Genomic DNA, 57276 nt, shown 5'->3' with positions numbered 1-57276 from the left:
TATTTCGTGCCGGTTGTCGATATCACCCTGCCGGGGGTGCTGCCAGTCGTTCTGTGGCGTCGCCACCGCTCCAATTACCGATTCGGCCGATGGTTCGGCCCGTCGTGGTCCTCAGCCTTGGACTTGCGGATAGTCGTCGACCACGCTGGTGTCACCTTCGTCGCCGAAGACGGCATGCTGCTGTCCTACCCGCATGACGTTCCCGATCTGGCAGTGCTTCCGCTACATGGTGATTCACCGTGGCCGCTGACCCGCACCAGCACCGACACGTTCCGAGTCCACGACCCCGACCGCGAAATCACCTGGTACTTCGCGGCCCCTGATCCTGAATCCGCTGTCCTCGGTGACTTTCCGATTACCGCGATCACCGACCGCCATGACAACTGGATTCGCTTCCACTACGACCTCGACCGTGCACCAACCAGGATCACCAGCTCGGGCGACTACCAGATCAGTTTCACCACCGGCTCGGGGCGAGTGACGTCGATATCCGTGGACGACGCCCGCTCTGGCACCGGCGAATCGACCGCAATCCGTCAATTCGCTTACCAGTCAGGTGATCTCGTTGGAGTCACCAATGGAGTTGGTGCGACAACGCATTACACGTACGACAACTCCCATCGGATGCTGTCGTGGCGGGACTCGAACAATACCTGGTTCACCAACACTTACGACAACCAAGGTCGCGTTGTCGCGCAGGACGGGATCGACGGCATTTGGTCATCTCGATTTGCCTACGAAACCTTGCCGCATGGCCAAGGCGCTATTACGACAGTGACTGATTCGCTGGGCGTGGCGTCCACCTACCAATTCGATGCGCAAATGCGGCTCCACATCGAGACAGATGGCCTCGGTCACGCAACCCGCACCGATTATCTCGCCGGTCGAAAACCTGTTCGCCGCGTGGGGCCGGATCTAGCGACGACGACATACGTATACGACATGAATGACGACCTCGCGATGGTCCGTCGTCCAGACGGTCGAACCATTACCTTTGAATACCACAGCCTTCACCGTCCCAGCGCAATCACGGCCGCCGACGGTGGAGTCACTCGCTACACCTACGACGATGCCGGGAACGCAACATCAGTCACTGATGCTGACGGAATTTCCCGGCAGTATACCTACCACCCCAATGGTGGCATCCACACATTTTCCGATTCCCCGGATGCGACGACAGCTGTCGATGTCGACGCCGCGGGCCTTCCCGTTCGCGCCATCGACCCTGTAGGCGGGATACTCACAGTGGCTCGTGACCATTTCGGCCGTCCGACCACGACGACGAACCCGCTCGGTCAGGCCGTCCACCATGACTGGTCCGACGAGGGTAAGCCCGTGCGCCGCACCGGCGCCGATGATCTTGTCGAAACATGGAATTGGGACGGCGAGGGCAACCTTGTCGCACGCACCGACCGCTCTGGCAGGATCGATACCTACGTCTATGGCCCGTTTAGCCTTTGTGCGTCCTTTGCTTCAACCGGCACCGACACCACTCGGTACACCTGGGATACAGAGCGGCGACTCACGTCCGTATCGAACCCGAACGGACAAACCTGGCACTATGTCTATGGGCCCACCGGGCAGGTCTATTCCGAAACAGATTACAACGATGCGACAACGACATACGCCTATAATCCGTCGGGCGCTGTCGCCGTGGTCACGACTCCGACGGGGATTCGCCGTTATAACTCCTACGACCAACTCGGGCAGCTTGTTGGTACTCGTGCCGAATCCGGCGAATGGGTTTCATATACCTATGACCTCGTGGGAAGGATAACTACGGCCGCAAACGGACTGAACTCTGAATCAGCCCGTACTGTCACTCATTCCCTCCTATCTAGACATTCGCCGGCCGGAAGACTCCTGAGCCAGCAGATCGACAGTCAAATACCGACGGAATACCGATATGACAACTATGGGCGCCGTGTCTCGCACACCTCGCCGATGGGTGTATCTACGGAGTTCGAGTACGGACGTTCGAACAAGGTCGTGGCACTTAGAACATGTGGGCGCCGAGTCGATTTCACCCATGATGCCGTTGGTCGCCAGAACAGCTGGCGGTCTGAGGGAGTGGGTCAGCACTCCACCTTCGGGCTGGCGGGTTTAACTGTCAGCCGTGAGCTCGTTCAGCTAGATCCTCGGACGAGTATTCCATCAGAACTAATTCACCGCGACGAATATTTGTGGCGGCCGGACGGTTACCTTTCGGCTCATTCTGTGATTGACCGGGCCGGCGTCGAACGTCGAGACTTCACACTAGATCCGCTCGGTCGCGTAGCGCGTATCACTGCTGCTGGGGCAATCGCCGAAGAGTACCGCTACGATTCACTCTCGAACTTGATCTTCGAGTCCGGCGCGATGGCCGGTCGAAGAGGCATGGACTCTGATGAGACTGACGCGCCTCAATTCGAGTACAGCCGCAATCTGCTTGCGCGCGCGGGCCGAACCCGCTACCACTACGATGCGGCAGGCAGGCTGTTGCGGAAGGAGAAGACCCGAATCTCTCGCAAAGCTGCTGTGTGGCACTATGAATACAATGCTTTCGATCAGCTGATCAGCGTCCGAACTCCGGACGGCCAGCAGTGGCAGTACACGTATGACCCTTTCGGGCGTCGTCGTTCGAAAATGTTGGTCAATGGTCGCAGTAGAAGCGAATTCAATTGGGATGGTACCCATCTCACTGAACAAGCTTCGGTATGCGAGGATGGTAGCCGCACAACCACCGCGTGGTCGTACCATCCTGGCACGTACATCCCGCTTACTCAATCGGCCGACAATCATGAAATCGATCGCCAGTTCCACGCGATCGTCAGTGGCCTGGACGGCAGTCCAACCCATCTCGTTGATCCTGACACAGGGGCGGTTGTGGCCCATTCGGCTAGCACGCTGTGGGGTGCCACAACCTGGGTAGGAATCGATACGCCGCATCGTTTCCAGGGGCAACAATTCGATTCAGAGAGCGGGCTTCACTACAATCACCACCGCTATTATGACCCCGAAACGGGACGATACCTAACTCAGGATCCGCTCGGTCTCGACCCGGCTCCCAACCCGAACACCTATCCGCATAATCCGATGTCATGGATAGATCCACTGGGCTTGGCTTGTGGGGACTCCAACAGCGAAGAATTGCCCACTCGGCACGCAGCGCTCCGGCAGGCAATGCGAGACGCCGGTATTCCGACCAGCCAACAGCCCAGCGCTGTAGAGCGTGTAAGAATGGAGGATATGTGGGGGCATGCAGTCCTTGATGAAAACTATCAGGAAATCATGACCGAGGAGTACCATTTCACTGCCGGAAATGGAAACCGGATTGTTATTCAAGATCACAGTGCGGGACACCGGTATGGGGAAGATGGCGTCGGTGACCAGGGTCCCCACTTCAACGTCCGGCCTATTGAAAATACTCGAACTGGTAAAGTGCCCGGAACCCTTGGGCACTATCCCTTCCAAACATAGGATGCACTGATGAGCTGGGTTGATGCGCTGCACGAGCCGCGTAGTATTCGAGGAGTGTTCGGGGCCTTCACTCCATCGCTGGATGGCGTTGTGCTCCACGAGATTCGCTTGCACCGCGACGGCCCAAGTGTCTATCTGCGGTTCGATTTTCGTGAGTTTCCGACTGATCCGCCTAGGAAGTGGGGAGCCGTCGGCTACAACACGGTTCAAGTCGAACTGTGTCTGTATGCGGTTGAAAGCGTTGAGGTTTCCGAGCTGAGTACTGTATCCGTGATCGACCTTAATATATCGACTATCGACCGTAATGGAAAGGTAGCCGTGCGCGCTTGGACATCGGGAAATTCCACGACACGCTTAAATGTTGTGGCGGGGAGCGTGAGTGTCGCGAAGGTATCGGCCTACAAAAACGATCCGCCCCCGCCTGATAGAAGCACCTCGCTGTGACCCGTTGGGGCTCGGCATTTTGGAGATGGCTAGCTAGAAGGCAGGACGTCCAATGGGCAAACGAAAGGGGCCCGGGCCAGCACTGACCGACCGCGCACCATCGCCTTACCCGTGGTCAGTCCGATCCGCCCGGCGTAGCGATCTCCACCTCTGCGCAGTCGCCGCGGTCATTCGGTAGTGCCAGCTTCGGAGAGTGCAGTGGTCTTGTTGTCGCCCGTCGGCTTCTCACCGCGGAATGCAGCCCGGACGTCAATGAGTCGCCTTCCGTCCGGGAGGCTCCAGAAGGTCCAGCCGTTGGTCACGCTGCCTTTGACATGACGACCCGCTCCGGAGGGTGACCCGAATGATTGGCCCTCCGCTTCCAGCGTGCCATTATCGCGAATGAGGGCTTCACGCGATCGCCAGTTTCCCTGTCGCGGCGTCAATATCGTTCCTGGCGTGAGGAGTCCGGCCGCAACGAGGTCCTTCACCTCGACCCAGTCTTGGCTCTTGTCTCGGGGGTCGACCACCTGCCCGGTATGCCCTTGGGGCACCGGCCACACGGCGAGTAGCACGTCGATGATGCGTTCGGTGCGAGCCTCGATGGCTTCCTCTGCCCACTGCTCGTCGCCGATACTGCTGAGAAGTCGACTGTTGAGCAGCAGGTGTCGTGTTCTCGAATTGCGTCCCGCTTGAGATCCCAAGCGCCGTTGGGCACCTTGGAGTTGAGCGAATCGGTGAGCAAGGTCAGGTTGCCGAGTCGGTGCACATGCGCTCCGCGTTCGATCTCGGCCTCGGGTCCGTCGATAGCCCAGTTGTCCTTCCACTTCTGCGGCAGGATGTGCTCGATCGGGTAGCCGCGTCGCGGCACCTGTGGCTGGTTGGTCACCCGCCTGAACTGGTTCTCTATCGCTTCCATGAAGACCCGCAGACGCGCGACCTTGAAGCGACGGTAGGCGGCTTCAGCAGCGAGCGCCGCACGGATCTCGTTGTCGCCGGGCCAATATGTGCTGGAGACGTTCAGTCTGGACAGGGCTTGGCAACTCGGTCGACAAGTTCGGCATCGGGTGCATCGTTGTGGATGCGGGTGATGTCGGCGACAACGCTGCCCAAATCGGATGTCGTCAGGCGGAGGAACATGCGTCGAACAACCCAACTTTCGACTGTCGCAACGACACCGTCGATGGTGTCGCCGGTAAACGCACGTTCTAGGTCGTGCAGGCAAACCCGAATCGGCTTGACCAGTTCGACCTCGAAGGCCTTCATGCGGTACACCGACATCTCGACGGTCGTGAGCTGTCGGTCCTTGTCGTCGGCGGCTAGCGTCCAAGCCTCGTAGAGATCGGCCTGCCGTTTGATCGTCGGCAGCAGTACGCCCATTTTCTGTCCACTGTCATGTTCGACGTAGGCCTAGAAGCGCGAAAATGTCTGCTGCGGTCCGATCTCCTCGCCGATCCGGGAAGTGAGCCATTGGTTGAGGAACAGTGACCTGCGGTTAACCCGGCAGCGCCCAACGCTGACCTCAATTTCCCAGAACTTTGTGCCGAAAGGTCAGCCTTCGGCATAGGCGCGGTGCGTGTCCGAACCCGTAGCACCACCCCGACGGCGTTCTATCTGCGCCAAAAGGCCTTAGTAGCCGGTAGATCCACCAGAGTTGTTCGGAAAGATCTTGTGGCACAACGAGAGTGCTCTCCTGAACGGCCGACCGTAGCCCCTTTGTCCTGTAGATCGATGTGGCGCCGTCCCGCGCCTGGCCACCGAACGCCGACACGTCGGCTTGCTGACCATCGACGCCAAACGGGTCGATGAACATTCGCTCCTAGAGGTCCGGGGTCGGCGCTAAACCTGCGTGGCCTCCTGCACGGTGAGCAGACCACCTGGTCGCAGGTAGGTTAGCGCGGCCTCCAGGCCGGACCGTCGCCGACCTTGATGGTGCGGCGGTCGATGTCTGGAGGCGAGAGCGGTCGGTTCGCACTGTGGCCCGCTGGGCGGTCGCAGGTTCGATTCCTCGGCAGGATACGCAAACGTGGACAACCGAAAAACGCCTGGTCATCGCGGAGTCGTATTCGATTCGATGATGTCGCTCCAGGCACGGGGACTGGCTATGCGTTCAGCAACATCTGCCGTCCGGTCCCGGTGTGTGCAGGGCCTGTTCAGCAGATTGACCAGCACCGTTTCGGGCTTGTCCGGATCCTGGCGTACGCGCGCGGACTCTCGCTTGATCAGTTCCCGCGCGTCACGGTCGGTGCGTACGGCAATGGCGATTGAGCGGTCGGGCTGTGCACAGGGACGGCCGTCGTCGGTTAGGTGCTCAGTTCCAGCTTCGCCCCGGTGCGCCGCATCATCTCGAACGGGTCCATGCACGTGGCACCGATCGCGGCGCAGGCGTCAGGGATCTTCACCCGCTTCCGCGAGTTGGGGTCCGCCCGCTCGTGAGTGACCAGTACGTGGTTGTGACCGCGCGCATGAGCCACCAGCTGGTAATCAGCCTGGTTGCCTGCGAACTCCGCGAGTGCTGCAGGAGTGAAGGGACGAGACGCCGCCCACACTGTGAGAGCCGGGAAGTGAGCAGTCGTGGCCTGATCTATCGACTGGAAGAAGGAACTGTTCCTCTGCGCCCAAGCCGAGAGTTCGTCGGCTCGGCCGACCAGCTCTTTCTTCACCGCCTCAATGCTGCACACTTCGCCAGCGGCATGCGCGCCCTCAAGCCATTCCCAGAATCCTGGGGCGATATCGAACGCGTAGTAGCGGTTCTTCGCCTCGATGAGAACGTTCGCGTCAACCAGGTACATCAACCGACTCCGATCTCGTCGGCCAGGCGGGCGAAGGTTTCGTGCTTCTTGGTTCCCAACAGGTGGAAGGCGTCACGGAAGCTGGTGTCGCCCTGGTAGGTACTGGCGACCACGGCGCGCGCGAACTGGCGGCTTAGGCGCAGCGGCTGGGTGTTGTAGTAGTTCCCGCCGGAGTTCGCTCCGCGGGCACGCTTTGCCGACTCGATGGCGGCCTCCCGCTCTACCTCGTACCGCTCCCGGTACTGGTCCCAGCCGAGGAAACGCGCGTCGAACAGACGCTTGAGGATCACCAACGTGCTCACCCTGTAGCGGCGAGCCAGCCGTGTCAGCTCCTGGGGCGTCAGCTCCCTCTGATAGTCGCGGCGCAGAGTAGCCAGTGGGACCAGGACCTCGGCGGCGACCCGGTTGCACCACAGCTCCTCGGCAACACCTTCCTGCGCGACCATCGCCGCGTCGGACAGGGCGCTGCGCCCGAGCCAGACGTGGGCGAGCTCATGGACCAACGTGAAGATCTGTGCCGCTTTAGTGTCGGCGCCGTTGACGAAGATCAGCGGCGCTACCGGATCGGACAGCGCGAAGCCCCGGAACTCCTCCGGGTCGAGCACGCGGTGAGTGTCGCCGCCGACGATGCCGTTCACCATCACGAGGACGCCAATCGCCTCGATGCGGTCGATCAGCCGCCGCAGCGCATCGTCGGAATTGGCAAAGACGGCGCGCTCGGTCAGGTCAAAGTCGAGGGCAGCGCGGACCGCCCGCGCCGCATCCACCGGCGGCGTATCGGTCGTCGCGGAGCCCACGAATTCCAACTGAGGCGCCCCGTGATCCCGCGCGTAGTCGCGGTACCACTCTTGCCGGGTCTGGCAGATGTAGATCGTGTCCAGCAGATCGACAGATGGGCGGGGGACCGTCGCGTTGCCGACCGTGCGCATGTCCGGAATGGGCACAGGCTCGTTCGGGGGCTCGGACAGGAACAACAGGCCGAAGGGCGTGTGAGTCGCCTGCGCGAAGCTCTCCAACTGCTTGAGAGTCGGCTGTCGGTCGCCGCGTATCCACTCATCGAGCTTCGGGGCACGGCGTTGTGTCGTCTCGTCGTCCCAGCCGGCACGTTCGACAGCCCACTCCAAGAGGCTGGGGGCAACACTGACGCGTACTGGCATCGCACCTCACCCTCATCTTTTCTTTGCTTAGCTGCGGTGTGATCAGTTTGGCATGGCCGACGCTCGCGCGAGATACGAAGGCGTATAAGCCGACTGTCGAGCGATCGAACAGGTGGCAGCTGCGCGCAACATGCTCTCCCCCTCAGCGTAGGACCTTCGCGGCGCGCCGAATACTTCCGCACCCCGGCGTGGGGTACTGCAATTTTCCGCCCGCTGTGGCTACGCGACGACGATTGCTCGTCCAGCGCTGAGCGGTAGGTATGGACGCGTTGATTCGTACATCTGTTCGGCTGTAGCGTCGTTGTTGCTGGTAGGCGAAACCCTAGACGTGTAGCGCTCGGCTACAGGCCGACCTTCGCCGGTGCCCGGTTGATATGGGCGGCTAGAGCGGTGGTGATGTGCTCAGCGTCACGGTGGACCCCGCGCAGCGTGTTGGAGGAGAACGACCGCTGGAACTCAAGCCCGACGTACACCAGGCCGGGGTGTGTGGTCGATACTCCGGCGCGATGGAGCGGGTAACCGTTGACGAGGGCGCCGAGGTCGGAGAGCATCGTCAGTGCCGGAGGCCCGGTATTTGGCTACCCGTAGGTGTAGCCGCGGCGGCCGAGGTATCAGTTGGTGAGTCGGTGGTGGGCACGGTTCAGAGCTCGAACCGATCCAATTGCAGTCTGCATAGGTCGGCACCAACGGGTGAGGCGTCCGGGAACTGCGCCGGTCATGTCCTGTGCGCTCCGTAGCGTGGTGTGGCGGACCATCGAAGCGGCCTCCGCTCCGATGGTCCGGCCCGCTCACCTGGGACGTGGTTCCGACTGTGTTCCTGTGTACGTAGAAGACGCGTATAGGCAGCCGAGTGAAGGGACCTCATCTGTGATCGCGGTGCGCTTGAGTGAGCCCTTGGGCTGGGCAACTCGCAGTACTGCCGCAGGCATGCCGGATACGCGAGACCCTGGATTCGGTCATCAGCACGACTACTATCTCGCATCCGGGCACTAGACCTCGTTTCAGCAGGAAATGGCGCAGGCTGGGAAGTTGCGCGCCGCTTCCGTTTCGTCGGACGATCATGGGGCCGGGTAGGTCGTCGGTGTCGAAGTTCATCGACATCGGCGCGCGTCGAAGACCCAAGCGCCATGTCAACCATGGATGTACGAGGACGCCACTGCCGCGGATCATGTCCTTGTCTACGGTTATCCGGATGCCGTAGATCGTGCCGTCGTCGTTCGACGCCATGTTAGTTGGCTTCGCGGGCTCGGTGGTCTCGATGAAATGGGCACCGCGCGCGATCAAATCGATTAGGCCATCAGAGGTTTCACCAATTTGGTCGAGGACCATGCACTGTTCCAGACGCCATTTGCTCACGGGGTATACCTGGATCGCCTGGGCGAACAGATCGGTTTTGGAGATCGGGCCAAACTTGGTGACGAGATCGATTACCACCTCGCTCGCGCTGCGGTAGTCGGTACCGTCGAGACCGGGCCATTCAGCTAGAGCCCAGGTTCCCTCGGGGCGTATTTGGACGAAGCGGTCGTCACGGCGCATCGATTCGGCGATCGCGCGTGGGTTCTCGGCGTGGATGGCGGGCGCGATCATCTCGACCCGTTGGGGGGAGCCCCGCTCTAATAACCACAGGTAGGCGGCGTCGCGGAATCGCGCGCGTCTCCGCAACCACTCCTCCCCAATGCCCTGGACGAGAGGGCTTCGCTTGTGCGTAAGGAGGGTCTCAAGCGGTGCGCCATCGGGTATCTCATGCTCGGTGGCGAGCGCGGTCAACGCTTGGTTCCGAAAGGGTGCTGCGTCGACGATCCTCTTCAGGCTCCGTGCGAGCGCAGTCGAATCGGTGGACCACCAGTCGATTAGGTCACCGGCCCACGTCCTGGGCGGGCGAAGGCCGGCGGCCTCCGCGAGGATCCTCACTGCGGTATGGTTGGCGACGCCTATCGCCCGCGCGAGTTCGGCTTGGGGAGTGGCCATCTCGGCGCAGGCCGCGACCAACGCATCCCGCCATTCCCGCAGTGATATCTCGGCGTGGTCCCGGATATGTCGTTCGACCTTCCCGAGGATCTGGCGGGCGTACTCGCGGGTGAATCCATGGAGGTCGCCGATCTCCTGGAGGGTCGCTCCGTCATTTCGGGCGACGTAAACGGCCCGAGACCGATCGGACAACTCCGTCCACGCGGCCCCGAGCCAGTCCACCGGAGAATCGTTCCCGAAGGTCAGCTCCCCTTCCCTCACGTGGTGTTCCATGATCGCGACGTCCTTCAACTGTCCGTGACGTGTCGGACGATCAATCCGAGCCGGTCGGCGATTCGTTGATTGAAGGCCTCGTCCTCGGATCTGGGGCGATTGGCGAAGGTGTCAACGAGGCAGAGCACCCACGGGTGCTGGTCGAAACCCGCCCGCGTCTTGATCTCCGCCCAGACAAGGTGCTTGAAGTCACGGCCCGGCCCCCAAGCGAACCATCGCTCGTCCGCCTCGTCGTCCTCGCGTTGGATCAACACTCGCAGTGGTTTCACCTGCAGGCTGTCGGCGTTCACGGTCCAACCGGCGCCTAACGCCTTCTCGACGAGCAGGTCCACGCTCGCGGTGGGGTTCGCCACCAAGTCCTTGTACTTGCCCACGCCCGACCGAGCGCGGCTGAGTTCCTTCATTGGGCCGTTCTTGATCCACACGCGGATGTTGTCGTCAGTGCCGAGGAACGGTAGTAGTCGACCGCCGATCCTCTTGTCGCTGGTCCAACTCTGGTAGAGCTGTGTCCTCTCAATGTCCTTGAGGTTGCGGGCCTCCTCGCCGCCTTCGGCATAGATGAGTCGGACGACCTCCATCTCGATGTTCGCTGGTATAGGGAAGCTCCTGCTCATTGGATTCCTGTCGTGTCGGGGAATTGAAGGTGGACGTCGTCCGCGGCGGTTTCCAGGTCTGCGGCGTCGCGGATCCAGTGGTCCATCAAGGTGCCGATGGTCTCGTCGCTGAACTCGATGTGGGAGCCGTGGGACCTTCGGAGGTCTAGGTGCTCGGTCTCGGTCGCGTCGAGTGCTCGGCGAAGGTCGAGGGTGGCCGCGATTCGGCGGATGTCAGTGACGAAGTCGAGCACGCGCAACGCCTCTTTGCCAGGACTGAGCCGCAGACCGCGACCGAGTTGTTGAACGAAGATTCGGCGACTGTGGGTGACCCTGAGGAACGCGATGAGGTTGACGTCGGGCACGTCGACGCCCTCGTTAAACACGTCTACACAGGTGATCAGCGGCACTCGGCCGAGTCGGAACTCGTTTAGCAGGATCTGACGTCGCTGCCGCGAGAGTCCGCTGTGGAGGAATGTGGCGTTGCCCCAGGCGGAATCCGCACTGGCGAGCAACCGGGCGACGTGCTCGGCGTGTTCCTTGGTTTGGCAGAAGACGATCGCTCTCGGGTCGTGTGTATCTCGCCACGCCGAGCGAAGGTGCTCGACGATCTCCTCGTCCCTCTGCGGCAGAAACAAGGATCTGTTCAGATCCTTGATCGAATACCCGTGTGAACTGGCGTTCCTTACGGTGTCCCAGTCGATGTTGTCGACGAGGATACGATAATCGACCGCGGCGAGGTACCCGGCGGACATCCCCTCCGCGATACCCATCCTGAAGCACGGGGCACCGAAACGCGCCGTGATGTCGAACTTGTCGCCGCGCCATGGAGTGGCGGTCACGCCGAATTGCCGCGCTGAATCGCAAATATCCAGCAACTCGGCAAACTGTCCGGTCTCGGCGACATGGTGGGTCTCGTCGATCATGATGAGATCGGGACGGTAGCCAAGGCGAGCGACCCGTAGTACGGACTCGACGGTTCCGACGAGAACGCCGTCTAGTCCACCCGGGTTGCTCTCTCCTGTCAACAGGCGGGTCGGCACCTCTTTGGGGACATGACGCCAGAGCGCCTTCTCTAGCTGCCCCACGAGCTCCTTCATGTGGGCGACCACGAGGACGCGTGCTTCGGGGTTCGCACTGAGGTGGCGCCGGATCACCTCGCCGCCGACGACGGTCTTGCCCAGACCCGTGGCGAGCACCAGGAGAGCGGACCCCCGTTCATAGAGGGTCTCCTCGACAGCGTCGGCGGCAGCTGATTGATAGGGGCGCAACGCGTAGGGGCTGGGCACACTCGTCGGCATGCGCGCGCCGATCGCGGCGAGCGTCGCGCCGTCCCACACCGTGATGTCGATGCCAACTCCACTTAATGCCTGCCGGCGCTCCCGTGCGGTGTGGTTGACGTCGGTGTTGGTAGCCAACACCGACTTGTCTGCGCGGTAGCGCACCCGCGCTCGCTCCAGATCGTCGATGCCGCATCGGTCCACCCGCCCGCTGGCCTTCCATTTGCATTGGAACACCCACTGCTCACGGTCGCGTACTGCGAGCAGGTCCGCGCCGTTGTCGCCAGCGCCGTCAATCAATCGGACATCCGCGAACCCGAGGTGCCACAGCGCGCGTTCGACCGCGTGCGTCAGTCCGGTCGGGCCTCCACGCAGCAGTTCATCCGCTGTCAAGAAGACCGCGCTCATGTCGCCTCCGACAGCTCGTCGGCGAGTAGGTGGACGCTCAACCGCGTGCGCTCCAACTGTCTAGGCGTGCTCGCGACCGGGTAGCTGGCGTGGGTGGCGACATCAGCCAGGTATCCGACGGTCCTCGCGACGCTGAGTCGACGAGCACCGAGAGAGGCGACGCCAGCGTAGAGGCCCTGGAACACCTTGTCGTCCAAGAACGCCTCCGGCCATTGCTCCAGCAAGCGGGTGAGGAACAACGCGGGGACATAGAGGAGGAAATCCCCGTTGGTCCCGAGGTCGCTCGTGCGGGCGGCCTTACCGTCGGCGATCATCGCGGTCTCGGCGGTGGTCAACTCGTCGGGTGTGAGGAGTTCGAACGCGCGGGCAGGCTCGCCCGTCCGGTCCAGCGCGGCGGCCATCCGTCGCCGTATCTCCTGTAGGAGTTCTTGCGCCTCCGTTCGAATGAGGTTCGCGTCCAGGGCAGTGTCGGGTAGGGACGTCGCGCGGATCTCGGCGATTGTCCGCGAGTGACTCCAGCTGAGATCAGCCTGAACCCTGAGCAACGCAGCGACTTCCGCGATCAGGAGCTCGGACGAATCCACCCCGAACCGCTTGAAGACCTCGTGTTCGGTGTCGATGTACGCGGCGAAGTTCATCCCGCGCCGCCGATCCATGAGGATCGGAGTGGGGTTCCCGTGGTCGTCCTCGAGTATCCCCTTCGCGATCCGGCGGGCGTCGATTTGCGCGAATCCGATCGCCGGGTGGCCGAAATCCTTGCTGAGTGTCGGGTAGGGAGTCGAGTCGGCCTCGTAGCGCGCGACCCTCTCCTGTTTGGTCTCCCGATGAACCGTCGGTCCGGTGGCGTTGGGACGTGGATGTTGGGCCGCGTCGGGTGCCGTGGTCGAACCCGGACCGTTCGTGATGTCGCCCAACATGCCGGTTAGGCCAAGCGCATCGAGGACGGCTGCCTCGTCGGCGGTATCAGGTGTGCTCGCCGTCGCGTTTGCGCGTTTGCCGCCGCGCTTTGCCTCCTCGAAGTCAACAACGGCCTGCCACCACATTGCGTCCGTCTGGTATTCGGGATTGCCGCTCTGGAATTCGCGCCCCCAGGATCGGGTCTCAACGTGGATCGGTCCCTTGCCGTTGGCGTCACCAGGGATGAGGCACCGCTCGCCGGCGTCGTTTCGTCGGTAACCCTTCACGAGTAGAGCGAGCGGGCTCACGTTCTCCGAGACGTATCCGGCGTCTTTGGCTCGTTGTGGCAGCAACGGACCCTGCCCCCGGAGGAGCTCGATCGCGGACTTCCAGCTACGGTCGTCGTACTCGAACGCGTTCTTCTGGTACGTGACCGGCACGTGGTCCAAGTGGATCTCGCCGATGATCCGGCCGCCCTGATGGGCCATCTCGATTGGGTACTCGACCTCCTCGTTGCCGACCTCCCCGTCGGGATTACGCCAGGTGAATATCCGCTTGTCCCAACGGAGGATCTTCCGACCGTTGCGAAGGAAATCGACCCCGTACTCCTTACGGTCGAGGTGACGCTGGATGCCCAGCCACCCGTGCACCCGCCGTTCGCGAACCTGGAGTCGGTCACCGCCGCAGCTCTCGCAAGCCATCCTGCCCGGGAGTTGCCATTGACCGCAGTCGGCGCACGCGAGCCCATCCTCGAGCCTTTTGTCGATCGGGATGTAGGCAGGGATCCGCTCCTTCCGGTTGTAGACGACGGCTCGCTCATCGCCCCACCTGCAATGCCGGACGGGTTTGACCCTGGTTCCTCCGACGGTCAGATCGAATGGTGTGTTCTCGAGGATCCACGAGTAGACCCCGCCGAGGTGGTTTCGCAGATGGGCTCCGTTCTTCCGGAGCCATTCGGCGCGACCGGGGTTGAGACGACTGACGATGATCCGGGTGCCGTGCTCGTTCGGATCGGCCTTGGGCTCGGTGAGATCCTCAGCCTCGAAGTCGTCGTCGATGCGGTCGAGGTCGATGTCGACTCCGATCCATTCGGGATCCCCCTGTCGGGTGGTGAGAACCCTGGTCCGCCTTCCGAGCCGCGCGGTCGCGACGTTGAAACCCATGCCGAAGAGTCCGAGCTTGTCGTGCATGTCGTTGCCGGACCAACCCGCCCGCACTGCGCGTTCCAGCCGCTCGCGGTCCATCCCCCTACCGGTGTCCTCCACCACCAGCTCCCCACTGGGGGAGCTGGGTAGGAGGACGCTCACGTGGTATCCGCCTACCCACGGGATGTCTGTGCGGCGGATCTCGGTGAAGTCGTCGAAGGAGTTGTCCACCAGCTCCGCGATGCATTGCCATTCGTCGAACTCGATCTCGCCCAGCATGCGCAGCACACGGGCGGACGGGGTTATCTTCACGGCTCTTCGGCCCTCCAACTGTCCTTTGGGTAGGCGGTGACGACCGTGGACCCGCGGGATCGCGGTGGTCACCGGCGGTGTCCTCCCTCATGGAGACGCGCCGCTGGGATCGGAGCTTATACGTGGGCACCGACAGGTTGTAGACGCTTTGGGCTGTTAAGGCGTTGAGTCACTTACTCTTTCCCGGTATCGGGTCCGCGAGGTCCCGGGATCCACTCGTTTGTCCATGCTCTCCGCGGTACCGCTTCGATCGCTGGGACTCCGGGGACGAAGTGTGCCTAGTGTCAGGGGAGTGGGGGCGGGGCGGACCCCGGAAGGCCCTGCTCGTCGTAGCGGATGTCGCTTCGGCGGATTTCCACGCGATCGTTCTGGGACTTCTGGCGGCAGCATTACGGCAGCAGTCCTCCGACCGTTACCGGTAGCTCGTACGAGGTCGACTGGGCTCAGATCGCGCAGCTGTTCACGGCCAACCCCTCCGAAGCTGGGTGGCCTAGGGCGTCGATAATGCAGCTCACTTCTTCGGCGCTCAGCGGTTCGCGACGGTCATCCCAGTTGACCTTACGGAGCGCCCTCGTGGCTGTCGCGTGGAGCTCGATTAGGTCGACTTTGCCGACGGCCCGCTCCTCGACTCGGTCGCGGCGGACAGGTCGACGAGTCACAGTGCCCCTCAGGGCATCCTGTCTCCTCCGCCGGTGCGGTCGTCACCGCACCGTGGAGCTCCACAGCTCCGGGGGTTCGGCGGAACCCGAAAGACTGGGCAAATGAAGCGAAAACCTCAGGGATATCCCGCTTCTCCGCCTCCGCATACGAAAACCCCCTGCGCGGCGCTGAGGGCTTGGCGGGTGAAGTCTTGGTGTGCTGAAACGAAAGAACATTCGAGCCTGCAGTTTCGGGGCGGGGCTGTCGGTGTTCGAAGTTGTTTCAGTAGTGCTCGGGTGCTGTTGCAGAACGAGGTGGCCAGACGTTTGTCAGGGGAACACCCGTCGCGGGTATACGGGTGGATACCAGCCATGAGCGGAAGCGCCCGCGAGTGGGACTTTCGTGTCCCATTCAACCGACTTCTCGCTCGACTACCGATCGGATAGTCGACGATGGCCGAGAACCACGGCCTCGATTCGCTCGGCCACCGGCTGTGGATCCTCGTGCTCCCATACCCGGATGACCGTCCAACCGGCTTCGTGGAGCTTGGTAGACGTATCGCGGTCCCGGTCCTGATTGGCGTTGATCTTTCGGCGCCAGAAGTCCGAGTTCTTGATCGCTGGGCGATGATGTGATGGACAACCATGCCAGAAGCAGCCGTCGACGAAGATGGCTACGCGATCGGTGGTGAAGACGATGTCAGCTGTACGGCGAAGTCCCGCTAGCGGTCTGGCATCAACCCGGTAGCGAAGGCCGCGGCTATAGAGTTCCTTCCGCAGCGCCATCTCCGGTCCAGTGTCGCGTCTGCGGTTCGCGCGCATCACCGCGCGCACGGCGGGAGATGACGCGCTCGACTCGGAAGGTAGCGGCGCGTCACCAGCTAGCTTCTGGGCGTGGGCTTCTCGCCATGCCTGTGCCAGATTCTCTTTGCGGGAGTCGCGAGTGACCTCGCAGATGTACCGTTCCACGGATTTGCCATCACACGACCACCGCAGGTACGCGCGGATCCGGCGAGTACGTCGATAGACCCGGAGCGAGACCGACGCGCGCGCCACGCGCCCGTCCCCGAGATCGACGCTCCGACAGTGACGGCCGCCGGCAGCGCGGTCCTGCTCGATTGTCGGGGCCACGGCTCCCGCGCGCCGTTTGTATGCCCGCGCTGACGGTAGGTGCTGATTCCAGCCGTGTTCGTCAGCCCGCTCGCGCATGTTCAGCGGGTCGAGACGAGCGTGTCGCTGGCGTCGGGCTCCGTCGCCTCCGCAGCGGTGAGGGCGTCGGCGACAGCCGAAGCGAAAAACTGACCCAGTACGACCGGGACGGCGTTGCCGAGCTGACGCATCTGCTCGCCGCGGGGTCCGGAGCCGAGCCATTCGTCGGGGAAGGTCATCACGCGGGCGGTCTCGCGCACGGTCATGTAGCGGTGTCGGTAGGTCCAGCCGTCGGGCGATTCGGGGTCGCGGTCGCGTTCGTCTAGGAGCATGACCGATTCGCCACCAGGCACGCCGTGGACTCCGGCCTTGACCGTCTTCGCGGGGCGGTCGAGTTCGTTCGGGGTGTGGCCCTTGTAGATTCGCGCGCCAGGCCACCCGATGTGATGCTGGACACCGATCTTGTCGCCGAAGTCGAACTTCTCGTCGAGTCGCTTCAGATCGACCGCGGGCAGCTTCGGCAGGGTGGCGTCGGTGCCGCATCCGGCGATGGCGTCGCGCAGCGTACGCCAGGGGAGGCAGTCGTCCTCTTTCACGACCCGAGGTATGCGTTCCTCGACTCGGGCCCGCACATGCGCCGGAACGTCGGGGTGTCGTCGCCAGTAGTCGCCGTTCCTGATCGAGCGGAACAGCGCGGCCTCGGAGTATCGGGGTGTCTTGACGAGCTTCTCGAACGCCTCGACATCGACGCCGAGGTCTGCCCGGAACGCGACGATGACGACGCGGTTACGGATCTGCGGGACGCCGTAGTCGGCGGCGTTGACGGGTACCACGACGACCTTGTAGTGCTCGGCGTCAGTATCGTTGTCAGGGAGGGTGGCGAGGATCCGCCGCAGTTCCGCGTCGTGGTCCTGCCAGCGCGTCGAGTCAACGCGTTGCTGGTGGGGGAGCCGTAGTTCGTTGACGATGTATTGGAAGTAGTCAGCGAACGAGGGTCGGAGGAGCCCGCGGACGTTCTCGCAGATGACAGCCTTCGGGCGTACCTGGCGTATCGCCTCGAACATCGCCGGGAACATATTGCGCTTGTCCTCGTCGCCCTTGGCGACACCACCGGCGCTGAACGGCTGGCACGGCGGCCCACCTGCGAGGACGTCGACCTCCCCGCGGAAAGCGGTGAGATCGAGGTCCTGGACGTCAGCCGGGTAGAGAGGCGCGGGTTGCCCCACCGCAGGTGGCTTCGGTCGAATGTCCTCGATCTCGACCAAGCCGTCGGTGCCCAGGGTCTTGCGAGCGCTGGCGACGAGAGTCTGGCAGGCACGCTTGTTGAACTCGTTGAACAGCAAGGGCCGGAAGCCGGCCCGATGAACGGCCATCGCGAGTCCGCCACCACCGGCGAACAACTCGACGCTGGTCCGTGTCCTGGTCACGTTTCCCGGCTGGTCATCCATGGGCGAACCATACCGCGGGGGTCGGACAGGAATGGTTCCGGACGTGGTGAGTCCGATTGACAGAAGTCGAGTCCATAGAGTTCTCTCGTTATCGTGATCGAAGGGCAACCGAGATGAGTCAGCACATGTTGCCGATCGGTGGGGGACCTCATCACAGCGACTTCCGGCTCAGCATCACCAAGGCGCTGGGGGATCAGCTCGCCGCAGCGCTCGCGACGCTGGTCGCCATCCCGCTGACCGAGGCGAACCTGACCGAGGGTGTCGACGAACGCCCTGGTGTCTACCAGCTCTATCTCGACGGCGAGTTCGTCTACGTCGGTAAGGCCGACAAGTCGCTCCGTGACCGGTTGATTCAGCACCTGCGCAAGATCGCCGGCCGCCGCGACATCCCTCTCACCAGGGTCACCTTCTCGTGTCTGTACGTCGCCGAGGACTTCTCCGCCCTGGCGCCGGAACAGCTGCTGATCAGCCACTACAAGGGCAAGGGCGGCGTCCCCTGGAACAACAACGGCTTCGGCAACAAGGATCCCGGACGGCAGCGGGACAGGACGGTCCTGAAGGAGAAGCACTTCGACGTCGAGTTCCCGATCAACCTCGACGTGCCCGTGCCCGGCCTCGAAGCGGGCGCGACGACGGTCGGAACGTTCCTCGGGGCGTTGAAGTCCGGACTACCCTTCGTGTTCCGCTACGAGAAGCTCCCATCCCAGTCGAGTGGGGGCATCCTCGACGTCGCCCGCGCGGATCTCACCGCGAACGAGGCATTCCGCCTCGTGGCCGCCGCCCTGCCGGAGGGCTGGCAGATCACAGCCCTGATGGGGTACGTGATCATGTACAAGGAAACCGAGGAGTACAGGAGCGCGTGGCGCTACTACCGAGCGGGAGAAGTCATCGACGCGACACCGGAGTCCCTTCCCGAGGACGCCGCCGTGGACACGCCGGATGTCGACGAGTGAAGCACCCGATGCGCGTCTCGTCCCCACCACGTGATGTCGATACCCGGGCGAGCAGGTGAACGTGGACGCGAAGTACTCGCCCGAGTCGTTCGACCCACTGTCGACGACCCGGCTCGCCAACACGATCTGCGAGATGCTCGAGCGGCAACCGTTGGTCTCGATGGAGGACGAGATCCCGCGCTTCGACGGCGCCGGCCTCTACGCGCTGTACTACCGTGGCGACAGCATCGACTTGTATCGCCCCCTCTCGAAGTTCCAGATCCCCGTGTACGCGGGACAGGCGCGGTCCAGCAACAGCGCGACCGGAAAGACCGTCGGCGCGGCACGTCCTGTCTCCTCGCGGCTCCGCTCGCACCGAAAGTCGATCATCGAGGGCGATCTCCCGATCAAGGAGTTCCGGTTCCGCGCCCTGCTCATGCCGGACGTGCACGCGGATTTGGGTGAGAACGGTCTGAGGGTCGGTTACCAGCCGGTGTGGAACAGCAAGCTCACGGGGTTCGGCAGTCACGAGCAAGGGGCGAAGACCCGCAAAAGCGGCAAGTCCAAGTGGGATACCGTTCACGACGGGCGCAGCCGCACGTACGGCGAAGTCGCCCACGAACCGACCGAATTGATCACGGCGGCCATGGAACACATCGAATGGCAGATCGAGCAGTACCCGCGCCTACAGTGGCAGCACCCAGCTGTCGAGGTGTATCACGAAGATCTCACGGCGAACTGAGCGTGGTCCGCGTGACCCTAAAACTCGTCGCGGCCGCACCTTTACTCGGGTTCGCCGTCGCGGAGGTGGTCGAAGGTAGGGGCTATCTCCTTCTCCAGATTCCGCACGGCCGAGTCGACCGCCGCGTCAAACGACTCGGTGTCGTGGCCATCCGCGAGAGTGTCGCCACCTTCGTCGCCGTCATAGAGGCCGACGGACCAGTACAGGATGTCAGCTCGATCCTCCGCCAGGCCGGGTTCGGTGGTCGTGACGACGAGCTGCAGCGGATGTCCGCTACCGGGGACCGTTCCGATGACCGCCTCGATCGCGGTACAGCCGCCACCGGTGTCGACGATCGCGCCGACCGTGTCGAAGCGATTCTTCAGCGATGTCAACTCGGGCGCGTAGATTCGCGCGAGGCGAGCCTCGTAGGTGGCGATGTCGTCATCTCGGTCAGTCATCGTGATCAGCTCCTCGTCCTGGTTCGCGAAGTTCGGCAGTTGGATCGTCGGGAAACGTCGCTCGCGATCAATCGGGTCTTCTGGTGGCAGCGGCCGACCATGCTAGCCAGTGCCGCTGGCTGGTACCGTCCTGTCGAAGCCGCCCACCCGATTGGGTGTCTCATCGCGGGTCTCCTATCGAATCCGGTACTCCGGACGCGGGAGTCGTCATCATCCGGCGGCCCACGGCGGGCAGTTCGACACGGGCGTCCTTGTGCATCCTCCCGAGGGCACGAATGATCGCGGGTCGGTCCTGAGGATGAGTTCCGCGCAGCGCGTAGAAGAACATGCTCCCGCGCACTAGAGCCGCGAGAGTGGTCGGGACGCCGACCATCGCGACCGCGATGGTCCAGTCCATCGTCATATCCCGACCCCCGTCTCGAGCGAACGTGAGAAGTGTTTCCGGGCGAGAGTCTCCAATTCCTCGACCGAGTATCCGTCTTCGTATGGCTCGGCCCACTGGCGCCCGGGATGCAGTGTGTCCCACGCCGCCTTAACTGCTCGTCGGCTGCTGCCCGTGGTGTGGGCGCCGAATCCGCGGATGACGGAGTTCCAGATCGGCGCGGACCGTGACATGACAGAATCGATCGCCGGTACCGCCCACATCTCGTCCACCACAAGGCATCTGAACGAGAAGTCTCGAACGAACAGCGGGTGCTTGATCGTGGGTGTGGTGTGTCGCTCGACCGCTTCGATGCTCTGGGCATGGCCTCTGAGGCGGCGGGCCAACGCTGGTGAACTGGATGCCGACAGAGTCTCGCTACTCGCGCGAGTCCGGCCATGGACTGTGCCGACGTAGATCGGGCGGGACGGATCGCCGTCAGCGATCGGAGCGTACAGCTCGTCGCCTCCCGAGTAGTAGACGCAGTAGATGCCGGAACCGTTGAAGGGCTCGAACTGTCCGAGCGGCTGGGCTGGCGCCGAGAACAGCGCGCTGACAACGCTCGCGACCAGGTTGGCCTTGTCGAGTGGGTCGAATTCGGCCGGAACGTGGCGAACGACCGAATCCGACATCGGCGCGGATCGACCAGCCGAACCGCCTCGTGGTTCGAAGTACTCCCTGATCTCGCTCTCGAGGAACACCGGACCGCTCCTCAGCTCCTCGACTGGCGCGGGGAAGGAGTCGTCGCGATTCCGCATGTTGGAGATCGCCTGTCGGCTCACTCGCGCGTACTCGGCGACCTCGGCGACACCCATAAGTCGGGGTGCTCGAGTCTCCCGGTCGGCGGCTATCACCGTGTACCTCCGCGTGTATGTGCGACAAGTTGTTTGTGTACGCACGACAATACCTACGGTGTGAACGTGCGTCAACTAGATCGTTTCTTTCGTACACGCGACCTTGTGTCGGTCGGCGTGCCCGACTCGCGGCGTACCGGCTGCGTGGATAGGGCTCGATGCCGAAGCGCTAGTCAGTCCTCAACGGTGGGTCCTGTCTCAATGCTCCAGCCAGCTCTTCCGGTTGTGTAGTACCGGTCCATCTCTTCTTCTTCCTCCTGCGTCGGTTGACGACTCCGGGTCCGCGGCTGTTCGGCCGCGTGAGGAGGGGGTGGTGGAGAGCTGTCGAATCTGGCGGCTGGTGCGGATGCCCGTGGTGTGACAGGGCGAGCGTAGGGCGATGGTGCAGGTGGCACGGCCGGTCAATGTGGAGTCGCGGTGGTCCGCGCAGGGCTGGTGGAGCGGTCGGTGTAGGGGTGTGGGTCGGTGTGGATGGCGCACTCGGCTCACATCGCCGGACGGAGAACCTAGCATTTGTACGTCCTGAGATGCTGATGAGCGCGTGATCGGTGGTCGTCCAGAGTGTTGCAGGCAGCGGAGCCAGGAAAAGATGAATTGCTTTGTGTGGCAACCATTGCGGCTATGTGAGCGTCGGTGATCGGAAGGCCGGGACTGACGGCTCTTGCCGCGGCCGGGTGGTTGCTGGCGCAGATGGTCGCCCTACGTGCGTCCCTATGTTCGATGTGCCTATAGGCGCACAAGAGGACGGCATCTGACCTGGGGTTTCATGATTGGGTTATTTCGGGACTATCGATGCCCGTATCTCTGTCCGGAAGAACCAACTCACCGTGACGATCACCGCTCAGACCGGATGTCGTCTTGCCGAGAACCCGCGTCTGCGTAGATCCGGGCTGCCGGGCCCTGGCGAGCGTGTCCCCTATCCGACTCCTTTTCCAACGCCGACAACCCCGATTGCGCGACCGCGATGACCAGGCTTTTGCGCAATCCCGATGCAGTGAGGCTGTCAGGGTAAGGCCGTCGGCATCCGGCCCTGCTTCGCTGCGGAACACGCTGTACCGCAATGCGTGTCCCGCACGAGCGTCCTTCACGACTTCCACAGTCTCGAGGACGCTGATAGGTCCCCGGACGATCAGCTGGCAGTCAGATTGTCCGCGAGTTCTGGTTGACCGCATCGAGTTGCATGCGCGGCGAGCAGGTTGCGGAGTTGTTCGGGGATTTCTGTGCGGATGTCGGACAAGCCTTGCCAGATGGCCGGATCTCGCGTGGTGATGGTGCCGACAAGGGTGTCCAGGTTGTCGGATTCGTTGATGAGGGTGAGGGAGCGGGATCGAGCGGAGAAGTCCTGGCGGAGAAGGATTTGTATCAGGGTTGTGGTGCAATCGGCTGCGGGGGCGGCTTGGACCGCGGCTCGGAATTGGTTGTCGGTGAGGGTGTTTATGGTGGTGGCGAGGGTGTCGTGGGTTGTGGTGGGGAGGTCGTTGAGGAGGGGGAGGGCTTCGGGCCAGAGGTTGTGGGTGGCGGTGGCTTCGATCGCGGCGGTGAGGTAGGCGGGGCGGTGCATTACCGGGAGGGAGGCCAGGCGTTTGCGGTCGGGGGTGGAGAGGGCGAGGGCTACCGGGAGGAGGGTGGGCCAGTGACTTTCGGTGTGGGCTTGTTCTATGAGGGTCGTAAGGGAGTCGTCGGGTTCCGCGGCTACTCGGGCGGCGACGGTGTGGAGTTGGGTGGGGGAGAGGTGGGTGGCTAGGGGGAGTAGGGAGAGCCAGAGGTTTTGGGTTAGGGCCAGGTCGGCGATTTTGGTGAGGAGGGTGGGGTTTTGCATGGTGGGGCGCTGGGCCAGGCGTTGTAGCCGTTCCGGGTCCATTCCTGCTGCTACGGGGAGGAGGGTGTCCCAGGCATCGAGTTCTTCTACTGCGGTGAGGAGGCCGTCGATGACCTCGTCGTCTTGGGCGGCTACGACGTTGGCCAGGCGGGAGCGTTCGGTGGGGCCTAGGAGGGCGAGCAGGGTGATTGCTTTGGGCCATTCGCCAGCTTCATGAGTCGCTCGGATGACACCGGGGACGCGGTCGGTGACGACGGTGAGGAGGCGGTCGGCTGCTGAGGTTTCCTCGAGGTAATAGCCGACCTGGAGGATGTCGAGGTCGGAGGCGTGGGGGAGGGCCGCGCGTAGGACCGAGTCGGGGACCGAGCCTGCGAGGTTGCCCATCGTCAGATAGTCGCCGCGGGTGATCAATTCGCTGGCGACGGCTGCTGCCATCGGGCCGGGGACCTGGGCGATCAGTTCGACTGCTCGGCGGGGGTCGAGGGTGAGGGTGGCGTCGGCGAGGAAGCTGGGGGAGAGCGCGCTGGCGATCGCTACGGCGCGGGATGGGTCGACCGAGCCGGCGAGCGCGGCGGCAAGAACGGGGCCGAAGGCGGCTTCGGTGATCTTGGCGGCGATGGGGGCGGGGACGAGCTTGGCGGCGGCGCCGACGCGCTGCATGCGGCGGGCCTCGCGGTGGGCGGTGAGATCGGTGATCTGGTCGCGGAATTCGCGCAGGGCCGCAGGTGGGAGGGTGGCGAGGAACTCCAGGTCGGAGGGGGTGCGGTCGAGGACGCGGGCCAGTTTGACCAGTTCGACGGTGGTGTGGTGGGTTGTGGTCATAGTCCGAGCACCTTCTTCACGGCGGGGCGGGCCAGGCGGGGGATCAGGCGCATGCCGGAGTCGAGGGCTCCGTCGAGGGCGGCCTTGCGGTGGTCGAGGGCGGCGCGGACGTAGTCGTCGAGGAGTGCCAGCTCGTCGGGGGTGAGGGTGGCGAAGTCGGGTGGCGGTGGGGCGCCGAGTGTTGCGGTGAGTTGGCGCAGGGCATCCGACACGGACCGTCTCCTTCGATGCGATGTCCGGCAGTTCGTACTGCCGGTACGAGCAACGATACTGCCGGTACGGTGTGTCTCATGTAAAGACCCCTGCACTGGCAATACGTGAATACTTCGATCGTACTGCTGGTACGTGTATCGTTGCCGACCGTGACCCGCGCCAGCCGACGACCTCCGCCGGTGACTCGGGATGCCATCGTCGAGGCCGCGATCCGGGTGCTCGACCGGGATGGGCCGCATCCGAGCATGGATGCTTTCGCGGTCGAGGCCGGGATTACGAAGCCGCGGCTGTATCGGCAGTTCACCGACAAAGGTGACCTGTACGCGGCCATCGGTACGCGATTCGCCGACTCGGCGTTCGCCGCGACGGGGACCGACCTGACCCTGCTGTTGCAGCCGCCCAGTGCCGCTATCGATCGTGCGCTCACCGACTATGCCGTCGGAATTCTGGCCCACCCCAACGTTTTCCGGTTCCTGACGCAGACGAGTGCGAACCGTGAGGGAGTGACGGGTCAGTACGACCTCGCCGGTACGGTGGCGGGTCGCTTCGCGGAAAGGGCTCGGGCGGTCGCGGATTCGATTCCCTTGGATGCCGAGGGAATCGAATATCTGGCGCGAGCGATCGTCGGTGTGATGATCGTGCTGACCGATCTGTGGCTGAGCGACGCGGAGCCGGATTCCGGTGAATTCGTGAGCAGGGTGCATGAATTGGTGTGGGGGATGATCGATGCGTTTCTGCGCGGGCGGGGGATCGCGGCGGATCCAGCGGTGCCGATCTTCGTCACCCTGGCAGCGTTGAACCCGGATGCGGGCGAAGTCTGAGGCATCGGTGATCGGGGTCCAGGTCATCGTCGATGGGTGACTGGCGGTGTCATCGGGCGGTCAACCCAGGCGGCGGATGTCGCCGCGGACTCGGTAGAAGCCGCCGCGGGCGGATTCGGAGACGGCGTCGACGACGTAGCGGGCGCCGGCCAGGCGGATGTCGCGGGGGAACTGGACGTTCCAGCCGGGGTCGTAGCCGGGGGAGATGACGTGGACGCGCAGGGAGTCGCCGTGCTGGAGGCATTCGACGATGACGCCGGTGCCGACGTCGGTGGTGAGTTCGAGGGTGGTGCTGGGGGCTACGGCGGAGAATTCGGGGGCTTTCACCGAGCGGGTGGTAGGCAGGACGCCCTGGTCGGCGTCGCGGATGGCGGATTCGCTGACATCGAGGCAGGCCAGGGCGCCGGAGGTGGTGACCAGGTAGAGCTTTTCGTCGTGGTACTGCATGGAGTAGGCGGAGCCGCAGCCGGTGGCGAGTTTCCACAGGCGGGTGCCGGTGGCGTCGAAGCAGTAGACCGAGGAGTGGGAGTCGCCCGCGAAGACGTAGCGGCCGTCGGGGGAGGCTGCGCAGGAGAAGACTGCGGCGTCGCACTGGTAGGTGCGGGTGGCGGTGCCCTGCTTGGTGATCTCCTCGACCTGGTTGTGGGAGGTGCCCGCGTAGACGGTGCCGGATTCCTGCCAGCCGAACAGGACCGCGCCGCGGGTGGACGAATTCCACTGTGAGCGACCGGTTTCCAGGTGGTACTTGGTGACGCCGGCGCTGTGGCCGTGGTAGACGCCGGTGGGGTCGACGCGGACCATCCAGCCGGAATTGCCCTTGCTGCGGGCCGACCAGAGGGATTCCTCTTCGTGGTCGATGACGGTCAGGCCACCCGCGGCGTCGGAGGCGGCGAGGATGCCGTCATGGATGTCGAGCCAATAGACGTCGTCGGCGGAGACGTCGTAGGCGGCGCGGGGGACTTTGCCGGACAGGTCGTAGACGCGGCCGTCGTCGCAGCCCGCGTAGATCCAGAAGTCGTCGGCGACAATGCATTTCACCGCGTCGGGCAGTTTGAAGCGGTTGGTGACGACGCCGGCGGGGGAGAGGGTGAAGACCTCGCCTTCCTCGTTGCCGACCCAGCAGCGCTGATCGTCGACGAAGATGCCGAAGGCGGCGGCACCGGAGTCGAAACGCCACAGGACGGGGGCTGACTTGGCGGTGGAGCGCTGGCTGGTGATGCTGCGGCGGGTGACGGTGCGGCGTTCGCGCGCGCCCATGACGGCGGGGGCATAGCCCTTGCGCATCTTCTCGCCGATCTTTTTCTGCGCGGCCGACTTCGCCTTGTCCTCGGTGGTGAACGAGCTCGCTTTGGACTGGCCCTGCTCGCCGATGCGGCCGTAACGGATATTGACATGTGTTCCGGTGACGACTACCTCGTAGAACTTGTGCGAGGAGCCCGCGTCGTCGGACAGTTCGAGATAGGTGGTTTCGGCGGTCATGCGTCCTCGCTGAGCTCGTGGAGATCGAATGCACGAAAAGTAGCAAGGGGCACCGACATTCGGCGCGGTGCTCGTCAGAGGTGGTATATCCGGCCGCCGGAGGGTAGAGGAACGCGGCCCGACCGCACTGGGCCGCCTGCGCGGGATCGCGGCGGATCACCAGATGCGACAGGCCGTCGGTGTAACGACACGCGGCGAAAGGATTGCGGGATCGCGTCGGGTGATAGATGCTGGTCCGACTGTGTAGTGTGCGTGTGGGCGTGACATTTCCGCGACCGTTTCGTAATCTTACAGTGACCTGTTCTCGACAATGACTGGTGATCTACATCGTGACTGCTTCGCATCGCAAACCGTCGGCTCCCAAGAGCCGCATGCCGCTGGCCGTATGCAGTCTCGCGGCGACTATTCCCGGCATGTTGATGATGGTGATGCGGCCGGGTGCGGAGGTCCAGGCAGTGGCTTCGGTCGAACCGCTGTCGACCTCGGCCATCGAGCCCGACCCGATCGCCGCCGCGCCGACGCACGATGAGCCGCAGCCAGGGCCGATCGTCAGGGCCGATGACGAGCTGGCGGCATTGTCGGCGCTGAAGGTCAAGGTGCTGTGCGGGACGGAGTTCAACGGGACCCTGCCGCATGTGGCGCAGGTCGGTAACCTGCTGCAGAAGATGTTCGGGGTCGCCGACATCGGTGGTGCGCACGGTCGCTACGACGGTGACCACGGTGCGGGGCAAGCTCTCGACGTCATGACATCGAACGCCGCGTTGGGCAATACGATCGCCGAGTTCGTGCTGGCCAACAAGGCGCGCTTCGGCGTCACCTATGTGATCTGGCAGCAGCGCTACAACGACGGCGGCGGCTGGTCCTACATGGAGGATCGCGGCAGCCCGACGCAGAATCACTACGACCACGTGCACATTTCGTTCAAGTCGTCGGGCGCGGCCAACATCGCCTGCTGATTCCCGCTCGCGTGAGCGCGTCGCCGCCCATCGAGAATAATTAGAACGTGTTCTAGCTAAACTGCCCCTTCGAGGGGACCGTCCTCATACGGTGTGAGGAGTTTCGGTTCTACGAAGGAGTACGCGGACATGGGACGTTTGGCCGGCAAGGTTGCGGTGATCAGTGGTGGGGCGCGGGGGATGGGGGCGGCGCATGCTCGGCGGTTTGTCGCCGAGGGGGCCTCGGTGGTCATCGGGGATGTGCTCGATGACGAAGGCGCCACGGTGGCAAAGGAGCTCGGGGACGCGGTGGCGTACCGGCATCTCGATGTTCGCGAGCCGGAACAGTGGACGGCGATCGTGGCGGCCGCGGTCGAGGAGTTCGGTGGCCTGCATGTGCTGGTGAACAATGCGGGGATCGTCAATGGGAATCTGCTGGCGGATTTCGCGCTGGACGAGTGGCAGCGGATCCTCGATATCAATCTGACCGGCACGTTTCTCGGTATGCGGGCGGCGATTCCGGCGATGAAGGATTCCGGCGGCGGGTCGATCGTGAACATCTCCTCGGTGGAGGGGATGCGGGGTAGCCCTGGTCTGCACGGGTACACGGCGACGAAGTTCGCGGTGCGTGGACTCACCAAGTCGGCGGCGCTCGAGCTCGCGCCGCAGGGGATTCGGGTGAACTCGGTGCATCCGGGGCTGATCTCCACGCCGATGACCGAGGGAATTCCGGCGGACTTCTTGCAGATTCCGCTCGCGCGGGCAGCCGAGGCGGATGAGGTGTCGGCGCTGGTGGCGTATCTGGCATCCGACGAATCCTCGTACTCGACCGGCGCGGAGTTCGTGGTGGACGGTGGTCTCACCGTCGGTGTACCGCACAAAAGCTTCTGACCTGGCGCGCAGAGCGTGATGGGCGATCAGCTCACCCGAACGTGTTATCTCGGCGCGCGAAAGCGAGGAAGATGGAGAGATGGCCCCCAACAGTGCGAAATATCTGATCAGCAACGGCACCGACGACCGGGTGTCGCTTTTCGATGACGGGCGCGTGAAGGTTTGGTCGACCACCCACCTGTGGACCGAAGAAGGTCGCGAGCGGCACAATGCCCTCGGCGAGACCGTGCTGCTCGGGATCGGGCGCACCCTCGGAACCGCCGGACCTGTGGACCGGCGTCAGCAGTGCGACGCGGAGTTCGAGCTCGACCCGGAAAAGGGTCACACGGTCGCCGCGACCGTCGGCGCGGACAACGGAACGTTCGTGCAGTTCTTCCATGACGGCCAGATCGCGGTCGGCAATGACGGGCGCGATGTGGCGACGGTGTTCAACGCGGGCCGGGAGACGATTTCGGCTCGTGGCACGACCGGCGTCGGCGGGTCGGTGATGGTCACCTTCGGTGGCAGCTACCGGCCGAGGACCAAGCGTGAGAGCGACTTTCAGGCGGAATTGAGCGAGGCGACCGCCCCGCGGCCCAACCGGTTGTACAAGGACGAGTTCCTCGTGAAGTAGACCGGCGAACCGGGGCGACCGAGTTGGTCGCCCCGGCTCCGGTTCATCAGCCGTAGTAGCAGACGTAGTGCATGGTGTCGACGACCTCGATGTCGAACGAGCTGTCACCGGGGATCTTGAACGACTCGCCCGCGCGGTAGGTGACGGCCTCGGTCGTACCGGCCAATGTCACGTTGGCCTGGCCCGCGACCAGCTCCATGATCTCGGGAGCGCTGGTGGTGAAGGTGAGCGACGACGGCTGGATCACGCCGACCGACACCGAGGCGCCATCGGGCAACTCGAGGCTGTAGCTGACGCACTTGCCGTCGAAGTAGACGTTGGCCTTCTTGCTGACGGAGACGTTCTCGAACTTCGACATAGGTCCTTCCACAATTTTAGTTAGGGGAGGCTCAGTCTAGCGATGGGGGCTTCTGGGCAACCACGCGCTCGGCCTCATCCGGGTCGCGTTGTGCCAGGATCGCCAGGATGCGGTCGGCCAGTTCCGGCACGCTCTTCGTGGCGGCGTTGAACACGATGATCAAGTCGGCGTCGAAGTACTGATGAACCAGCATGTTTCGCATGCCCCGCACCAGCTTCCATGGAATCTCCGGCTGTGCGTCACGGGTTGCTGGAGCGAGCGACGACGCGGCTTCGCCAATGATCGAAAGCTGGCGGATCACGCCATCCTGGCGGAGATCGTCCTTCTGGAAATCCGCGAAGGTGAGGTCTCCGAGGTAGGAGGCGATTCGGTAGTAGGCGGTGACGATGTCGGCGAGGTACAGGTCTTCACGCCGCGACATGTAGGTCCTTCGCTTCCGCCAGTACAGCATCGCGAATGAACCAGTGCAGGTACTTCTTCGGAACGACGTCAACCTTGCGGCCGAGGAGGTCCTCCAGCTCCTCCTGAAATCCGAAGAACTCCAGCCCGATCTGGGTGTCAGGCTTCAGAAGGTAGAGCAAGTCGACGTCACTGTCCGGCCCATCCGAGCCTCGGGCCACAGAACCGAATACCGACAGTTCGACGACGTCGTACTTTTCGCACAGCGCTCGCAGGCGTGGCATCAGTGCGTCGAAATCGATCGCCATCTCGTCTCCTTGCAGGGCCCGTCACGAGTGATGCTCCCCAGCTTAGCCGGGTGCACCGCCGCTTCAGCTGCCGAAGCGGGCCAGGACCGAGCTGGCTTCCTGGGAGGCGGTGCCTTCCTTGGCGAGGTGGGACATGGCTTCGGGGATCTCGCGGCCGTGGTGGGTCATCGCCTGGGCGTAGAGGCGGCCCGCTCGGTACGAGGAGCGGACCAGGGGGCCTGCCATGACACCGGCGAAGCCGAGTTCTTCGGCGACCTTGGAGTGTTCGACGAATTCCTCCGGCTTCACCCAGCGGTCGACGGGGTGGTGGCGAGGAGAAGGCCGCAGGTACTGGGTGATGGTGAGGATGTCGCAGCCCGCTTCGTGGAGGTCGCGCATCGCTTCGGTGACCTCTTCGGGGGTTTCGCCCATGCCGAGGATGAGGTTGGACTTGGTGACCAGGCCCGCCTCGCGGGCGGCGGTGATCACGGCGAGGGAGCGCTCGTAGCGGAAGGCGGGGCGGATGCGCTTGAAGATGCGCGGCACCGTTTCCAGGTTGTGCGCGAGGACCTCGGGGCGGCTGGAGAAGACCTCGGCCAGCTGGTCGGGGTCGGCGTTGAAGTCGGGGATGAGCAGTTCGACGCCGGTGGCGGGGTTGATCGCCTTGATGGCGCGCACGGTCTCGGCGTAGAGCCAGGCCCCGCCGTCGTCGAGGTCGTCGCGGGCGACGCCGGTGATCGTGGAGTAGCGCAGGCCCATCGACTGGACGCTCTCGGCGACGCGGCGGGGCTCGTCGCGGTCGAGGGCGGCGGGCTTGCCGGTGTCGATCTGGCAGAAGTCGCAGCGGCGGGTGCACTGCTCACCGCCGATGAGGAAGGTGGCTTCGCGGTCTTCCCAGCATTCGAAGATGTTGGGGCAGCCCGCTTCTTCACAGACGGTGTGCAGGCCTTCGGATTTCACCAGGCTCTTGAGCTCGGTGTATTCGGGGCCCATGGTGGCGCGGGTGCGAATCCACTTGGGTTTGCGCTCGATCGGGGTCTCCGCGTTGCGCGCTTCGATGCGCAGCAGCTTGCGTCCGGCGGGGGCAGAGGCGTCTACGGAACTCACCGGACCGACTCTACGCTCGGGGCCTGCGGGTTCGCCGGTGCGGTGGTGCGATCAATGTCATGGGGCGTGACGGGAATTTCGCCGTCGAGCGCGGCAACAATCGCGGCCGCGACGAGGGGCTCGAGTTCGGCGACGGTGACTTCGCGGCCGAGTTCGCGGGTCAGGGTGGTGACGCCGGCGTCCTTGATGCCGCAGGGCACGATCGCCTGGAAGCCGTCGAGGGCGGAATTGCAGTTCAGGGAGATGCCGTGCAGGGCGACACCGCGTTGCACCCGCACCCCGATCGCGGCGATCTTGCGTTCGGCGAACAGCTCGGTGGCGGGCAGCCACACCCCGGACCGGCCTTCGATGCGGCCGCAGGTGATGCCCAGCCCGGTGACGACCTGGATCAGTGCTTCCTCCAGGCGCCGGACGTAGTGGACGACGTCGACAGGCTCGGCGAGGCGGATGATCGGGTAGCCGACCAGCTGGCCGGGACCGTGCCAGGTGATCTTGCCGCCGCGGTCGACCTGCACCACCGGACTGCCGTCGATCGGCAGATCCTCTGCCTCGGTGCGGCGGCCCGCGGTGTAGACCGACGGGTGCTCGAGCAGGAGCAGCCGATCGGAGCCTTCGCCTGCGGCGCGCTGATCGGCGATCTGCCGTTGCAGCTCCCAGGCGGCGTGGTATTCGATGAGTCCGAGATTCTCGACCACGATCGGGGTCGTATCGAATCGCGCGGACGCGGTGGGGCGCGTGTCGTTCACCATTGCGACGTTACGCCGGGGGACCGGCGAGGCCAAAGGACGGTGTCACGGTTCGACCGGGAAGGTGCGCTGCATCAGGGTGAGGTCCATCCAGCGGCCGAACTTGTGGCCTACCTCGGGGAGTTCGCCGACGGTGTGGAAGCCGAAGCGTTCGTGGAGGGTGATGGATGCGGTGTTGCTGGATTCGATGGCGGCGATCATGGCGTGGACCCGGCCGGAATCTGTTGCGCGTGCAATCAATTCGGTGAGCAGGGTGGTGGCTACGCCGCGGCGCTGGAAGTGGTTGTCGACGTAGACGGAGTTCTCGACGGTGAAGCGGTAGCCGGATTTGGGACGCCATTGGCCGTAGGAGGCGTAGCCGGCGACCTCGCCGTCGATCTCGGCGACGAGGATCGGCATGGCGGCGGCGGTGCGGGTGGCGAACCAGGTGAGGCGGTCGTCCAAGTCGACTTCGTCGGTGTCCCAGATGGCGGTCGACTCGGCGATGTTGGTGTTGTGGATGGCCAGCACGGCGGGGAGGTCGGCCTTGTCGGCATCGCGGATCAGCATCGGCTCACCCCCTGCCGACGGCGGCGGCCAGCGCGGCGCCGATGGTCGGGTGCTGGTAGGTGTACCCGGCATCTTCCAGCACCGAGGGGATGGCGCGTGGGCCGTGCAGGATCGAGTCGGCCAGCTCGCCGACCAGGGCTTGCAGGGCGAAGCCGGGGATGATGAACGGGGTCGGCCGGTGCAGCGCACGGCCGAGGGCGCGGTTGAACTCCGCGTTGGTGACGGGGGCGGGGCCCGTGGCGTTGATCGGGCCGGAGATCTCGGGGTGGGTGAGCGCGAAGACGATGGCGCCGACCTCGTCGTCGAGGGAGATCCACGGGAAGTACTGGCGGCCGCTACCGAGGCGTCCGCCCAGGCCTGCCCAGTACAGGGGGTGCAATTTGCTGAGCAGGCCGCCGTTGCGGGCCAGCACCACGGCGCTGCGGATCAGTACGGTGCGCACGCCCGCCTCTGCTGCCGGTTCGGTCGCGGCTTCCCAGTCCCGGCACAGCGTGGCCAGGAAATCTGTTCCGGCAGGGGAGCTCTCGTCGACGATGGCGTCACCGGTGTCCACGCCGTAGTAATGCGCGCCGCTGGCATTGACCAGCGTCGGCACTCCGGCGGCGGCGACCGCGGTGGCCAGTACGTCGGTGGGGGTGATGCGGCTGTCGCGCAACAACTGCTTGTACGTGCCGGTCCAGCGGCTGTCGCCGATGCCGGCACCGCAGAGGTTCACGACCGCGTCGGCCCCGCGCAACGCCCGCTCGTCGAGCTGGGCGCGCGCGGGATCCCACGCGAATTCATCCGGTGCGGCAGGGGTGCGCCGCACCAGACGGGAGACCTGGTGCCCGTCGCGGCGTAGTGCCGCGACGAGCGCCGTCCCGATCAGGCCGGACGAACCGGCGATGACCACCTTCATGGAATTCCTCGGCTACAGACCGAGATCGGCCTCGAACGCCGAATCTTCCAGCCGGTGCTTGATGGTGGAGACGAACCGGCCCGCGTCGGCACCGTCGATGAGACGGTGATCGTAGGTGAGCGGCAGGTACACCATCGAGCGCACGCCGATGGACTCGCCACCGGCCTCGTCGGTCACCACTACCGGGCGCTTCACGATCGCGCCGGTGCCGAGCATGGCCGCCTGCGGCGGGACCAGGATCGGGGTGTCGAAGAGCGCGCCCTCGCTACCGATATTGGTGATGGTGAAGGTGCCACCGGACAGCTCGTCCGGCTTGAGCCCACCGGTGCGCGCGCGGTTGGCGATGTCGGCGATCGCGCGGGCCAGACCGGCCAGCGACAGGTCGCTGGCGTTGTGGATGACCGGCGAGAGCAGACCCTGCTCGGTGTCGACCGCGATACCCAGGTGCACCGACGCGTGGTAGGTGATCTCCTTGGTGTCCTCGTTGTAGGACGCGTTCACGTTCGGGTGCACACCGAGCGCCTCGACGACGGCCTTCGCGAAGAACGGCAGGTACGTCAGGTTGACGCCCTCACGCGACTTGAACGAGGCCTTCGCGAGCTGGCGCAGATGCGCGATCTTGGTGACGTCGGCCTCGTGGACCTGGGTCAGCTGCGCGGTGGCCTGCAGTGATTCGCGCGTCTTGGTCGCCGTGATCTGGCGGATCCGGCTGGCCTTCTGCGTGGTGCCGACGAGGGCGGCCAGCTTCGGGGCGACGGACTGCTTGGCCGCGGGTGCGGGTGCGGCGGCAGCAGCCGGAGCCGGTGCGGCGGCGGGCGCCTTCTTGGCCTCGGCGGCGGCGAGCACGTCCTGCTTGCGGATGCGTCCGCCGACACCGGAACCGGTGATGGACGACAGGTCGACGTTGTTCTCGTCGGCCAGCTTGCGGACCAGCGGCGTCACGTACGGAGTGCTGCCGTTGCCCGAAGCAGCGGCAGGGGCGGGCGCCGGAGCGGGCTTGGGAGCCGGTGCCGGAGCGGGCTTCGGCGCGGGCGCCGGAGCCGCCGCGGCAGGCTCGGGAGCCGGTGCGGGCTCAGGCGCCGGAGCGGGCTCGGGCGCAGGCGCGGGAGCCGGTGCAGGGGCGGCGGCCGCGGGCTGACCGCTACCGATCACACCCAGCTGACCACCCACATCGACGACGTCGTCTTCCTGCGCCGTGATCTCGAGCAGCGTGCCCGCGACCGGCGAAGGGATCTCGGTGTCGACCTTGTCGGTGGACACCTCGAGCAGCGGCTCGTCGACGGCGACGGTGTCACCCACGGCCTTGAGCCAGCGGGTAACGGTGCCCTCGGTGACCGACTCGCCCAGCTCGGGCATCTTCACGGGCGTGCCGGATCCGGCGGACGCGGCAGGCGCGGCAGCCGGGGCGGGGGCCTCGGCGGCGGGGGCCTGCGCGGCAGGAGCGGGCTCGGGTTCCGGGGTCGGCTCGGGGGCGGCAGGTGCGGAAGCGGGCGCAGGTGCGGTGGCGGGGGTTTCGCCGGCATCGCTGATCACGCCGAGTTCACCGCCGACCTCGACGATGTCGTCTTCCTGGGCGACGATCTTGGAGAGCACGCCCGCGGTCGGCGACGGGATCTCGGTGTCGACCTTGTCGGTGGAGACTTCGAGCAGCGGTTCGTCGACCTCGACCGTGTCTCCTTCCTGCTTCAGCCACCTGGTCACCGTGCCCTCGGTGACGCTCTCACCAAGGGCTGGCATCTGGACGGAGAAGGCCATGTCCTCTGACTCCTCTGAGTGTGTACCCGGCGGACATCCGTCGCGGGTCGCGGCTTTCGTCCACCCCACCGGTCTCGGCGGAGCACCCGGGAAACGTTGGTTCTTGTTCCGGCAACCATCCTTGCACTCGTCCGTCGCGGGTGTAGCGCAGGGCGGCGATCCGGGCGAAGCTGGCACCATGGAATGTACGGCGGTGAGCAGAATTCCGCCGGAATGTAGGAGGTCGAGCCTGATGGGTTTGCTGGATCGTTTCCGTGGTGGGCGCGGTGCGAGCAGGTCAGGCGCTCGCGAGAGCGCGTCGGAGGTGAGTGCCCTGGCGGACTGGGCGCGGACGCGGCGTGGAGTCGAAGCCTTCATCGAACCCAAAACTACTGTGACTGATGTCACAGCGGTGCTGGTGGCCGCCGACGGTGAATGGACCCGCCGCATCGTGGGTGAGAAGGGCGCGCGCCGGTTGGCCGGTGCGTTGAAGATTCCGGTCTACGACGTCAACCGCACCGGCTACCCGCAACGCATGCGCGACTTCGATGCCCGCCGCCGCATCCAGGAGCGGCGGGCTCGCGAAGCCGATCTGGGGGAGTGACTACTCCGCGCCGATCTCCTCGATCACGGTGATCAGCGTGCGCACTGGAACCCCGGTGCCACCCTTGCCGATATAGCCGAACGGGCCACCGGTGTTGTAGGCCGGACCTGCGACATCCAGGTGCGCCCACGGCAAGCCCTCCGGCACGAATTCCTTGAGGAACAGTGCGGCCGAGAGCATGCCGCCCCAGCGGTGCGGTGCGACATTCGCCAGGTCGGCGACCTTGGAGTTGATGTCGGCGCGCAGCTCCGCGGGAAGTGGCATCGCCCAGCCGTTCTCGCCGACCGAACGCGAGATCGCGGCGACGCGGTCGCGGAACTCCTCGGTGCCCATCACGCCCGGAGTCCGGGTGCCGAGCGCGACCATCTGCGCACCGGTGAGGGTGGCGACGTCGATCAGGTAGTCGGGTTCGTCCTCGACCGCGCGCACGATCGCGTCGGCCAGGATGAGGCGGCCCTCGGCGTCGGTATTGATGACCTCGACGGTGGTGCCGCCGTACTGGGTGAGCACATCGCCGGGGCGCTGCGCGGTAGCCGAAGGCATGTTCTCGGCCATCGGGACGGTCGCGGTGACGGTGACCGGCAGGCCGAGGCGCCCGGCCAGCAGCACGGTCGCGATGACCGCCGCGGCGCCCGCCATGTCGGAGGTCATGTTCTCCATGTTGGCGGCGGGCTTGATCGAGATGCCGCCGGTGTCGAAGGTGATGCCCTTGCCGACGAGCGCGATCTTCTTCGGACCGCCCGCGTAGGTGATCCGCACCAGCCGCGGCGGCCGCGAGGAACCCTGGCCGACGCCGATGATCCCGCCGTAACCGGCTGCGGCGAGCGCCTCTTCCTCGAGTACCTCGACCTCGAGGCCCGCCGCCTCGGCGAGTACCCGGGCCCGCTCGGCGAACTCGGCGGGGTAGAGCGCGCTCGGCGGGGTGTTCACGAAATCGCGCGCGGTGGCGATGGCTTCGGCGACCAGCTGTGCGCGCAGCAGGTCGAGGGTGCCGAATCCCGGTTCCGGAACCAGCAATTCGAGGCGGACCACCGGCCGCTCGTCCGGCTTGGGCGCGCTCTTGGACTTGAAGGAGGAGAAGGTGTACGCGCCGAGGTAGAAACCTTCGGCCGCGGCACCCAGATCGATCCCGGACAGGGTGGTGGCGACGAGTTCGGTACCGCTGAGCGCGCGCCCGGCGACACCGGCGCTGCGGCGCACCTGTTCGGCGTCGATCTTGTCGGCCGCGCCGAGCCCGACGGCGAGCACGCTGGTGACGTCGGCCAGCGCCGCCGGCGCGGGCACCCTGGTCAGTTCCTCGGGCTTGCCCTTGGCGCCGACCGAGCCGAGAGCGTCCAGCAGTTCCGCGCGAACCTCGGCGGTGAGCACATCGCCGAACAGGTCGGCGGGGACGATGGCCGGACCGTTCTCCGAGGAGGTCAACCCGATCACCAGCACGTCGGTGTCCGGGGCGATGGTTTCGGTGCGCGCCAATTCCGGTCCGAGTGAACGATCTGCAACAGCTGTCATTGCCCCAGGTTATTCGGTCGCTATCGGTGCTCGCATCACGAGTCCGGGTGTGCGGGTGTGCGGTGCGCGTGGCCGGCTGTCGCGGAAATACTGGGAATTACTGGACAATACTGGTAGCTGTGGATACGCTCCGACTCGTGACGGACTCGGCCGAGGAGCTGGAGGTGCGCATCTCCGGTTTGCGGGCCGAGGTGCGACGGGCCGCTGCCGGTGGGGATCGGGCGGGGGCTCGGCAATTGCGCGCGGAATTGCGTCGGGCCGAATCAGCTTGGGACGCTGCGGTTCTCGGGTCGATTCCGGACGAGGCCGCGGAGGCGCCCGGGGTGCCGGTGCGCGAACACGTGCATCGCGCGTTGACCTTGCTGTCGGTGCCGTCCTCACCGAAATTGGTGCTCGCCACACATGACGCGTTCTTTTCCGGCGAGCTGCTGCCCGCCCGGCTGACGAGTTTGCGTCGTGACGAGGAACGTTCCTTCCGGTCGGCGCCGTACGCGCGCCCGTACTACCTGTGCGCCGCGCTCACCACCGATCTGCTCGCGCCTGCGCGTGGGTTGATGGCGGTGAGTTCGTGGCCACTGGAAAGGCGGATGGTCGGTCCGCTGAGTCCGCGGGTGGGGCTGCTGGTTTCGGCTATTCGTTTGGCCGAACATCTTTCGGCGCAGCCTGCGGGGGAAACGTCTGGATTGCGCGTACTGTGGCGGCTCGCCGTGTCGATTCCTGGCATCTCCACCGCCCCGGATTCGCTCGACCCGGTGCAGGTGATCGAGGCCGCGCGGCGTGAGCTGGCGGTGCACGAGGACGAGGACGCGCGGCAGCGCCGCGCGGCCGCGCGGCGGGCGGCGGATCAGCTGGCGGATCCTGCCGCACAACTATTCGGTGTTCGGCTCGGCGTAGCCGATCGGCGACGAATCGAGGTGGAATGAGCACTCTCGCAGCACAGTTGGATCAGTTGCGCGGTGAAGCCCCCGCGACCAGGCACAATGCCCGCACCATCGCCGCGCTGACGGCCAATCCGGGATGTGCCCGCCGCGCCCTGCTCGACGCGGCCGCGGTGGACAAGACCGTGATCGCCCAATCGCTGGGATTCCCGCCACAATTCGGTCAGTCCCAGTTCGCCATCACGCGCGGTAATGCTTTCGAGTCGATGGTCAAAGCGAACGGTTGTGCGGAATTGCTCGCCCTGTTGCGCGAAAAACTGGGCTTCACGATTCCCGAAGTCGCCTACCACGACCTGAATTCGGTGGGTGAGAACACCGGCAACGCGGTGCGCTATCAACGCACCAGGCAATTGCTGAAGAGCACGATCGCGGCGGGTGACGGCACCCTGTTCGATCACCCCATGCTTCGGCTCGATATCGCCGGTGCCACCGCCTATCTCGAACCCGATGTGGTGGCCGTGCAGTTGGACGGCAAGTTCCACGTGGTGGAGGTCAAGGCATTCCCGGTGATCGACGGGCAGGCCGATCCGGCACAGGTGGCGGCGGCCGCGCGGCAGTCGGCGGTGTATGTGATCGCCTTGCGCGAGTTGATGGCCGAGATCGGCGAGTCACCGGAGATCGTGTCGCACAATGTGATTCTGGTCTGCGCGAAGGATTTCTCGAATCGGCCCACCGCCGAACTCGTCGATCTCCGCAAGCAGCTCGCCGTGGTCTCGCGTCAATTGACCCGGCTCACCGCGATTCCCGAATTGCTCGACCTGTTGCCGCCCGAGGCCACCTTCGCGCCGGGCGAGAACCTCGAGAAGACGATCGCCGCCATTCCGGCTCGCTACGCGCCCGAGTGCATGTCGAGTTGTGAGCTCGCGTTCGCCTGCCGCGACGAGGCCCGCACCTGTGGTTCGGTGGACGCGCTCGGGCGCGGGGTATGCGATGTGGTGGGTGGCATCGAGAACATCCACACGGTTCTCGGCCTGGCCGACGGGACCCTGGAACCGGGACCCGAGCACGCCGACATCACCGCGATGCTGCGGACCGCGCACCGGCTGCGGTGGGAGATCGCCGGATGAGCGTGCTGGCGGCGTTGGCCAAGGCCGAGGCCGTGCGGGCGGGCCGTGCGCAGGCGACCGCGGCGGTGCGCCATCTCCATCTCGCCGAGCGGCCGCTGGTCGCGGTGCCGTTGCGGCTGGCGGGGGAGGCGGCGGCGCCGGTGGCGATCATGATCGGCACCTCGCCCGGAGATCAGAACGTATTGACGGTGCCGCAGCCTCGCGACCGGGTACTGCGGTTGCGGTTCATCGAGCAGCTGGCCGATGTCGTGCTGCCCTATCTTTCGACATTTCTAGTCGACACCGAGGAGCTCACCAGCAAGGCGGGCGAGACCTACACCCGGTGCCTGGACGCACCGCAGATGTGGACACCCAATCCCGGCGGCGTGAATTTCCTGAAGCTGCTCGGGCGTTCGGTGCGGTTTCACCGTGTCGACGGGGACAACCCGGTGCCGGAGTCGATTCCGCTGCTCGGGCGCTGGCTCACCTGGTTCGGTGATCGGGCCGAACATCCCGGTTCGGCGGTGCTGCCCGCGATGACGGCGGCGCTGTCGGCGCACTGGGCATCGGGCCAATCCACGCTCGAGGACGGCAATCTCGCGGCGCTGCTCGGCTGGATCGATCCGCCATCCGGGTTCACCGGCGCGCAGGCCGCTGCCCTGGCGGAGGATCCGCTGCTGTCGCCGCCCGCGGGTCCGGCCACCGATCCCGGATTCGACAACGAGGAACTCGCGCCGTTGATCGCCGCCTACAACGCCGCACTCGACGACGCGGCCAGATCTGTCGCTGCCGAACGGCTCGAGCGCTCCCTGCGTGGCCAGCTCGAACCCACCTGGCAGCTGATGTGGCGCTCGATCGAGCTGCTGAGCGCACTGCCGGAAGGCGCCAGCGTCGAGAACCGGTGGACCGATGATCGCGGCGCCTTCTCCCGCTTCGCCGCCGATGTCGCGGAGGGGATTCCGCAGGCCCGCCGCGATTCCGCCGTTCCCGCGGTGCGCAGGCTGCTCGAGCGTGAACGGGCTCTGGAAGCCTTGCAGGGGCAGTGTGCTTTCGATGATCCGTTGCGCATGCTCGAACATCGTGTGAGTGGCGCCGCTTTCCGTGGCACCGTCGTGCACAGTGAACCGGAGCGCCTCGACCGGTCGGGGTCGCGTCCGAAACTGCGCCCGCACATCCACCTTCGCACCACCGATCCGTTCATCGCTGTGGTCGGTGAGGAACTGACGTGCGTCGAACGGCCGAAGCAGACCGGGCTGGTTGTCGAAATCGAGGGCGACAGCATGGTTCTCGAACTGTCCGGCGGGATGGGACGCAAACTTGTCGCCGAACCGGGCAGCGTCCCCGAGGAAGGCGATGACCTCGGTTTCGCCCGCTTCAAACCGACGCCGTTCAACGGGATGCTGAATCTGCCCGCGCGTGAGGAGACGCCGTGGACGCACGGTGGTCCGCCGCCGGAATGGACGCCGCCGACCGACGACGAGGGGGAAGAACTCCAGTGACCACACCGGACGAGGCCGTCGCGGGAATTCTCACCGATCTGCGCGACGAGAGCCATCGCGCGATCGTGGTCGACTCCCCGCCGGGAGCGGGCAAATCCACGCTGGTCGTGCGCGCGGCCCGTCAGCTCGCCGAGGACGGCGATCAGCGGATGATCGTCGCGCAGACCAACGAGCAGGTCGACGACCTCATCGACCGCTTGGCCGTCGCCGACCCCGAGCTGCGGATCGGGCGGTTGTCCAGTGCCGCCTATGTGGTGAGCGACCGTGTCGACCGGCACGGCAATGTCCGGGTCGCCAAGCAGCCGGGCGACCTCGAAGATCGCACCATCGTCATCGGCACCGCGGCCAAGTGGGCCACCATCACCGAGGGCAGCTGGTCGCACGCGATCATCGACGAGGCGTACCAGATGCGCTCGGACATGTTGTTGCGCATCGCGAATCGGTTCGATCGTGGGTTGTTCGTGGGTGATCCGGGGCAGCTCGATCCGTTCGCGACCGTCGAGACCGCGCGCTGGGCCGGTCTCACCTGGGATCCGACCATGAGCGCCGTCAGCGTGATGCTGGCCAACAACGACCACATTCCCACCCACCGGCTGCCGGTGTCCTGGCGCCTGCCCGCTACCGCGGCGCCGGTGGTGTCGAAAGCGTTCTACCCCTTCACCGAATTCCAGTCGGGCACCGGTTTCGGTGACCGGCGCATGGATTTCACCACCCGAGGCATGGGCGGCCCGATCGACGCGGTGCTGGAGGAGGCGGCCGAATCGGGCTGGGGCTGGTACGAATTGCCCGCCCGGCACACCCTGCGCACCGACCGGGAAGCCGTTGCCGCGATCGCCGCGATCGCGGCCCGGCTGATCGAACGCGGCGCGAACGCCCACTCCGAATCCGGCAGCCATCCGGTGACCACCGACCGGGTCGCGATCGGCACCGCGCACCGCGACCAGGCCGACGCCATCCGCACCGCCCTGCGCGGTACCTGCGCCGAACCCGTCACCGTCGACACCGCCAACCGACTCCAGGGTCGCGAATATGACGTCACCCTGGTGCTGCACCCACTCTCGGGGCGCCGCGACGCCAGCGCTTTCCACCTGGAGGCAGGCCGACTCTGCGTGCTGGCCTCCCGGCACCGCCACGCCTGCATCCTCGTCGGCCGTGCGGGAATTCCGGAACTCCTCGACGCGCACCCCTCCGCCGACCCGGTCCATCTCGGGGTCCCGGTGAAGTTCCCCGACGGCTGGGAGGCGAATCAGGCTGTGCTGAGTCACCTGTCGAGCCATCGCGTCCGCGCGGCGGCGCAATAGCGAGGCTGGTCGGCCGCGATTTCGGACGCTGCGAGTTTGCCTGATACACCGTATGTTTCGACATTCGGCGACATCACCCGCAGGGTCGGGTAGTCGGTTAGTCTCACGGCGAGACACGCGTGGTGGTGGCCCATTGACGACGCCTGCACGCAGCGGGGCGCCGGGGCGTTCCGGGGAGTGGAAAGAATCAGAATTGAAAATCAGGCGTACCGGTGTTCGTGGCCGGGTCAGTGTGCGTATCCGGTTGCTGTCGATGGTGCTCATCTCGAGCGTCATGCTGTTGGTGGTCGGTGGTGGTGGCGCGGTCTATCTGGTGAATTCGGCCAGGGATTCCACCGAATGGGCCGAATTGGCGAGCAGCACCACCACGCCCGCGATTCTCATGGTGTCGGCGTTCCAGGAAGAGCGCAGATTATCGCTGTTGCGCCTGGCCGGTGACGTGCCGTCGGCACCAGCGCTGGTCACCGCCAAACAGCGCTCCGATGAGGCGCTCGCCGCGGTGATCGCGAAAGGTGACGCCGCCCGCGCGCTGAATCCCGACGGTTCCCGCGAGGATATCGAGGGCTATAACAAACTCTTCGCCATGGTGCCGGTCGTGCGCAACGGCGTCGAAACCACGCAGATTTCCGCCGACGAAGTGTTCGCGTTCTACACCGGGGTGATCGGCACGATCATCGCCGCGTCGATGCTGGCCGCCCGGGTCGCGCCCGAGGCGAAGGTCGGTATCGAATTGGGCTATGCCGTGGACCAATTGCGTGCGGCCGAGGCACTCTCGCAAGCCGACACTCTCGGTTCCGTCGCGTTGACCGCCGGAAAGATGAGTAGCGCCGAGGTGATCGAATTCGGCCGCCGGGTCGGCGAATTCCGGGGTGAGGCCGCCTATTCCGCGACGGTGCTGAAAGGCCGCCGCCTTGCCCAGCTTTCGGAGATCACCGCGAGTCCGCAGTGGCAGCAGGTGATCGCGATGCAGGACGCGTTGCTCCTGCGCGGACCGGTATCCGAAAAGGACAGGGAGACAGAACTTCCGATCGAGCTGGCGGCCTGGCAGGACGCGTCGAGGTACGTCGGCCTGGCCTTGCAGAAACTGTGGGAAGACCAGAGCGGGGACGCCCACGTGATCGCCCGGAAGCAGGGCGAACGCGACACCGACAGCGCGCTGCTCGGCGGTGCGCTGATCGCGTTCGCCGCGGTGGCCGCATTCCTCATCGCGTTGGTGATGGCGAATCGGTTCATCGCGCGGATGCACCGGCTGCGCCACGACACCCTCGAACTCGCCGATGAGCGTCTGCCCGAGGTGATGCGCCGGGTCGCGTCCGGTGAGAGCGTCGATACCACCACGGAGGCATCGCAGCTGGACTTCGGTACCGACGAGCTCGGTCAGGTCGCCGCGGCGTTCAACCGGGCACACGTCGCGGCGATGTCGGCCGCCGTGGCCGAAGCACAGACCAAGGCGGGGATCAGCACGGTCTTCCTCGACATCGCGCACCGCAGCCAGGTGGTGGTGCACCGCCAGCTCGCCCTGCTCGATCGCGCCGAGCGCGACGAGAGCAACGCCGATCAGCTCGATCTGCTGTTCCAGCTCGATCATCTCGCCACCCGGGCCCGGCGCAACGCCGAGAACCTCATCATCCTCGGCGGCGAACAGCCCGGCCGCCGGTGGCGCAACCCGGTTCCGCTGCTCGAACTGGTGCGCGGCGCGATCGCGGAAAGCCTGGACTACACCAGGATCGCGGCCAAGCAGCTGCCCGAGGTGCGGATCTCCGGGCATGCCGTCGCCGACGTGATCCACCTGCTCGCCGAACTGATGGACAACGCGACCGCCTTCTCCCCACCCGAGACCCAGGTCGTGGTGTCGGGGGGAGTGGTCGGTCGTGGTGTCGCGGTGGAGATCACCGACCAGGGTCTCGGTATGTCGGAGACCGACCTGGCGCAACGCAACGCGATGCTGGCCGACCCGCCCGCCTTCAGCGTCGGCACGCTGGCCGGAACCTCCCGGCTCGGCTTGTTCGTCGTCGCCACGCTGGCGGGCAGACACGGGATCTCGGTGCGGATGGCGGAATCGGTGTACGGCGGCGTGCGGGTCGTGGTGCTGATCCCGACGGCGCTGGCCGAGGCGAGCGATCCCGAGTCGGCGATCTCGGGCCAGTTCCCCGCCGTCTCGCCGCGACCATGAGCGACGAGCGCGAACACTGGTACGAGGACGAGGCGGGCCCGCTGGTCCGCCTCTACGCCGTCACCGGCGGGCGCGCCAAGGCGCAGCGCCGCGACCTCGACCTCACCACGCTGCTCGTCGACGCGCGCTCCGGCGCCCGCTCACGGCTGCTGGCGCCCGAATACGACGCGATCGTCGAGTTGTGCCGCACCCCACTGTCGGTCGCGGAGGTCTCCGCCCACCTCCACCTGCCCCTGACCTCGACGAAGGTCCTCATCGGTGACCTGATCGACGAGGGTCGGCTCCATGCCCGCGCACCCCGGAACGAACTGAGCACCGCCCCGGACGTGAACGTCCTGCGGGCGGTGCTCGCCGGGATCAAACGGTCCTAGGCCGGCCGGGATTCGTCAGGCCTTCGCCACCGACACCGGCTGCGGCGACAGTGTCGCGAGTTCGGCGTCGAGATCGGTCGGATCGGCCGTTCGGCGCGGAATGGTCAGGGCGATACCGGCCGCCACGAGCGCTACCGCGGCGCCGATCAGCAGGCCGACATGGAAACCGGTCTCCGAGGGCACGGCATGCCCGGCGAAGTCGGTCGTCATATTCGCCAGCACCACACCGACGACGGCGGCCGACACCGACGTACCGAGCGAGCGCATCAGTGTGTTGATGCTGTTGGCGGAGGCGGTTTCCGACAGCGGCACCGCGCCCATGATCAGGGCGGGCATGGCGCCGTAGGCCAGGCCGACACCGATATTGGTGATGCAGACCATCGTCATCAGGCCCCAGGTCGAACCCATCAGCACGGCCGAGGAGCCGTAGCCGATGGCGATGATCAGCGCCCCGACCGCGAGGGTGACCTTGGGTCCGCGCGCGGCCGACAGTTTCGCGCCCGCCGGTGACAACGCCATCATCATCAAGCCACCCGGCGCCATCCACAGGCCCATACCCAGCATCGTTTGTCCCATGCCGTGGCCGGTGGCCGTCGGCAACTGCATCAGCTGCGGCACGATCAGCGCCTGGCCGTACATGGCGAAGCCGACCAGTACGGATGCGGCATTGGTCAGCAGCACCTGCGGCCGCGCCGTGGTGCGCAGATCGACGAGCGGGTCGGAGGTCCGCAGTTCCCACCATCCCCACGCGGCCAGGGTCACCGCGGAGGCGGCGAACAGCCCGAGCGTCGTGGCGCTGGTCCAGCCCCACCCGGAGCCCTTCGATACCGGCAGAAGCAGGAATACCAGTCCCGCGCCCAGTCCCACCGCGCCGACGAAATCGAACCGTCCACCGGCGTCACCGCGCTTCGCCTCGGCCGGAACCAGGGTCATGATCAGCACGATCACCAGCGCGCTGAGCGCCGCCGCGGCCCAGAACAGGACCCGCCAGCTCGCATATTGCGCGACCGCGGCCGACACCGGCAGACCCAGCGCACCACCGACACCGAGCGAGGCGCTCATGAGCGCGATCGAGGAACCCAGCCGCTCCGCGGGAAGCACATCGCGCATCAGGCTGATTCCCAACGGAATCAAGCCGACACCCATGCCCTGGATTCCGCGTCCGATCAGCATGGGCACCAACGAGGAGGACATGGCCGCGATCGCGGCGCCCACGATCAGGAATCCACCGGAGACCAGCAGCATGCGGTGCTTGCCGTACAGGTCACCGAGTTTGCCCGCGACCGGGGTGAACACCGCTCCCACGAGCAGCGTCACCGTGATCACCCAGGAGGCGTCGGCGGCGCTGGTGCCGAGTATTCCCGGCAGTTCGCCGATGATCGGCACCACCGCCGTCTGGGTGATCGCGGCGACGGTGCCGCCGAACGCGAGGACGCCCACGACCACTCCGGGCCGGGCCGTCTTTTCCGAAATCCCCACGTACCGCTCCTATCGACAAACCGGAAAGTTATGTACAGAGCACAAGATATGCATACTGCAATTGATATGTATCGTACACATCGCTGGGCGCGCGGACTCGCTCGAGGAATCGTGACGTTGGTCGCAGCGAGTGCTAGTGATCCGCGGGCATGGTCGCGAGTGGCCGTGGCCAGTACTCACCCGACCGGCGTTCGATATCGGTGTTGAAGCGTCGCAGGTAGCCGACGAAGGCGGCGACATCCTCGGCCGCCCAGTCCTCGAGGATCGAATCCAGGGCGTCGACGATCAACGACCGTTCGGCATTCAACCGGCGCTCGCCCTTGACGGTGACCCGAAACTTCCGCGCCATCCCGCCCTCGGGGTCCGGAATCCGCTCGATGACTCCGGTCCGCATCATGGCGGCGGTCTGCCGATTGAGGGTCGAGGCATCCAAGCCCAATGCGTCGCTGAGCTGCCCGATGGACATCAGTCCACCCATCCGCAGCCGGCTCAGCAGGATATAGACGCTGCGGTCCATGGCGTCGGGCCCACGACGCGATCGCAGACTGTGGCGGCCGAGAAGCATGGTCTCGAACTCGACCAACTGCGTCGCCTTGTCCATCTCAGCCCTTTCCGCGAAATCGCACCTGTCCGGCCACGGGCGGATCTACCACATGTGTACCAACCATATTACGTGTCCGCTACACATCACTAGCTCAGCTGGGCCGCGAGCCGCTTCGCGTTCATGTAGCCGATCGCCTCGATGGTGACCATCGGGTTCACGCCGGGGGCGGTGGGGAAGCTCGACCCGTCGGCCACCACGATGTTCGGCACATCCCAGGTGGCGCCGTCCGGGTCGGTCGCCGACAGCTCCGGCGTGCCGCCCATCCTGGCCGAGCCCATGATGTGCAGGGCGCCCATCGAACACCGGCCGGGTCCGTAGCCCGCCTTCGCGGCGGCGGCGTCGAACTCCGCCAGCGAGCCGCGCGTACCCGGCTCGAACGAGACACCCGCCTGGTGTCCCGAGTAGATCCGTTGCGCGCCCGCGGCTTCGAGCACCGAGGCCGCGCCGACGATGCCGGTGTGCAGATGGTGGGCGTCGTAGTCGGACAGCCGGTACTTCACCACCGGTTCACCGCTGCCGTCGATCGACACGGTGCCGGGATCCCGGTCGCGGGTGATGACGCCGACCGAGCTCGTCCGCGCGAAATCGAGCAGGCGGGTGCGATATTCGGCCGCGCCGCGCCAGCTCATGAACCCGGTCGCCAGGCCGGGGTGGTTGGGCCCGGTCTCGTAGATGACGCCGTACCCGTTGCCGTCGAGATTCGCGTGATGCCTGCTGATCCGGGCCTGCAGCGCGCCCTCCCACGGCCGGATCTCCTCATCGAACACGCCGAACACCGCGGCGGCCGGATGCAGACGCAGATGCTGTCCGATGTTCTTGTTGCGCAGACCGGATCGTCGCAGCAGTGCGGGCGTCTGGATCGCGCCCGCGGCGACCACGACCGCCTTGGCGCGGACCGTGATCTCGATTCCCGTGGCGGTGACGGCCGAAACCGATTCGGCCCGACCCGCTTTCACGGTGATCGCGCGGACATCGGCGTCGACCACCAGGCGCGCGCCGTGCTCGGCCGCATCGGCGAGCCAGGTCTTGGTCGCCGACTGCTTGGCGCCGAGGCGACAGCCGTAACCGCAACGTCCACACTCGATTCCGGCATCGCAGGCATCGCTGACATTGCGCGGCAACGTATCCACGTCCCAGCCGAGCGCACGCGCGCCGCGTTCGAGAATGCCGTCGCGCGCCGAGAGCGGGGATTTGCGGTCGGTCACGCTGATCCGTTTCTGCACCGCGGCCAGCGCGTCACCGAATTCGTCGGAGGCGAACTGCGGGACGCCGGACTCGGCCCATTCGGCGCGGACCGAGTCGGGGGTCGGCAGCGAGGTGCTCCAGTTGACCACGGTGCCGCCGCCGAGACACGTGCCCGCGACGAGGGTGATCTGGCCTTCCGCCGACGCGGCGGGGCCGGGTGCGTACAGGGTGGTCAGCGCGTCGAGCTCACCGTTGCCGAAATCCTGGTCGTCGTAATAGTTTCCGCGCTCGAGCACGATCACGTCGAGGCCCGCTTCGGCCAGCACCGCCGCCGCGGCACCACCACCGGCGCCGGAGCCGACCACCACGACATCGCAGTCGAGCGCGGTGGATTCGGTGAATCGCAGTGGCGAGAGCGGGGGCTTCGGGGCGGTCTCGAGGCGGCCGACCGGCGCCGGGTAGCCGATCTCCTTCCACAGCGGATTCGCCCCGGTGGGACCGGGACTCACGTTGTAGGCGAGCAGCGACGCCTGCTTGAGCGCCTGGAAGATCGCCCGGGCCGGGGCGAGACCGGAGTCGGCCAGGCGCAGCAGGGCTGCCTCGCGTTGCTGCTGCGAGAGCGTGGAGAACCGGCGCGGGCCGCTGCCGGTGAGCAGGCCGAAGACGCGAGAGTCCCACAGTCCCAACAGCATCGCCAGCTGCTTCGTCTCGGCCTCGCGGGGATTGCGTGCCAGGATGCGAAAGATCGTGTCGACCGCGCCGATCTCGGTCGCGGCGGGCAATCCGAGTCCGTCGCCAGGGAGAAACGTATCGCAGATCGTGCCCAGCGCGGCCCGCTGTTCGGCTGTTGGTTCCATGCGGAAACCACCCCTTTTCACTCTGGGGTGAGTTCTATCACGGGACACGTGACCGCGCTGGGAGTCAACGGGTTTCGGGCTGGGCAGCGTATTCCCGGCCCGACCGTGGTGATCAGTCGGCGATGAATTGGATCGTTTTCAGCGACGGAGTCGCCAGGTCGACATCGGCCTTGGTGATCGAGCGCGCCGCCGAGTCGTTGCGGTATGCGGTGAGCTGATAGCGGCCGGGTTGCAGTCCGCGGAAACTCACCTGGCCGTTGGCACCGGTGGACATGTGCCGGTGGATGGTGTCGCCACACGCGTCGAAGCCGGTGAGGACGATCTTTCCGCCCGCGATCGGCTTGCGGCCGGTCGCGGTGATCAGTACCGCGTCGATCTGGCCCGCTGCCGCCGGGGTAGCCGCGCGGACTCCCCGCTCGTTCTGACGCGCCTGCCGTACCTGTTCGCAGGGCGCCGCGTCCTGCGCGATCGAGTCGTCGGCGCCGGGGTGCGCCACCGCGCTGCCCACCGCCGACCCCATCAGAGCTGTTGTTGCCAAGCCGATCGCCAAACACTGGGAAATGACAAACCGTGGCATAGCGCCGTCTTCCTCCTGCTTCTCGCCGGACATGAAAGTGCACTCGACATTGCTGAGGTAACGCTCGGGCGGCAACAATACTGACGGGAATTCCGTCGCTGAAACCGGTGTTCCATAGAGGCGGTTGTGGCCGATTTGTGCGACCGTTGAGCCCTCATGAAGGAGGATGTGTGAGCGACACTCGTAAGGCGATTCTGGCCGGTGGATGCTTCTGGGGCATGCAGGATCTGATCCGTCGCAGGCCCGGCGTGCTGGCCACCAGGGTCGGCTACACCGGCGGGACCAACGACAATCCCACCTACCGCAATCATCCGGGCCATGCCGAGGCCGTCGAGATCGAATACGACCCGGCGCAGACCGATTACCGCGCGTTGCTCGAGTTCCTGTTCCAGATCCACGATCCGACCACCAAGGATCGCCAGGGCAACGATCTCGGTGACAGTTACCGTTCCGCGATCTTCTATCTCGACGACGATCAGCGCCGTATCGCCCTCGACACCATCGCCGATGTCGACGCCTCGGGGCTGTGGCCGGGCAAGGTCGTCACCGAGGTGACCCCAGCCGCCACGTTCTGGGACGCCGAGCCCGAGCACCAGGACTACCTGATTCGCTACCCCGACGGCTACACCTGCCATTTTCCGCGCCCCGGCTGGAAACTCCCGAAGCGCGAGAACACCGACAAGTAGCGTTTTCCATATGTCATGATCGGCTGTGTCGGCGTGACCGTGACGTCGGATCGGAGTACTCATATGAGCGGCAGCGGCCGTCTCGAACGATGAGGGGAAGCGATTCGGATGACATATGGACAGCAGCAACCCGGTTACCCCCCGGCGGGACCGACGCTCAGTGTCGGTGACGCCATCGGATACGGGTGGACGAAATTCAAAGACAACGCGCTCGTGTGGATCGGGATGGTGGTCATCGCCTTCCTGATCCAGGCGTTGATCAGCTTCCTGTTCGGGCTCGGAAACACCGGCGACACCGATTCCGACGGCGGTGTCAGTTTCGGGTTCGGGCTCTTGCAGATTCTCGGCACCATCGTGAGCACCGTGATCGGATATCTGATCTCGGCGGCATTCGTGCGTGGCGCGCTGCACGAAACCGATGGGAACAAGCCCGGATTCGGGTCGTTCTTCAAGTTCACCAATGTGGGTGCGGTGATCGTGGCCGGCCTGCTGGTCGGTCTGGCGACCGGTATCGGCCTGCTGCTGTGCATTATTCCGGGCCTGGTCGTCGCGTTCTTCACCTGGTGGACGATGCAGTTCGTGATCGACCGCGACCAGGACGGTGTCACCGCGATCAAGTCGAGCTTCTCGGCGATCTCGAGTAATGCGGGCACGCTGCTGCTGCTGGCACTGGCGCTGTTCGGTATCAATATCGTCGGTGCGCTGCTCTGCGGTCTCGGCCTGCTCGTCACCGTCCCGTTGACGATCATCGCCTCGACCTATGCGTACCGGGTTGTCACCGGTGGGCCGGTCGCCGGTGCGCCGACCACTCCGGAGCCGGGCTACCCGCAGCAGTACGGCGGGCCCGCAGGTGGATTCGGTGGGCAGCCGGGGTACGGCGGTCCGGAAGGCGGACAGGGTTACGGCCCCGGGTACGGCGGTCCTCGAGGTGGACAGGGTTACGGCGGGCCGGGTTACGGCGGACCCGCTGGTGGGCCCGGTTACGGTGGTCCGGGCGCGGGTGGTCCGGGTTCCGGGTACCCCGACGGTCCCGATCTCGGCAAGCCCGGTGATCAGGGCTGGGGACCTGAAGGCAACCGCTGAGGAGTTGATCGGCGAGGGGCGTGCGATGTGGTTCATCGCACGCCCCTCGTGCTGTTCACTCGCAGCCGATGCCGTCCCCGTCGCGGTCGAGGCCGTAGTCGTCGGGGCCGATCACCTTCACCCGGCCGGTGTAGACGGGGCCGTTGCCGCTGCCACCCTCGCAGTCGACATCACTGACGATGGGCAGGCACGGGGTGTAGGAGTCGTGGCAGTTCGAGGGCTGCGCTCCCGCCACAGTCGGTGTGGCGATCGCGAACGCGAAGGCCGCGATGGCGGCGGAACCCAGGGTTACGGCGAATTTCATTGTGCTCCATTCAATTTTATAGCGGCGCACAGTGTTTCACGGTTGGGTGATTTGTCGGAAATTTGCTTGTCGGTACCTGTCGGTAGTATCGGGGGATCTCGAACAAGGGGGAATGATGCGGGGGAAATGGCGGGCGTGGTCGTGGTGGGTGCGTGGTGCGGTGATCGCGCTCGTGCTGGTTGTCGTGCTGTCCTTACCGGTGGCAGGGGTGGTGACGGCCCTGCTGGTGCACAACATCGGCGATCAGTCCGAACAGGCGCGGACCCGGGGGAAAGACGCGGTCTGGCTGGGGCATGCCTGGGTGGACGGGCGTAAGACCGATGCCGATATCGACGGGCTCGTGAAGTTGCTGGCAGGTACCGGAGTCCGGGATCTGTACGTGCACACGGGGCCGTTGGAGCACGACGGGAGTCTGCGCGACGATTTGGCGCCGCGGGCGCAATGGTTCGTCGACGCGGTGCACGCGCGATTACCGGGGATTCGGGTGCAGTCGTGGCTGGGCGACATCGTGCAGCCCGAATTCGATGGGCTGGATGTGGAATCGGCGGCCTCGCGTGAGCGTGTTGTGGCATCGGCACGGCGGGTGCTCGCCTACGGATTCGACGGCGTGCACTACGACCTCGAACCCGTTCGGTCGGGGTCGCCGGGGTTTCTCGCGCTGCTCGACGCGACGCGGGCCGTGACTTCCGCGGCGCACGTTCCGCTGTCGGTGTCGGCACCGGTGATCGATCCGCTGCCGGGTTTGCATTCGGTGGGGCTGGCGGTCGCCGATCACGGAAAATGGTGGAGCCAGGCCTATTTCGCCGAGGTGGCGCGACGATCCGATCAGGTGGCGGTGATGTCCTACGACACGGCGATGCCTACGCGGGCGCTGTACAGCGGGTACGTGGCGCAGCAGACCGAACTGGCCGCCGAGGTGACACCCGATGGTGTCGACCTGCTGATGGGCGCCCCCGCGTTCTGGGCCGACGATCCGGGTCATCACGGAGCCGCGGAGACCGTCGCCGCGGCGGTGCGGGGAATTCGCCTCGGCCTGACCCGGACCGACGTGGACCGAGCGAACTTCGGTGTGGCTCTGTACGTGGATTTCGCTGCCACACCACAGGATTGGGCCGACTATCGACGAGATTGGTGTCGGATGGCCGGCTGAATTCGGATCGGGCCTGCCGCACTATTCGGTGGGTGACGAGCTGATGGCGGGTGTGTGGATCTCGGTCGACCACGGGTGGTCCGGGTAGAGCTGGGTCAGCCAGGAGTTCAGGCGGGCGAGCCGGTGCTCCGGGAGCAATGGGACGACGCGGTGGAAGTCGCTGTCGTCCTTGGGCCGGTTGGCTTTTGCCTTGAACAGCAGCACGACCTCGGGAATCAGATACGGGATCCCATTGGTCGTGGTGCGGATGAGTTCGGTGTACGGGAGGGTGATGGTGGGGTCGCGGCGGCAGATCCAGGTATCGCCGTCGTGCGGCTCGCGGAACACGTCGAGATGGAACGCGCCGGTGAAGGGGTCGCGGAGCCAGGTTTGGTGGAGGTCGGGGCGGGTCGCGGCCGAAGAATAGGGCCAGAGCATGCCGTCACCGACGATGTCCCACTCGTATTCGGGGAACGCGGCGGCGATCTGGGGGAAATCTGTTCGGGGGACGGTGATTTCGATGTCGTCATGGGCTCGGGAGATGGCGCCGGCGAACAGGTCGAGGGCCCAGCCGCCCGCGACGGCCCACGGTGCGGGGCAGGTCGCGAGGCGGGCGGCGACCACGCTCGGGGTCCACGGGTCCCAGCGACGGTCGGCTTCGGTTGCGGTGATCGGACGTCCACCGTCCGGCGAGCTCATCTATCCATCCTCGGCACCGGTGGCGCGGGGCGCAAGGTTGTTGTGGGCGATGGTGATCGAGACGAGACGGGTTTGTGAGGAAGTCAGCGCCTGCGGTCGGTGAGCCAGGCCAGGGGGCGGCGGTGGTGGGGGCGCGGGCGGTTTTCCCAGCGGGGATTGTCCTCGTTGCGACGGTAGACCGGGATCCGGCCCGCTATCGAGAAGCGGAAAGTGGTTGCGATGCCGACGACTTCGCCGTCGGCGGCCACGGCGACGGGGGTCTTCGAGGTGACGGTGAGTTCGTGCATCTGGCGTTCGCCGTAGACGCGGCTGTGGCCGATGGCGGCGAGCATCAGGGCGATGACGGCGCGGGTGCGCGAGAAACGGACGTCGGCGCGCAGCCAGCGGACATCGAGCAGGCCCTCGTCGAGGCGGGAGCGGAAGGCGGGGACGGCGCCGTGCGGGTGGTAGGGGCCGTTGCCGATGAACAGGAACCACAGGTCGTGCCAGCGGTCGTCGAGGCGGATGTGGATCGGTTCCGCGCGGCGCAGGGTGACGACGAGGGCGGCGGCGAAGGCGGGCCACTTGCCCCAGCGGTCTTCCCACTTCTCGCGCAGGCGCACCAGCTCCGGGTAGGCGCCGATGCTCGCGGTGTTGATCAGGTGGTGGGTGTACGGGCCGTCGGAGGTGCCGAATTCGACTGCGGCGATGTCGACTTCGACCGCCTCGCCGGTGCCGGTGGCGTCGGCTACCTCGCGCAGGTCGTAGACGCCGAGGTCGCGGGCGAAGTGATTCAGGGTGCCCGCGGGGATGACGACCAGCGGCAGATCGTTGCGGACCGCGACGGCGGCCGCCGCGGCGATGGTGCCGTCGCCGCCCGCGGCGCCGACCGCGAGGACCGAGGTGAGGCCCCCCGCGATATCGCGATCATCGGTCGGGCGGTCCGCGGTGTCGTTGCCTTCCGCCCCACCGACAACGGCGTCGACGGCTTCTTGCAGCAGCTCGACGGCGTCACGGCCGGGCTCGGTGCGCACCAGCGTCGCCGCGGGCAGCGCCTCGGCGATGTCGGCGGTGGGGTCGTAGCTGGAGTCACCGGAGCGCGGATTCACCAGCAGCAGCAGACCTTTGCCGTCGGCGATGATCGGGGCGTCGTGCACGACGTGCGCGTCGGCCTCGTCGGATTCGCGGATCGGCCACCAGCGGCGGGTAGTGAGTGCCACCGCGGTGCCAACGCTCGCGCCGACGAGCACGTCGGACGGCCAGTGCGCGCCGGTGTGGATGCGGGAATAGGCGACGGCGGCGGCCACCGGCGCGATGGCGAGCGCGGTCCGCGGGCTCTCCAGCGCGATGGCGGTGGCGAAGGCCGCGGCATTGGCGCTGTGGCCGGACGGGAAGGACGACGACACCGGCGCGGCGACCAGCCTGCGGCCGAGCGGCATCAGTTCGGCCGGTGGCCGCCGTCGCGGGATCAGCGTCTTGAGCACGAGGTTCACGACGAAGCTGCTGCCGCCGAGCGCGATGACGCCGCGCAGCGCGGCCCGTCGTGGGGGACCCTGCTTCACGGCGAGCGCCGCCGCCACCGCCAGCCACAGCCCGCCGGTGTTGGCCGACCTTGTCAACCGCAGCATGCCGCGATCGACCGCCGATTCCGGTATCCGGGACACCGCTCGGCTCATCGTGTCGTCCATCCGGGCGACATGGCCGAACCGGGCGCGGGGCAAATCACTCACAGACAGAACCCTACCGCCGTTGGGCGTCACTATGTTTCGACCCGGAAAGCCGCACCCGTTCACCCCGATCGCGGGGGCGGGACACGGTGGTGGTGTCGCCCGATAAACTCTGCCCATGACCGACACCGCGCTGCTAGAGGGCCCCATCCACGCTGTTCATGTCGAGCTCGGAGCCACCTTCGCTCCGTTCGGCGGGTGGGAGATGCCCGTGCAGTACGGCGGCACGGTCGGCGAGCACACCGCGGTCCGCACCACGGTCGGGCTGTTCGATGTGAGCCACCTCGGCAAGGCGACGGTCGCGGGGCCCGGTGCCGCGGCGTTCGTGAACTCGGCGCTGACCAACGACCTGGGCCGGATCCGGCCGGGAAAGGCGCAGTACACGCTGTGCTGTGCCGAAGACGGCGGCGTGATCGACGACCTGATCGCCTACTACGTCAGCGACGACGAGGTGTTCCTCGTGCCGAACGCGGCGAATACGGCAGCGGTGGTCGCGCAGCTGCGGAAGGTGGCGCCCGCGGGGATCACCGTGACCGACCAGCATCGCGACTACGCGGTGTTCGCGGTGCAGGGACCCAAGGCCACCGAGGTGCTGGCCGCCCTCGGCCTGCCCACCGAGATGGAGTACATGGCCTACGCCGACGCCGAGTGGGAGGGCCGCCCGGTGCGCGTATGCCGGACCGGCTACACCGGCGAGCACGGCTACGAGCTGCTGCCGAAGTGGGCTGACGCGGAGCCGGTGTTCCGCGCCCTGATCGCCGAGGTCGAGGCGGCCGGTGGCCAGGCGGCCGGGCTCGGCGCGCGTGACACTCTGCGCACCGAGATGGGCTACCCGCTGCACGGGCACGAACTGTCCCTCGACATCACCCCGAACCAGGCCCGCACCGGCTGGGCGGTCGGCTGGAAGAAGCCGGAGTTCTGGGGCAAGGCCGCGCTCGAGCAGGAGAAGGCCGACGGCCCGCGCCGCATGCTGATGGGGCTCAAAGCGCTCGATCGCGGCGTGCTGCGGCAGGGCCAGACCGTGCTGCGCGATGGTGAGCCGGTGGGCGAGACCACCTCGGGGACGTTCTCACCGTCGCTGAAGGTCGGCATCGCGCTGGCCCTGCTCGACACCGGCGCGAAGCTGGAACCCGGCGACGAGGTGGAGGTCGACGTGCGCGGACGCAAGCTGCGCGCGACGGTCGTCAAGCCGCCGTTCGTCGACACCAAGACGAAGTAACTCCTCCGTAGTGGGGGCGAGACAGCACAGAATCGGCCCGGATAGGATCGCATCATGACAGTCGCCGCACAGTTCACCCGTATTCCGCACCCCGCGCCCACTCCGGCGCAGCAGCGGGACGAGGTACTGGCGGCTCCCGGTTTCGGACGGTTCTTCACCGATCACATGGTGTCGATCGACTACGTCGACGGTCAGTGGGGCAATGCGCGCGTCGAGCCGTACGGCCCGCTCTCGATGGACCCGGCGACGATGGTGTTCCACTACGGGCAGGCGATCTTCGAAGGGCTCAAGGCCTACCGCCAGCCCGGCGGTGAGATCGCGACGTTCCGCATCGATGCCAACGCCGCGCGGTTCCGCCGCTCGGCCGCGCGCATGGCGATGGCGGAGCTGCCCGAGGAGCTGTTCGTCGAATCCGTGCGCCAGCTCCTCGACGTCGACGCCGACTGGGTGCCCGCCGCCGGTGGTGAGGATTCGCTGTACCTGCGGCCGTTCATGTTCTCCACCGAGGCGGGCCTCGGCGTGAAGCCCGCTTCGGCGTACAAGTACCTGCTGCTCGCCTCGCCCGCCGGTGCCTACTTCCCGCGCGGTGTGAAGCCGGTGCGGGTGTGGCTGTCGACCGAATACGTGCGCGCGGCCCCCGGCGGTACCGGTGAGGCGAAAGTGGCGGGCAACTATGCCGCGTCGCTGCTCGCGCAGGCGCAGGCCACCGACGAGGGCTGTGACCAGGTGGTCTGGCTGGATGCCTGCGAGCGTCGCTACGTCGAGGAGATGGGCACCAACAACCTGTTCTTCGTGTTCGGCACCGGCTCCGAGGCACGACTGGTGACCCCCGAACTGTCCGGTTCACTGCTGCCCGGTATCACCCGCGACTCGCTGCTCACCCTGGCCGCCGACTCCGGCTACCAGGTGGAGGAGCGCAAGATCTCGGTGGAGGAATGGCGCAAGGGCGCCGAATCCGGCGAGATCAGTGAGGTTTTCGCGTGCGGGACGGCCGCGGTGATCACGCCGGTCGGCTGGGTGAAGTCGGCTGAGGGCGAATTCGCCATCGGCGGTGGGGAGCCGGGTGAGGTGACGATGGCGCTGCGTGACACGTTGACCGGAATTCAGCGCGGTACGTTCGCCGATAACCACGGCTGGATGCGGACTCTGTAGGCCTTCTCGGGTGGTCGGGGGCCGGTAGTCCCAGGCAGGTTTGACGCTGTGTTTATCGGCGCGCTGGCGCGCGCGTGTCCGCGGCCCCAAAGGGCCGCCGGTTAGCGCTCGAGACTAGAGCCTTCGGCTCAGCGCTTTCGAGCGCTAACCGGC

General features: G+C 65.7%; 53 protein-coding genes and 1 pseudogene (1 of these 54 running past the window's edge). 20 read left to right on the top strand and 34 right to left on the bottom strand.

Annotation, left to right across the window (positions count from 1 at the left end):
• Together ACFWPX_RS17230 and ACFWPX_RS17225 are read left to right on the top strand one after the other, a co-directional pair.
• On the top strand, positions 1-3459 hold the 3' portion of the coding sequence (locus ACFWPX_RS17230) for an HNH/endonuclease VII fold putative polymorphic toxin (RefSeq protein WP_378928201.1). It extends 1074 nt beyond the left edge of the window; only the last 3459 of its 4533 coding nucleotides appear in the window; the start codon falls outside the window, past its left edge; its stop codon occupies positions 3457-3459.
• A gap of 9 nt (positions 3460-3468) precedes the next feature.
• The gene (locus ACFWPX_RS17225; RefSeq protein ID WP_378928200.1) at positions 3469-3903 is read left to right on the top strand and encodes an Imm50 family immunity protein; all 435 of its coding nucleotides are present in this window, start codon (positions 3469-3471) and stop codon (positions 3901-3903) included.
• A gap of 167 nt (positions 3904-4070) precedes the next feature.
• On the opposite strand, the gene ACFWPX_RS17220 is transcribed toward ACFWPX_RS17225, so the two are convergent.
• The 12 genes and pseudogenes from ACFWPX_RS17220 to ACFWPX_RS17165 all read right to left on the bottom strand — a co-directional run bounded on the left by ACFWPX_RS17220 (position 4071) and on the right by ACFWPX_RS17165 (position 17942).
• Positions 4071-4586 (bottom strand): hypothetical protein, encoded by a 516-nt coding sequence (locus ACFWPX_RS17220; protein ID WP_378928199.1) that lies wholly within the window; start codon positions 4584-4586, stop codon positions 4071-4073.
• 26 nt (positions 4587-4612) lie between these two features.
• Positions 4613-4867 (bottom strand): annotated as a pseudogene (locus ACFWPX_RS17215) (HNH endonuclease family protein); the annotation flags it as partial.
• Positions 4868-4902: 35 nt separating this feature from the next.
• A complete protein-coding gene (locus tag ACFWPX_RS17210) occupies positions 4903-5262 on the bottom strand; it encodes a hypothetical protein (RefSeq protein WP_378928198.1) in 360 nt (119 codons plus the stop codon).
• 923 nt (positions 5263-6185) lie between these two features.
• Positions 6186-6674 carry a DUF4411 family protein gene (locus ACFWPX_RS17205; protein WP_378928197.1) on the bottom strand — a complete coding sequence of 163 codons (489 nt, stop codon included), beginning with the start codon at positions 6672-6674 and terminating at the stop codon, positions 6186-6188.
• Entirely contained in the window at positions 6674-7831 is a 1158-nt protein-coding gene (locus ACFWPX_RS17200; RefSeq protein ID WP_378928196.1) for an ImmA/IrrE family metallo-endopeptidase, read from the bottom strand. The genes ACFWPX_RS17205 and ACFWPX_RS17200 overlap by 1 nt, the downstream gene beginning before the upstream one ends.
• A gap of 341 nt (positions 7832-8172) precedes the next feature.
• On the bottom strand, positions 8173-8382 hold the full coding sequence (locus ACFWPX_RS17195) for a hypothetical protein (protein ID WP_378928195.1): 210 nt from the start codon (positions 8380-8382) through the stop codon (positions 8173-8175).
• Between the two features lie 310 nt (positions 8383-8692).
• Positions 8693-10072, bottom strand: a complete 1380-nt coding sequence (locus ACFWPX_RS17190) for a hypothetical protein (protein ID WP_378928194.1) — start codon at positions 10070-10072, stop codon at positions 8693-8695.
• A gap of 14 nt (positions 10073-10086) precedes the next feature.
• Positions 10087-10686 (bottom strand): hypothetical protein, encoded by a 600-nt coding sequence (locus tag ACFWPX_RS17185; protein ID WP_378928193.1) that lies wholly within the window; start codon positions 10684-10686, stop codon positions 10087-10089.
• Positions 10683-12353, bottom strand: coding sequence for a DEAD/DEAH box helicase family protein (locus tag ACFWPX_RS17180; protein WP_378928192.1), 1671 nt, complete (start codon positions 12351-12353; stop codon positions 10683-10685). Before ACFWPX_RS17180 ends, ACFWPX_RS17185 begins: the two co-directional genes overlap by 4 nt.
• Positions 12350-14779: an ATP-binding protein gene (locus tag ACFWPX_RS17175; RefSeq protein ID WP_378928191.1), complete on the bottom strand. Its 2430-nt coding sequence runs from the start codon at positions 14777-14779 to the stop codon at positions 12350-12352. The genes ACFWPX_RS17180 and ACFWPX_RS17175 overlap by 4 nt, the downstream gene beginning before the upstream one ends.
• 998 nt (positions 14780-15777) lie before the next feature.
• Positions 15778-16401 carry a very short patch repair endonuclease gene (locus ACFWPX_RS17170; protein WP_378928190.1) on the bottom strand — a complete coding sequence of 208 codons (624 nt, stop codon included), beginning with the start codon at positions 16399-16401 and terminating at the stop codon, positions 15778-15780.
• Between the two features lie 155 nt (positions 16402-16556).
• Entirely contained in the window at positions 16557-17942 is a 1386-nt protein-coding gene (locus ACFWPX_RS17165) for a DNA cytosine methyltransferase (RefSeq protein ID WP_378928189.1), read from the bottom strand.
• Between the two features lie 113 nt (positions 17943-18055).
• Here ACFWPX_RS17165 and ACFWPX_RS17160 point away from each other — a divergent pair, with 113 nt between their 5' ends.
• Both ACFWPX_RS17160 and ACFWPX_RS17155 read left to right on the top strand, forming a co-directional pair.
• Entirely contained in the window at positions 18056-18895 is an 840-nt protein-coding gene (locus tag ACFWPX_RS17160; RefSeq protein WP_378928188.1) for a GIY-YIG nuclease family protein, read from the top strand.
• Between the two features lie 55 nt (positions 18896-18950).
• The gene (locus ACFWPX_RS17155) at positions 18951-19616 is read left to right on the top strand and encodes an Eco29kI family restriction endonuclease (protein WP_378928186.1); all 666 of its coding nucleotides are present in this window, start codon (positions 18951-18953) and stop codon (positions 19614-19616) included.
• Positions 19617-19657: 41 nt separating this feature from the next.
• On the opposite strand, the gene ACFWPX_RS17150 is transcribed toward ACFWPX_RS17155, so the two are convergent.
• The 5 genes from ACFWPX_RS17150 to ACFWPX_RS17130 all read right to left on the bottom strand — a co-directional run bounded on the left by ACFWPX_RS17150 (position 19658) and on the right by ACFWPX_RS17130 (position 24184).
• Positions 19658-20056: a hypothetical protein gene (locus ACFWPX_RS17150; protein ID WP_378928184.1), complete on the bottom strand. Its 399-nt coding sequence runs from the start codon at positions 20054-20056 to the stop codon at positions 19658-19660.
• Positions 20057-20216: 160 nt separating this feature from the next.
• A complete protein-coding gene (locus ACFWPX_RS17145) occupies positions 20217-20453 on the bottom strand; it encodes a hypothetical protein (protein WP_378928183.1) in 237 nt (78 codons plus the stop codon).
• Between the two features lie 2 nt (positions 20454-20455).
• Entirely contained in the window at positions 20456-21292 is an 837-nt protein-coding gene (locus ACFWPX_RS17140; RefSeq protein WP_378928182.1) for an Eco29kI family restriction endonuclease, read from the bottom strand.
• Between the two features lie 1168 nt (positions 21293-22460).
• Complete coding sequence (locus tag ACFWPX_RS17135) at positions 22461-23972, bottom strand: hypothetical protein (protein WP_378928181.1); 1512 nt, start codon at positions 23970-23972, stop codon at positions 22461-22463.
• The gene (locus ACFWPX_RS17130) at positions 23969-24184 is read right to left on the bottom strand and encodes a hypothetical protein (protein WP_378928180.1); all 216 of its coding nucleotides are present in this window, start codon (positions 24182-24184) and stop codon (positions 23969-23971) included. Before ACFWPX_RS17130 ends, ACFWPX_RS17135 begins: the two co-directional genes overlap by 4 nt.
• 150 nt (positions 24185-24334) lie before the next feature.
• On the opposite strand from ACFWPX_RS17130, the gene ACFWPX_RS17125 reads away from it, so the two are divergent.
• Positions 24335-25006: a TetR/AcrR family transcriptional regulator gene (locus tag ACFWPX_RS17125; protein ID WP_378928179.1), complete on the top strand. Its 672-nt coding sequence runs from the start codon at positions 24335-24337 to the stop codon at positions 25004-25006.
• Between the two features lie 60 nt (positions 25007-25066).
• Here ACFWPX_RS17125 and ACFWPX_RS17120 read toward each other — a convergent pair whose 3' ends face one another.
• Positions 25067-26485: a WGR domain-containing protein gene (locus ACFWPX_RS17120; RefSeq protein WP_378928177.1), complete on the bottom strand. Its 1419-nt coding sequence runs from the start codon at positions 26483-26485 to the stop codon at positions 25067-25069.
• 422 nt (positions 26486-26907) lie between these two features.
• On the opposite strand from ACFWPX_RS17120, the gene ACFWPX_RS17115 reads away from it, so the two are divergent.
• From ACFWPX_RS17115 to ACFWPX_RS17105, 3 genes are all read left to right on the top strand, one after another.
• Positions 26908-27441, top strand: coding sequence for a hypothetical protein (locus ACFWPX_RS17115; protein WP_378928227.1), 534 nt, complete (start codon positions 26908-26910; stop codon positions 27439-27441).
• Positions 27442-27570: 129 nt separating this feature from the next.
• Complete coding sequence (locus ACFWPX_RS17110; RefSeq protein WP_378921050.1) at positions 27571-28311, top strand: glucose 1-dehydrogenase; 741 nt, start codon at positions 27571-27573, stop codon at positions 28309-28311.
• Between the two features lie 79 nt (positions 28312-28390).
• Entirely contained in the window at positions 28391-28924 is a 534-nt protein-coding gene (locus ACFWPX_RS17105) for a hypothetical protein (protein ID WP_378921048.1), read from the top strand.
• Positions 28925-28970: 46 nt separating this feature from the next.
• On the opposite strand, the gene ACFWPX_RS17100 is transcribed toward ACFWPX_RS17105, so the two are convergent.
• The 8 genes from ACFWPX_RS17100 to sucB form a co-directional block, all read right to left on the bottom strand.
• Complete coding sequence (locus tag ACFWPX_RS17100; protein ID WP_378928176.1) at positions 28971-29282, bottom strand: pyrimidine/purine nucleoside phosphorylase; 312 nt, start codon at positions 29280-29282, stop codon at positions 28971-28973.
• A gap of 31 nt (positions 29283-29313) precedes the next feature.
• Positions 29314-29703, bottom strand: coding sequence for a DUF86 domain-containing protein (locus ACFWPX_RS17095; protein WP_378928175.1), 390 nt, complete (start codon positions 29701-29703; stop codon positions 29314-29316).
• On the bottom strand, positions 29690-29989 hold the full coding sequence (locus tag ACFWPX_RS17090; RefSeq protein ID WP_378928174.1) for a nucleotidyltransferase family protein: 300 nt from the start codon (positions 29987-29989) through the stop codon (positions 29690-29692). Before ACFWPX_RS17090 ends, ACFWPX_RS17095 begins: the two co-directional genes overlap by 14 nt.
• A 63-nt stretch (positions 29990-30052) precedes the next feature.
• Positions 30053-31075 (bottom strand): lipoyl synthase, encoded by a 1023-nt coding sequence (gene lipA / locus ACFWPX_RS17085; protein WP_378921045.1) that lies wholly within the window; start codon positions 31073-31075, stop codon positions 30053-30055.
• Positions 31072-31824 carry a lipoyl(octanoyl) transferase LipB gene (gene lipB, locus ACFWPX_RS17080; RefSeq protein WP_378928173.1) on the bottom strand — a complete coding sequence of 251 codons (753 nt, stop codon included), beginning with the start codon at positions 31822-31824 and terminating at the stop codon, positions 31072-31074. The genes lipA and lipB overlap by 4 nt, the downstream gene beginning before the upstream one ends.
• Before the next feature lie 42 nt (positions 31825-31866).
• Positions 31867-32370, bottom strand: a complete 504-nt coding sequence (locus tag ACFWPX_RS17075) for a GNAT family N-acetyltransferase (RefSeq protein ID WP_378921041.1) — start codon at positions 32368-32370, stop codon at positions 31867-31869.
• A 4-nt stretch (positions 32371-32374) separates the two neighbouring features.
• Positions 32375-33268: a TIGR01777 family oxidoreductase gene (locus ACFWPX_RS17070; protein WP_378928172.1), complete on the bottom strand. Its 894-nt coding sequence runs from the start codon at positions 33266-33268 to the stop codon at positions 32375-32377.
• Between the two features lie 12 nt (positions 33269-33280).
• Entirely contained in the window at positions 33281-35023 is a 1743-nt protein-coding gene (gene sucB / locus ACFWPX_RS17065; protein WP_378928171.1) for a 2-oxoglutarate dehydrogenase, E2 component, dihydrolipoamide succinyltransferase, read from the bottom strand.
• Between the two features lie 232 nt (positions 35024-35255).
• Here sucB and ACFWPX_RS17060 point away from each other — a divergent pair, with 232 nt between their 5' ends.
• A complete protein-coding gene (locus ACFWPX_RS17060; protein WP_378921036.1) occupies positions 35256-35606 on the top strand; it encodes an oxidoreductase in 351 nt (116 codons plus the stop codon).
• Here the strand turns inward: ACFWPX_RS17060 and ACFWPX_RS17055 are convergent, their stop codons facing one another.
• Positions 35607-37115: a leucyl aminopeptidase gene (locus ACFWPX_RS17055; protein ID WP_378928170.1), complete on the bottom strand. Its 1509-nt coding sequence runs from the start codon at positions 37113-37115 to the stop codon at positions 35607-35609. It abuts the gene before it with no gap.
• Between the two features lie 137 nt (positions 37116-37252).
• On the opposite strand from ACFWPX_RS17055, the gene ACFWPX_RS17050 reads away from it, so the two are divergent.
• The 6 genes from ACFWPX_RS17050 (at position 37253) to ACFWPX_RS17025 (ending at position 44443) form a co-directional block, all read left to right on the top strand.
• Positions 37253-38038: a hypothetical protein gene (locus ACFWPX_RS17050; protein ID WP_378928168.1), complete on the top strand. Its 786-nt coding sequence runs from the start codon at positions 37253-37255 to the stop codon at positions 38036-38038.
• Entirely contained in the window at positions 38035-39120 is a 1086-nt protein-coding gene (locus ACFWPX_RS17045; protein ID WP_378928167.1) for a hypothetical protein, read from the top strand. The genes ACFWPX_RS17050 and ACFWPX_RS17045 overlap by 4 nt, the downstream gene beginning before the upstream one ends.
• On the top strand, positions 39117-40598 hold the full coding sequence (locus ACFWPX_RS17040) for a hypothetical protein (protein ID WP_378928166.1): 1482 nt from the start codon (positions 39117-39119) through the stop codon (positions 40596-40598). Before ACFWPX_RS17045 ends, ACFWPX_RS17040 begins: the two co-directional genes overlap by 4 nt.
• Complete coding sequence (locus tag ACFWPX_RS17035) at positions 40595-41899, top strand: AAA domain-containing protein (protein ID WP_378921027.1); 1305 nt, start codon at positions 40595-40597, stop codon at positions 41897-41899. The genes ACFWPX_RS17040 and ACFWPX_RS17035 overlap by 4 nt, the downstream gene beginning before the upstream one ends.
• A gap of 193 nt (positions 41900-42092) precedes the next feature.
• Positions 42093-44072: a nitrate- and nitrite sensing domain-containing protein gene (locus ACFWPX_RS17030; protein ID WP_378928165.1), complete on the top strand. Its 1980-nt coding sequence runs from the start codon at positions 42093-42095 to the stop codon at positions 44070-44072.
• Positions 44069-44443: a DUF742 domain-containing protein gene (locus tag ACFWPX_RS17025; protein ID WP_378928164.1), complete on the top strand. Its 375-nt coding sequence runs from the start codon at positions 44069-44071 to the stop codon at positions 44441-44443. The genes ACFWPX_RS17030 and ACFWPX_RS17025 overlap by 4 nt, the downstream gene beginning before the upstream one ends.
• A 15-nt stretch (positions 44444-44458) precedes the next feature.
• On the opposite strand, the gene ACFWPX_RS17020 is transcribed toward ACFWPX_RS17025, so the two are convergent.
• The 4 genes from ACFWPX_RS17020 to ACFWPX_RS17005 form a co-directional block, all read right to left on the bottom strand.
• Positions 44459-45922: an MFS transporter gene (locus ACFWPX_RS17020; protein WP_378928163.1), complete on the bottom strand. Its 1464-nt coding sequence runs from the start codon at positions 45920-45922 to the stop codon at positions 44459-44461.
• Between the two features lie 133 nt (positions 45923-46055).
• Entirely contained in the window at positions 46056-46523 is a 468-nt protein-coding gene (locus ACFWPX_RS17015) for a MarR family winged helix-turn-helix transcriptional regulator (protein WP_378928161.1), read from the bottom strand.
• Between the two features lie 89 nt (positions 46524-46612).
• A complete protein-coding gene (locus tag ACFWPX_RS17010; protein WP_378928160.1) occupies positions 46613-48568 on the bottom strand; it encodes a GMC family oxidoreductase in 1956 nt (651 codons plus the stop codon).
• A 112-nt stretch (positions 48569-48680) separates the two neighbouring features.
• Positions 48681-49106, bottom strand: a complete 426-nt coding sequence (locus tag ACFWPX_RS17005; protein WP_378928159.1) for a hypothetical protein — start codon at positions 49104-49106, stop codon at positions 48681-48683.
• A gap of 209 nt (positions 49107-49315) precedes the next feature.
• Here ACFWPX_RS17005 and msrA point away from each other — a divergent pair, with 209 nt between their 5' ends.
• Both msrA and ACFWPX_RS16995 read left to right on the top strand, forming a co-directional pair.
• A complete protein-coding gene (gene msrA, locus ACFWPX_RS17000) occupies positions 49316-49831 on the top strand; it encodes a peptide-methionine (S)-S-oxide reductase MsrA (protein ID WP_378928158.1) in 516 nt (171 codons plus the stop codon).
• Between the two features lie 108 nt (positions 49832-49939).
• Positions 49940-50914, top strand: a complete 975-nt coding sequence (locus ACFWPX_RS16995) for a hypothetical protein (protein WP_378928157.1) — start codon at positions 49940-49942, stop codon at positions 50912-50914.
• Positions 50915-50969: 55 nt separating this feature from the next.
• Here the strand turns inward: ACFWPX_RS16995 and ACFWPX_RS16990 are convergent, their stop codons facing one another.
• Positions 50970-51218 carry a hypothetical protein gene (locus ACFWPX_RS16990; protein WP_378928154.1) on the bottom strand — a complete coding sequence of 83 codons (249 nt, stop codon included), beginning with the start codon at positions 51216-51218 and terminating at the stop codon, positions 50970-50972.
• Between the two features lie 115 nt (positions 51219-51333).
• Between ACFWPX_RS16990 and ACFWPX_RS16985 the strand changes: the two genes are divergently transcribed.
• Complete coding sequence (locus ACFWPX_RS16985) at positions 51334-52368, top strand: hypothetical protein (RefSeq protein WP_378928153.1); 1035 nt, start codon at positions 51334-51336, stop codon at positions 52366-52368.
• 21 nt (positions 52369-52389) lie between these two features.
• On the opposite strand, the gene ACFWPX_RS16980 is transcribed toward ACFWPX_RS16985, so the two are convergent.
• Together ACFWPX_RS16980 and ACFWPX_RS16975 are read right to left on the bottom strand one after the other, a co-directional pair.
• Positions 52390-53046 (bottom strand): nucleotidyltransferase domain-containing protein, encoded by a 657-nt coding sequence (locus ACFWPX_RS16980; protein ID WP_378928151.1) that lies wholly within the window; start codon positions 53044-53046, stop codon positions 52390-52392.
• 83 nt (positions 53047-53129) lie between these two features.
• The gene (locus ACFWPX_RS16975; protein ID WP_378928149.1) at positions 53130-54755 is read right to left on the bottom strand and encodes a phosphatase PAP2 family protein; all 1626 of its coding nucleotides are present in this window, start codon (positions 54753-54755) and stop codon (positions 53130-53132) included.
• 115 nt (positions 54756-54870) lie between these two features.
• On the opposite strand from ACFWPX_RS16975, the gene gcvT reads away from it, so the two are divergent.
• Complete coding sequence (gene gcvT / locus ACFWPX_RS16970; protein ID WP_378928147.1) at positions 54871-55971, top strand: glycine cleavage system aminomethyltransferase GcvT; 1101 nt, start codon at positions 54871-54873, stop codon at positions 55969-55971.
• A 54-nt stretch (positions 55972-56025) separates the two neighbouring features.
• Entirely contained in the window at positions 56026-57123 is a 1098-nt protein-coding gene (locus ACFWPX_RS16965; RefSeq protein ID WP_378928146.1) for a branched-chain amino acid aminotransferase, read from the top strand.
• Positions 57124-57276 lie beyond the last annotated feature (153 nt).

The organism is Nocardia sp. NPDC058518, from assembly GCF_042719655.1.
Lineage (GTDB): Bacteria > Actinomycetota > Actinomycetes > Mycobacteriales > Mycobacteriaceae > Nocardia.
The sequence above is the reverse complement of the archived record's forward strand: the minus strand, read 5'-3'. Positions and strand labels throughout refer to the sequence as shown.

What these genes read in the sequence shown, in the direction of transcription:
- ACFWPX_RS17225 (WP_378928200.1), top strand. Translation starts at nt 3,469, where the DNA reads ATGAGCTGGGTTGATGCGCTGCACGAGCCGCGTAGTATTCGAGGAGTG.
- ACFWPX_RS17210 (WP_378928198.1), bottom strand. Translation starts at nt 5,262, where the DNA reads ATGGGCGTACTGCTGCCGACGATCAAACGGCAGGCCGATCTCTACGAG.
- ACFWPX_RS17205 (WP_378928197.1), bottom strand. Translation starts at nt 6,674, where the DNA reads ATGTACCTGGTTGACGCGAACGTTCTCATCGAGGCGAAGAACCGCTAC.
- ACFWPX_RS17200 (WP_378928196.1), bottom strand. Translation starts at nt 7,831, where the DNA reads ATGCCAGTACGCGTCAGTGTTGCCCCCAGCCTCTTGGAGTGGGCTGTC.
- ACFWPX_RS17195 (WP_378928195.1), bottom strand. Translation starts at nt 8,382, where the DNA reads ATGCTCTCCGACCTCGGCGCCCTCGTCAACGGTTACCCGCTCCATCGC.
- ACFWPX_RS17190 (WP_378928194.1), bottom strand. Translation starts at nt 10,072, where the DNA reads ATGGAACACCACGTGAGGGAAGGGGAGCTGACCTTCGGGAACGATTCT.
- ACFWPX_RS17185 (WP_378928193.1), bottom strand. Translation starts at nt 10,686, where the DNA reads ATGAGCAGGAGCTTCCCTATACCAGCGAACATCGAGATGGAGGTCGTC.
- ACFWPX_RS17180 (WP_378928192.1), bottom strand. Translation starts at nt 12,353, where the DNA reads ATGAGCGCGGTCTTCTTGACAGCGGATGAACTGCTGCGTGGAGGCCCG.
- ACFWPX_RS17165 (WP_378928189.1), bottom strand. Translation starts at nt 17,942, where the DNA reads ATGGATGACCAGCCGGGAAACGTGACCAGGACACGGACCAGCGTCGAG.
- ACFWPX_RS17160 (WP_378928188.1), top strand. Translation starts at nt 18,056, where the DNA reads ATGAGTCAGCACATGTTGCCGATCGGTGGGGGACCTCATCACAGCGAC.
- ACFWPX_RS17150 (WP_378928184.1), bottom strand. Translation starts at nt 20,056, where the DNA reads ATGACTGACCGAGATGACGACATCGCCACCTACGAGGCTCGCCTCGCG.
- ACFWPX_RS17145 (WP_378928183.1), bottom strand. Translation starts at nt 20,453, where the DNA reads ATGGACTGGACCATCGCGGTCGCGATGGTCGGCGTCCCGACCACTCTC.
- ACFWPX_RS17140 (WP_378928182.1), bottom strand. Translation starts at nt 21,292, where the DNA reads ATGGGTGTCGCCGAGGTCGCCGAGTACGCGCGAGTGAGCCGACAGGCG.
- ACFWPX_RS17135 (WP_378928181.1), bottom strand. Translation starts at nt 23,972, where the DNA reads ATGACCACAACCCACCACACCACCGTCGAACTGGTCAAACTGGCCCGC.
- ACFWPX_RS17120 (WP_378928177.1), bottom strand. Translation starts at nt 26,485, where the DNA reads ATGACCGCCGAAACCACCTATCTCGAACTGTCCGACGACGCGGGCTCC.
- ACFWPX_RS17115 (WP_378928227.1), top strand. Translation starts at nt 26,908, where the DNA reads ATGGTGATGCGGCCGGGTGCGGAGGTCCAGGCAGTGGCTTCGGTCGAA.
- ACFWPX_RS17110 (WP_378921050.1), top strand. Translation starts at nt 27,571, where the DNA reads ATGGGACGTTTGGCCGGCAAGGTTGCGGTGATCAGTGGTGGGGCGCGG.
- ACFWPX_RS17105 (WP_378921048.1), top strand. Translation starts at nt 28,391, where the DNA reads ATGGCCCCCAACAGTGCGAAATATCTGATCAGCAACGGCACCGACGAC.
- ACFWPX_RS17100 (WP_378928176.1), bottom strand. Translation starts at nt 29,282, where the DNA reads ATGTCGAAGTTCGAGAACGTCTCCGTCAGCAAGAAGGCCAACGTCTAC.
- ACFWPX_RS17095 (WP_378928175.1), bottom strand. Translation starts at nt 29,703, where the DNA reads ATGTCGCGGCGTGAAGACCTGTACCTCGCCGACATCGTCACCGCCTAC.
- ACFWPX_RS17090 (WP_378928174.1), bottom strand. Translation starts at nt 29,989, where the DNA reads ATGGCGATCGATTTCGACGCACTGATGCCACGCCTGCGAGCGCTGTGC.
- lipB (WP_378928173.1), bottom strand. Translation starts at nt 31,824, where the DNA reads ATGGTGAACGACACGCGCCCCACCGCGTCCGCGCGATTCGATACGACC.
- ACFWPX_RS17075 (WP_378921041.1), bottom strand. Translation starts at nt 32,370, where the DNA reads ATGCTGATCCGCGATGCCGACAAGGCCGACCTCCCCGCCGTGCTGGCC.
- ACFWPX_RS17070 (WP_378928172.1), bottom strand. Translation starts at nt 33,268, where the DNA reads ATGAAGGTGGTCATCGCCGGTTCGTCCGGCCTGATCGGGACGGCGCTC.
- sucB (WP_378928171.1), bottom strand. Translation starts at nt 35,023, where the DNA reads ATGGCCTTCTCCGTCCAGATGCCAGCCCTTGGTGAGAGCGTCACCGAG.
- ACFWPX_RS17060 (WP_378921036.1), top strand. Translation starts at nt 35,256, where the DNA reads ATGGGTTTGCTGGATCGTTTCCGTGGTGGGCGCGGTGCGAGCAGGTCA.
- ACFWPX_RS17055 (WP_378928170.1), bottom strand. Translation starts at nt 37,115, where the DNA reads ATGACAGCTGTTGCAGATCGTTCACTCGGACCGGAATTGGCGCGCACC.
- ACFWPX_RS17045 (WP_378928167.1), top strand. Translation starts at nt 38,035, where the DNA reads ATGAGCACTCTCGCAGCACAGTTGGATCAGTTGCGCGGTGAAGCCCCC.
- ACFWPX_RS17040 (WP_378928166.1), top strand. Translation starts at nt 39,117, where the DNA reads ATGAGCGTGCTGGCGGCGTTGGCCAAGGCCGAGGCCGTGCGGGCGGGC.
- ACFWPX_RS17025 (WP_378928164.1), top strand. Translation starts at nt 44,069, where the DNA reads ATGAGCGACGAGCGCGAACACTGGTACGAGGACGAGGCGGGCCCGCTG.
- ACFWPX_RS17015 (WP_378928161.1), bottom strand. Translation starts at nt 46,523, where the DNA reads ATGGACAAGGCGACGCAGTTGGTCGAGTTCGAGACCATGCTTCTCGGC.
- ACFWPX_RS17010 (WP_378928160.1), bottom strand. Translation starts at nt 48,568, where the DNA reads ATGGAACCAACAGCCGAACAGCGGGCCGCGCTGGGCACGATCTGCGAT.
- ACFWPX_RS16995 (WP_378928157.1), top strand. Translation starts at nt 49,940, where the DNA reads ATGACATATGGACAGCAGCAACCCGGTTACCCCCCGGCGGGACCGACG.
- ACFWPX_RS16990 (WP_378928154.1), bottom strand. Translation starts at nt 51,218, where the DNA reads ATGAAATTCGCCGTAACCCTGGGTTCCGCCGCCATCGCGGCCTTCGCG.
- ACFWPX_RS16985 (WP_378928153.1), top strand. Translation starts at nt 51,334, where the DNA reads ATGCGGGGGAAATGGCGGGCGTGGTCGTGGTGGGTGCGTGGTGCGGTG.
- ACFWPX_RS16980 (WP_378928151.1), bottom strand. Translation starts at nt 53,046, where the DNA reads ATGAGCTCGCCGGACGGTGGACGTCCGATCACCGCAACCGAAGCCGAC.
- gcvT (WP_378928147.1), top strand. Translation starts at nt 54,871, where the DNA reads ATGACCGACACCGCGCTGCTAGAGGGCCCCATCCACGCTGTTCATGTC.
- ACFWPX_RS16965 (WP_378928146.1), top strand. Translation starts at nt 56,026, where the DNA reads ATGACAGTCGCCGCACAGTTCACCCGTATTCCGCACCCCGCGCCCACT.